Annotated in this window: 49 protein-coding genes and 2 pseudogenes (1 of these 51 only partly in view); 20 read left to right on the top strand and 31 right to left on the bottom strand. The window is 74.2% G+C overall.

The features are described from left to right. From C8054_RS10715 to C8054_RS10675, 9 genes are all read right to left on the bottom strand, one after another. Positions 1-452 carry the 5' portion of an ABC transporter ATP-binding protein gene (locus tag C8054_RS10715; RefSeq protein WP_107156704.1) on the bottom strand. The gene continues 322 nt to the left of window position 1, outside the view, so only the first 452 of its 774 coding nucleotides appear in the window; its start codon is at positions 450-452; the stop codon falls past the left edge of the window. Beyond that, positions 452-1,189: an ABC transporter ATP-binding protein gene (locus tag C8054_RS10710; RefSeq protein ID WP_107156611.1), complete on the bottom strand. Its 738-nt coding sequence runs from the start codon at positions 1,187-1,189 to the stop codon at positions 452-454. The genes C8054_RS10715 and C8054_RS10710 overlap by 1 nt, the downstream gene beginning before the upstream one ends. Beyond that, positions 1,186-2,193: a branched-chain amino acid ABC transporter permease gene (locus tag C8054_RS10705; RefSeq protein ID WP_107156610.1), complete on the bottom strand. Its 1,008-nt coding sequence runs from the start codon at positions 2,191-2,193 to the stop codon at positions 1,186-1,188. The genes C8054_RS10710 and C8054_RS10705 overlap by 4 nt, the downstream gene beginning before the upstream one ends. Continuing rightward, the gene (locus C8054_RS10700) at positions 2,190-3,062 is read right to left on the bottom strand and encodes a branched-chain amino acid ABC transporter permease (RefSeq protein ID WP_107156609.1); all 873 of its coding nucleotides are present in this window, start codon (positions 3,060-3,062) and stop codon (positions 2,190-2,192) included. The genes C8054_RS10705 and C8054_RS10700 overlap by 4 nt, the downstream gene beginning before the upstream one ends. Positions 3,063-3,065: 3 nt before the next feature. Then, entirely contained in the window at positions 3,066-4,259 is a 1,194-nt protein-coding gene (locus tag C8054_RS10695; RefSeq protein ID WP_107156608.1) for an ABC transporter substrate-binding protein, read from the bottom strand. A gap of 49 nt (positions 4,260-4,308) precedes the next feature. Next, on the bottom strand, positions 4,309-4,713 hold the full coding sequence (locus C8054_RS10690) for a roadblock/LC7 domain-containing protein (RefSeq protein WP_107156703.1): 405 nt from the start codon (positions 4,711-4,713) through the stop codon (positions 4,309-4,311). Positions 4,714-4,730: 17 nt separating this feature from the next. Continuing rightward, positions 4,731-7,148 carry a nitrate- and nitrite sensing domain-containing protein gene (locus C8054_RS10685; protein WP_107156607.1) on the bottom strand — a complete coding sequence of 806 codons (2,418 nt, stop codon included), beginning with the start codon at positions 7,146-7,148 and terminating at the stop codon, positions 4,731-4,733. 253 nt (positions 7,149-7,401) lie between these two features. Further along, the gene (locus C8054_RS10680; protein WP_107156606.1) at positions 7,402-7,851 is read right to left on the bottom strand and encodes a helix-turn-helix transcriptional regulator; all 450 of its coding nucleotides are present in this window, start codon (positions 7,849-7,851) and stop codon (positions 7,402-7,404) included. Positions 7,852-7,995: 144 nt separating this feature from the next. Next, on the bottom strand, positions 7,996-9,264 hold the full coding sequence (locus tag C8054_RS10675) for a cytochrome P450 (protein ID WP_146179905.1): 1,269 nt from the start codon (positions 9,262-9,264) through the stop codon (positions 7,996-7,998). A 154-nt stretch (positions 9,265-9,418) separates the two neighbouring features. On the opposite strand from C8054_RS10675, the gene C8054_RS10670 reads away from it, so the two are divergent. Beyond that, positions 9,419-10,465: a zinc-dependent alcohol dehydrogenase family protein gene (locus tag C8054_RS10670; RefSeq protein ID WP_107156604.1), complete on the top strand. Its 1,047-nt coding sequence runs from the start codon at positions 9,419-9,421 to the stop codon at positions 10,463-10,465. A gap of 62 nt (positions 10,466-10,527) precedes the next feature. Here C8054_RS10670 and C8054_RS10665 read toward each other — a convergent pair whose 3' ends face one another. The 3 genes from C8054_RS10665 to C8054_RS10655 form a co-directional block, all read right to left on the bottom strand. Then, positions 10,528-13,743, bottom strand: coding sequence for an Ig-like domain-containing protein (locus tag C8054_RS10665; protein WP_107156603.1), 3,216 nt, complete (start codon positions 13,741-13,743; stop codon positions 10,528-10,530). 246 nt (positions 13,744-13,989) lie between these two features. After that, on the bottom strand, positions 13,990-15,429 hold the full coding sequence (locus C8054_RS10660) for a cryptochrome/photolyase family protein (protein WP_107156602.1): 1,440 nt from the start codon (positions 15,427-15,429) through the stop codon (positions 13,990-13,992). 55 nt (positions 15,430-15,484) lie between these two features. Beyond that, entirely contained in the window at positions 15,485-16,051 is a 567-nt protein-coding gene (locus C8054_RS10655) for a winged helix-turn-helix domain-containing protein (RefSeq protein ID WP_107156601.1), read from the bottom strand. A gap of 256 nt (positions 16,052-16,307) precedes the next feature. Between C8054_RS10655 and C8054_RS10650 the strand changes: the two genes are divergently transcribed. Next, on the top strand, positions 16,308-20,699 hold the full coding sequence (locus C8054_RS10650; protein WP_107156600.1) for a S8 family serine peptidase: 4,392 nt from the start codon (positions 16,308-16,310) through the stop codon (positions 20,697-20,699). A 219-nt stretch (positions 20,700-20,918) separates the two neighbouring features. Here C8054_RS10650 and C8054_RS32670 read toward each other — a convergent pair whose 3' ends face one another. Next, entirely contained in the window at positions 20,919-21,647 is a 729-nt protein-coding gene (locus tag C8054_RS32670; RefSeq protein ID WP_233219575.1) for a winged helix-turn-helix domain-containing protein, read from the bottom strand. Between the two features lie 330 nt (positions 21,648-21,977). On the opposite strand from C8054_RS32670, the pseudogene C8054_RS33340 reads away from it, so the two are divergent. Further along, positions 21,978-22,211: pseudogene (locus tag C8054_RS33340) on the top strand (hypothetical protein); the annotation flags it as partial. Positions 22,212-22,241: 30 nt separating this feature from the next. On the opposite strand, the gene C8054_RS10630 reads toward C8054_RS33340, so the two are convergent. Together C8054_RS10630 and C8054_RS10625 are read right to left on the bottom strand one after the other, a co-directional pair. Further along, positions 22,242-23,252 carry a sigma-70 family RNA polymerase sigma factor gene (locus C8054_RS10630; protein ID WP_107156599.1) on the bottom strand — a complete coding sequence of 337 codons (1,011 nt, stop codon included), beginning with the start codon at positions 23,250-23,252 and terminating at the stop codon, positions 22,242-22,244. 70 nt (positions 23,253-23,322) lie between these two features. Further along, positions 23,323-24,306: an FAD-binding oxidoreductase gene (locus C8054_RS10625; protein ID WP_233219574.1), complete on the bottom strand. Its 984-nt coding sequence runs from the start codon at positions 24,304-24,306 to the stop codon at positions 23,323-23,325. A gap of 288 nt (positions 24,307-24,594) precedes the next feature. On the opposite strand from C8054_RS10625, the gene C8054_RS10620 reads away from it, so the two are divergent. The 8 genes from C8054_RS10620 (at position 24,595) to C8054_RS10585 (ending at position 31,998) form a co-directional block, all read left to right on the top strand. Further along, on the top strand, positions 24,595-25,476 hold the full coding sequence (locus tag C8054_RS10620; protein ID WP_107156597.1) for a helix-turn-helix transcriptional regulator: 882 nt from the start codon (positions 24,595-24,597) through the stop codon (positions 25,474-25,476). A 4-nt stretch (positions 25,477-25,480) separates the two neighbouring features. Further along, the gene (locus tag C8054_RS10615) at positions 25,481-25,663 is read left to right on the top strand and encodes a DUF397 domain-containing protein (RefSeq protein ID WP_107156702.1); all 183 of its coding nucleotides are present in this window, start codon (positions 25,481-25,483) and stop codon (positions 25,661-25,663) included. Positions 25,664-25,883: 220 nt separating this feature from the next. Further along, positions 25,884-26,768, top strand: coding sequence for an aminoglycoside phosphotransferase family protein (locus C8054_RS10610; RefSeq protein ID WP_199199685.1), 885 nt, complete (start codon positions 25,884-25,886; stop codon positions 26,766-26,768). Positions 26,769-26,855: 87 nt separating this feature from the next. Next, positions 26,856-29,987 (top strand): hypothetical protein, encoded by a 3,132-nt coding sequence (locus C8054_RS10605; RefSeq protein ID WP_107156595.1) that lies wholly within the window; start codon positions 26,856-26,858, stop codon positions 29,985-29,987. A gap of 10 nt (positions 29,988-29,997) precedes the next feature. After that, entirely contained in the window at positions 29,998-30,225 is a 228-nt protein-coding gene (locus C8054_RS10600) for a hypothetical protein (RefSeq protein ID WP_107156594.1), read from the top strand. Between the two features lie 98 nt (positions 30,226-30,323). Next, complete coding sequence (locus C8054_RS10595) at positions 30,324-30,884, top strand: hypothetical protein (RefSeq protein WP_107156593.1); 561 nt, start codon at positions 30,324-30,326, stop codon at positions 30,882-30,884. Beyond that, entirely contained in the window at positions 30,881-31,561 is a 681-nt protein-coding gene (locus C8054_RS10590; RefSeq protein ID WP_107156592.1) for an HAD family hydrolase, read from the top strand. Before C8054_RS10595 ends, C8054_RS10590 begins: the two co-directional genes overlap by 4 nt. Next, positions 31,558-31,998, top strand: a complete 441-nt coding sequence (locus tag C8054_RS10585; RefSeq protein ID WP_107156591.1) for a VOC family protein — start codon at positions 31,558-31,560, stop codon at positions 31,996-31,998. Before C8054_RS10590 ends, C8054_RS10585 begins: the two co-directional genes overlap by 4 nt. 32 nt (positions 31,999-32,030) lie before the next feature. Here C8054_RS10585 and C8054_RS10580 read toward each other — a convergent pair whose 3' ends face one another. After that, complete coding sequence (locus tag C8054_RS10580; protein ID WP_107156701.1) at positions 32,031-32,219, bottom strand: hypothetical protein; 189 nt, start codon at positions 32,217-32,219, stop codon at positions 32,031-32,033. Between the two features lie 67 nt (positions 32,220-32,286). On the opposite strand from C8054_RS10580, the gene C8054_RS10575 reads away from it, so the two are divergent. Continuing rightward, positions 32,287-32,625 (top strand): hypothetical protein, encoded by a 339-nt coding sequence (locus C8054_RS10575; protein WP_107156590.1) that lies wholly within the window; start codon positions 32,287-32,289, stop codon positions 32,623-32,625. Here C8054_RS10575 and C8054_RS10570 read toward each other — a convergent pair. Further along, the gene (locus C8054_RS10570; protein WP_107156589.1) at positions 32,622-33,566 is read right to left on the bottom strand and encodes an FAD-dependent oxidoreductase; all 945 of its coding nucleotides are present in this window, start codon (positions 33,564-33,566) and stop codon (positions 32,622-32,624) included. The two genes, C8054_RS10575 and C8054_RS10570, sit on opposite strands and share 4 nt — an antisense overlap. A 114-nt stretch (positions 33,567-33,680) precedes the next feature. Between C8054_RS10570 and C8054_RS10565 the strand changes: the two genes are divergently transcribed. Beyond that, positions 33,681-34,577, top strand: coding sequence for a LysR family transcriptional regulator (locus C8054_RS10565; RefSeq protein ID WP_199199684.1), 897 nt, complete (start codon positions 33,681-33,683; stop codon positions 34,575-34,577). 15 nt (positions 34,578-34,592) lie between these two features. Here C8054_RS10565 and C8054_RS10560 read toward each other — a convergent pair whose 3' ends face one another. The 6 genes from C8054_RS10560 to C8054_RS10535 form a co-directional block, all read right to left on the bottom strand. Continuing rightward, positions 34,593-35,831, bottom strand: coding sequence for a VWA-like domain-containing protein (locus C8054_RS10560; RefSeq protein ID WP_107156588.1), 1,239 nt, complete (start codon positions 35,829-35,831; stop codon positions 34,593-34,595). Then, positions 35,828-37,060, bottom strand: a complete 1,233-nt coding sequence (locus tag C8054_RS10555; protein WP_107156587.1) for a MoxR family ATPase — start codon at positions 37,058-37,060, stop codon at positions 35,828-35,830. The genes C8054_RS10560 and C8054_RS10555 overlap by 4 nt, the downstream gene beginning before the upstream one ends. A gap of 39 nt (positions 37,061-37,099) precedes the next feature. Next, complete coding sequence (locus C8054_RS10550) at positions 37,100-38,458, bottom strand: hypothetical protein (RefSeq protein ID WP_107156586.1); 1,359 nt, start codon at positions 38,456-38,458, stop codon at positions 37,100-37,102. A 91-nt stretch (positions 38,459-38,549) separates the two neighbouring features. Further along, complete coding sequence (locus tag C8054_RS10545) at positions 38,550-39,410, bottom strand: hypothetical protein (protein ID WP_107156585.1); 861 nt, start codon at positions 39,408-39,410, stop codon at positions 38,550-38,552. A 47-nt stretch (positions 39,411-39,457) separates the two neighbouring features. Then, positions 39,458-40,072, bottom strand: a complete 615-nt coding sequence (locus tag C8054_RS10540) for a dihydrofolate reductase family protein (RefSeq protein WP_107156584.1) — start codon at positions 40,070-40,072, stop codon at positions 39,458-39,460. Between the two features lie 86 nt (positions 40,073-40,158). Beyond that, positions 40,159-40,659, bottom strand: a complete 501-nt coding sequence (locus C8054_RS10535; RefSeq protein WP_107156583.1) for a DinB family protein — start codon at positions 40,657-40,659, stop codon at positions 40,159-40,161. A gap of 256 nt (positions 40,660-40,915) precedes the next feature. Between C8054_RS10535 and C8054_RS10530 the strand changes: the two genes are divergently transcribed. Next, a complete protein-coding gene (locus C8054_RS10530; RefSeq protein WP_107156582.1) occupies positions 40,916-41,341 on the top strand; it encodes an iron chaperone in 426 nt (141 codons plus the stop codon). Between the two features lie 63 nt (positions 41,342-41,404). On the opposite strand, the gene C8054_RS10525 is transcribed toward C8054_RS10530, so the two are convergent. Next, positions 41,405-42,151, bottom strand: coding sequence for a hypothetical protein (locus tag C8054_RS10525; protein WP_233219573.1), 747 nt, complete (start codon positions 42,149-42,151; stop codon positions 41,405-41,407). Between the two features lie 107 nt (positions 42,152-42,258). Between C8054_RS10525 and C8054_RS10520 the strand changes: the two genes are divergently transcribed. From C8054_RS10520 to C8054_RS10505, 4 genes are all read left to right on the top strand, one after another. Further along, entirely contained in the window at positions 42,259-42,582 is a 324-nt protein-coding gene (locus C8054_RS10520; RefSeq protein ID WP_107156581.1) for a helix-turn-helix transcriptional regulator, read from the top strand. Then, positions 42,579-43,049, top strand: a complete 471-nt coding sequence (locus C8054_RS10515) for an SRPBCC domain-containing protein (protein ID WP_107156580.1) — start codon at positions 42,579-42,581, stop codon at positions 43,047-43,049. The genes C8054_RS10520 and C8054_RS10515 overlap by 4 nt, the downstream gene beginning before the upstream one ends. Continuing rightward, entirely contained in the window at positions 43,027-43,383 is a 357-nt protein-coding gene (locus C8054_RS10510; protein ID WP_107156579.1) for a nuclear transport factor 2 family protein, read from the top strand. The genes C8054_RS10515 and C8054_RS10510 overlap by 23 nt, the downstream gene beginning before the upstream one ends. Before the next feature lie 76 nt (positions 43,384-43,459). Further along, positions 43,460-44,038: a dihydrofolate reductase family protein gene (locus C8054_RS10505; protein WP_107156578.1), complete on the top strand. Its 579-nt coding sequence runs from the start codon at positions 43,460-43,462 to the stop codon at positions 44,036-44,038. On the opposite strand, the gene C8054_RS10500 is transcribed toward C8054_RS10505, so the two are convergent. Next, positions 44,020-44,730 carry a helix-turn-helix domain-containing protein gene (locus C8054_RS10500; RefSeq protein ID WP_107156577.1) on the bottom strand — a complete coding sequence of 237 codons (711 nt, stop codon included), beginning with the start codon at positions 44,728-44,730 and terminating at the stop codon, positions 44,020-44,022. The two genes, C8054_RS10505 and C8054_RS10500, sit on opposite strands and share 19 nt — an antisense overlap. A gap of 32 nt (positions 44,731-44,762) precedes the next feature. Beyond that, complete coding sequence (locus tag C8054_RS10495; RefSeq protein WP_107156576.1) at positions 44,763-45,665, bottom strand: sulfotransferase domain-containing protein; 903 nt, start codon at positions 45,663-45,665, stop codon at positions 44,763-44,765. Positions 45,666-45,867: 202 nt separating this feature from the next. Between C8054_RS10495 and C8054_RS10490 the strand changes: the two genes are divergently transcribed. Beyond that, positions 45,868-49,230, top strand: coding sequence for a hypothetical protein (locus C8054_RS10490; protein ID WP_233219572.1), 3,363 nt, complete (start codon positions 45,868-45,870; stop codon positions 49,228-49,230). Between the two features lie 64 nt (positions 49,231-49,294). On the opposite strand, the gene C8054_RS33200 is transcribed toward C8054_RS10490, so the two are convergent. From C8054_RS33200 to C8054_RS10475, 3 genes are all read right to left on the bottom strand, one after another. Beyond that, on the bottom strand, positions 49,295-50,467 hold the full coding sequence (locus tag C8054_RS33200; protein WP_146179904.1) for a cellulose binding domain-containing protein: 1,173 nt from the start codon (positions 50,465-50,467) through the stop codon (positions 49,295-49,297). 224 nt (positions 50,468-50,691) lie between these two features. Continuing rightward, positions 50,692-53,376, bottom strand: coding sequence for a hypothetical protein (locus C8054_RS10480; RefSeq protein WP_107156575.1), 2,685 nt, complete (start codon positions 53,374-53,376; stop codon positions 50,692-50,694). 304 nt (positions 53,377-53,680) lie between these two features. Further along, on the bottom strand, positions 53,681-54,445 hold the full coding sequence (locus C8054_RS10475; RefSeq protein WP_107156574.1) for a TetR/AcrR family transcriptional regulator: 765 nt from the start codon (positions 54,443-54,445) through the stop codon (positions 53,681-53,683). Positions 54,446-54,545: 100 nt separating this feature from the next. Between C8054_RS10475 and C8054_RS10470 the strand changes: the two genes are divergently transcribed. Further along, positions 54,546-55,529, top strand: coding sequence for an NAD(P)-dependent alcohol dehydrogenase (locus tag C8054_RS10470; protein ID WP_107156573.1), 984 nt, complete (start codon positions 54,546-54,548; stop codon positions 55,527-55,529). 55 nt (positions 55,530-55,584) lie between these two features. On the opposite strand, the gene C8054_RS10465 is transcribed toward C8054_RS10470, so the two are convergent. Then, positions 55,585-56,076, bottom strand: coding sequence for a hypothetical protein (locus tag C8054_RS10465; RefSeq protein WP_107156572.1), 492 nt, complete (start codon positions 56,074-56,076; stop codon positions 55,585-55,587). Between the two features lie 4 nt (positions 56,077-56,080). Continuing rightward, positions 56,081-56,859, bottom strand: a pseudogene (locus C8054_RS32000) (hypothetical protein); the annotation flags it as partial.

The following is a 56,859-nucleotide window of genomic DNA, read 5'->3' as shown; positions in this document are numbered from 1 at the left end:
AGCGCCCGGGCGATCGCCAGCATCTGCTGTTCGCCGCCGGAGAGCTGGTCGCCGCGGTGCCGCAGCCGGTCGGCGAGCCGGGGCAGCAGCTCCAGCACCCGGGCGACCGTCCAGCCCTCGCCGCCCGGCGTCGCCGCCCGCCACGGCGCGGCGGCCAGGACCAGGTGCTCGGCCACGGTCAGCCGGGAGAAGACCCGCCGGCCCTGCGGCACCAGCCCCACCCCGGCGCGGGCGATCCGGTGCGGCTGCCGGCCGGTGACCGGTACGCCGCCCAGCTCGATCCGCCCGCCGTGCGGCCGGACCAGGCCGGCCACGCAGTGCACGAGCGTGCTCTTGCCGGCGCCGTTGCGGCCCACCACCACCTGCACCGTGCCGGGCCGCACGTCGAGGCTCACCTCGTGCAGCACGGTGCCACCGGCGTAGCCGGCGCAGAGCCGGTCGATGCGCAGCATCACGTCACTCCCTCCGCGTACGCCTCCCGGACCGGGCCGGACGCGCGGATCTCGGCGGGCGACCCGGTGGCGAGCGTCCGGCCGTCGCGCAGCACGGTCACCGTGTCGCAGAGCGCGTAGACCAGGTCCAGCCGGTGCTCGACCAGCAGCACCGCGACCGCGCGGGGCAGCCCGCGCAGGAACTCCGCCAGCCAGCCGACCTCCGCCGCGGACAGCCCGGCGGCCGGCTCGTCGAGCAGCAGCAGCCGGGGCCGCCCGGCCAGCGCCACCGCGATCTCCAGTTGCCGGCGCTGCCCGTGGGCGAACTGCCCGGCCGGGGTCGCGGCGAGGTCGCCGAGGCCGACCCGGTCCAGCAGCGCGTCCGCGGTGCGCCCGGCCGCCCGCCGCCGCGCTGCCGGCTGCCACCGGCCGGCCCGCCGGGGCAGCGCGGCGACCAGCACGTTCTCCCGGGCGGTCAGCGAACCCCACACGGCGGGACGCTGGTGGATCCGGCCGAGGCCGCGCCGGGCCCGGGCGGCCGGCCCGAGCCCTGTGACGTCGTACCCGCCCAGCCGGATCCGGCCGGCGGCCGGCCGGGTGGCGCCGGCCACCACGTCGAGCAGCGTGGTCTTGCCCGCGCCGTTCGGCCCGATCAGCGCGTGCCGCTGACCGAGCGGCAGCCGCAGATCGACGCCGTCCAGCGCGGTCAGCGACCCGTACCGCACGGTGACCGCCTCGGCGGTGAGCAGCGGCGTCATGCGCGTACCCCGGTCACGGCGGGTGGCCGGCGGACCTCGGAGGGACGCGGGGTGGCCGACCCGCCGCGCCCGGCCCGCCGGGTGCGGCGGGCGGTGGGCAGCAGGTGCGCGACCACCACGAAGGCCAGGCCCAGCACCAGCGGCGCCTGCCCGGGCAACGCGCCGAACAGCCAGTCCCGGGCGGCGACCACCAGCACGGCGCCGACCAGCGCGCCACCGACCGAGGCGGTCCCGCCGACGACCACGCCGAGCAGCAGCAGCGCGGAGGTGTCGAACCCGAAGTCGGCCGGCGAGACGTACTGCTGCGCGGTGACCAGCAGCGAGCCGGCGGCGCCGGCGATCGCGCCGGCGGCGACGTGGACGCCGGCCACGTGCGCCGCCACCCGGTGTCCGCTGGCCCGCAGCCGCGCCTCGTCGTCCCGGCCGGCCCGCAGCAGCAGCCCGACCCGGCCGCGCAGCACCAGCAGCACCAGGCCGGTCAGCGCCGCCACCGCCACCAGCGTGTAGAGGTAGCGGGCGCGGTCGGTGGCCAGCACCGGCAGCCCCCACAGCGGCCGGGTCGCGGCGATGCCGGCGAGACCGTCCGTGCCGCCGGTCACCGACGTCCACCGGCCGGCGAGGACCACCGCCAGCTCGCCGACCGCCAGCGTGATCATCAGGAGCACCACGCCACGGGCCGGGAGCACCAGCGGCAGCGCCACCACCGCCAGCGCCGCCCCCGCCCCGGCCGCGACGAGCAGGTGCACCGGCCCGACGTCGGAGAGCTGGCCGCCGACCACCGCGCCGGCGTACGCGCCGGCCGCGTAGGGCGCGGTCTGGCCGAGCGTGGGCAGCCCGGCGACGCCGGTGAGCAGCGCGACGCTCACCGCGACCAGGCCCAACGCCAACGTGCGGGCCAGCAACGCCACGGTGTAGTCGTCCACCGTCCAGGGCGCGGCGACCAGGCCGACCAGCACCGCCACGGCGACGGCCACCCGCAGCGCCCGCACCGCCCGGTCCCTCATGTCGCCCTCCGGGCGGTGGCCAGGCCGCGGGCCCGGACCGCGAGCACCACCGCCATGGCGGCGAAGAGCAGGAACGGGGCGGCCGACGGGACGAGCGCCACGCCGAGCGTCTGGATCTGGCCGACCGCCAACGCCGCGAGCAGCGTGCCGGTCATCGAGCCGAGGCCACCGAGCACCACCACGACCAGGGAGAGCAGCAGCACCGCGTCGGCGGTGCCCGGCCCCGGACCGATGATCGGCGCGCCGAGCACGCCCGCGGCCCCGGCCAGCGCACCGGCCGCGGCCAGCACGCCGAACCGCACCACGGCCGGGCTCACCCCGAGCGTGGCGACCATCTCGGCGTCGTCGACCGCGGCCCGCACCAGCATGCCGGCCCGGGTGCGACGCACCACCAGGTGCAGCAGGCCGGCGAGCACCGCGGCCACCAGGATGAAGACCAGCCGGTACGCGGCGTAGCGGTGCCCCGCCACCGCCACCGACCCGTCCAGCGCGGCCGGTACCCGGACCGGCGGGTCGTCCGGGCCGAACGCGGCCACCAGCAGGCTGCCGCCGGCCAGCGCGACGCCGAAGGTGACGAGCGCCTGGGTGAGGTGCCCGGCCGCCGCGACGCGGGTGAGCAGCACCGCGACCAGCGCGCCGGCGGCGGTGGCGGCGAGCACGCCGACCGCCAGCGCGAGCGCCAGGCTGGCCCAGCCACCGTCCAGCAGCGCGGCGGCGGTGTAGCCGCCGATCGCGAACAGCGTGCCGTGGGCCAGGTTCAGGATGCCGGCCACGCCGAAGCAGAGCACCAGCCCGGACGCGGCGACGAACACCAGCAGCCCGTAGGCGACCCCGTCCACGGCCGGGACGACGTACGGGTCGACCGGCACGTCTCAGCCGCCCACGGTGGCGAGGTCGCCGACCACGGTGTTGGACAGCGCCCGGCCGTCCGGGCGGACCTGACGCAGGTACCACTTCTGCACCGGGGCGTGGGTGGTCGGCGAGAACTGCCAGGTGCCGCGCGGGCTGGCGATCTGCCCGAGCTGACCGATGGCCGCGTTGATCCGCTCCGGGGTGGCGTCGTCGCCGGCCGCCGCGATCGCCCGGTCCAGCACCGCCGCCGCGTCGTAGGAGGCCATCGCGTATGTGGTCGGGGAGCCGTCGTGCTCGGCCTTCCAGGCGGCCACGAAGGCCCGGTTCTCCGCGTTGTCCAGGTCCGGTGAGTAGTTCAGCACCGAGTAGATGTCCCGCGCGGCGTCGCCCTGCGCGTCGAGCACACCGCCCTCGGTCAGGAAGCCGGCGGCGTAGAGCGGCACGTCCCGGATCTCCGAGCGGGCGTACTGCTTGACGAAGTCGACGGCGGCGCTGCCGGCGTAGAACGTGTAGACCGCGTCCGCGCCGGAGGCCTTGATCCGGGCGAAGTACGGGGTGAAGTTGGTGGTCGCCGGGAACGGCGTGAACGTGGTCTTGCCGTCCGGGTTGGCCAGCTTCCCGCCGGCCTTGGCGTACGCCTCGGTGAAGCCCCGCAGCTCGTCCCAGCCGCCCTGGTAGTCCGGGCCGATCGCGTAGACGCTGCCCTTGACGTCCTCGCGCACGTGCGCCGCGATCGCCTCGCCGGGCTCGTCGGAGAGGTAGGAGGTGTGCCAGACCCGGGACACGTCCTTGAGTTCCGGCCGCCCGTTGGAGCCGACGAACGGCACCTTCGACTCGGTGAGCAGCGGTTGGACCGCGGCCACCGAGCCGCCGCCGACGATGCCGGTGAGCGCCGCCACCCGGTCCTGTTTGAGCAGCTTGGTGGCGGCGGGCACGGCGGTGGCCGCGCCGTTGCCCTCGTCGGCGACGACCAGCTCGACGGTCCGCCCGCCGAGCTTGCCGTCGTGCGCGGACAGGTAGAGCTGGAAACCGTCGCGGATGTCCTTGCCGACCGACTGGTAGGTGCCGGAGAGCGACGCGAGCAGGCCGATCTTGACGGTGCCGCCGGGGCCGGCGGCCGGGCCGTCGTCGGCGCAGGCGGGCGCCGCGAGCAGGACGAGCGCGAGCAGCGCCGCGGTGCGGGCACGGCTGCGCCGGGTCAGGGTCAGGGACATGGTGTCTCTCCTGGTGTCAGGGGTGCGGAGTCCGGCGGGACGCCGGCGGTCAGCGGCTGCGGCTCAGGGCCGCCCGGGCCGCGGGGGTGAGCGCGTCGCCGATGCGGTTCGCCAACTCGGCCATCTCGTAGGAGACCTTGCCGACGTCGCACCGCGGATCGGCGAGCACGAGCAGGGAGGCGCCGTCGTTGAACGCCATGGAGAACATGAAGCCGCCCTCCAGCTGGGTGACGTTGGAGATCACCGCGCCGGCGTCGAAGAACGCCGCCGCGCCGCGCAGCAGACTGACCAGCCCGCTGCCGGTGGCCGCCAACTGGTCGGCCCGGTCCGGCGGGAGGCCGCGGGTGGCGGCCACCATCAGACCGTCGCTGGAGATGGCGATCGCGTGGGTGACCTCGGCGGCGCGCTCGGCGAACGCGTCCAGCAGCCAGCCGAGATCCTGGTGGTCGGTCACGTGCACTCCCTGTCGGGTCAGTTGGTGATCAGGTTGGTCCGGCGGCCGGCGACCCCGCGGGCGTACGCCGCCATGGCGGTGGCCACCCGCGCCGGGTCCCGGTGCTCGGTGGCCTGCCGGGGCGCCGGGACCCCGCCGGGCACCAGGTGCTCCTGCGGCTGTCGGCGCGGCAGCCCGGACGTGGTGGTGCCGGCGACCCGGGGCTCGTCGGCACGCGCCGCGGTGCGCCAGGCGTCGTCCGCCGGGCCGGCCCAGGACGCGGCGTCGCCCGGCCGGTCGGCCTGGAACCAGTGGTTGACCTGGTCGAAGATGATCAGCTCCTCGGTGGGGGCGTCGGCGGCGGCCGACGACGCCGGCTGGAACACCGGAGCGACCGGGAGCGCCCGGTCGGCGGCCGGACCGCCGGCCCAGGGCTGCGGGGCGGGCCGCGCGCCGGCGGGCACCGCAGCGGGCCGCGCGCCGGTGGGCACGACGGTGGCCGGCACGACCGGGGCCGCGACCGTGGCGCGGGCCGCCCGGCGGGACGGTCGCTCGGGGGTGAGCAGGAACTCCTCGGGCGGCAGCGGCCGGAGCAGCGCGGCCGGCAGGGCCACCTCGGCGATGGTGCCGCGCCGCGGCCCGGACCGGAGCTGCACGGCGGCGCCCAGCCGGGTGGCGAGCTGCCCCACCACGACCAGTCCCATCGCCCGCACGGTGGCCACGTCGATGGCGGGCGGCTGGGCGAGCAGGTCGTTGAGCTGCTGCCGCCGGTGCGGGGGTAGGCCGACGCCCTCGTCGCTGATCTGCACGATCACCCGGTCGCCGAGGCTCCGGCCGGTCACCCACGCCTCGGTCGCCGGCGGCGAGTAGCCGGTGGCGTTCTCCATCAGCTCGGCCAGCAGGTGCACCACCTCGTCGACCGACTCGGCGGCCACCGCGACGTCGCCGTCGACCAGGCCGAGACGGATGCGGGCGTAGTGCTCGATCTGGCTCTGCGCGGCCTGGAGCACCTGCGGCAGCGGCACGTCGTGGTGGCGGACCCGTCCGACGCCCACCCCGCCCAGCACGAGCAGGCTGGCGTTGATCCGGCCCATCCGGGTGGCGAGATTGTCCAGCGCGTAGAGCTGGTGCAGCCGGTCCGGGTCGGTCTCGTCCCGCTCGACGCGGTCCACCTGGGCCAGCACGGCGTCGACCAGGCGCTGTTCCCGCCGGCTCAGGTGGATGAAGATCTCCGCCGTGTTGGCCCGCATCACGGCCTGCTCCGCGGCGGTCCGCACGGCGGCCCGGTGCACCGCGTCGAACGCCTGCCCGACCTCGCCGATCTCGTCGTCGCCGGAGACCTCCAGCGCGTCGACGGCCTGGCGACGGGCCAGGTCGTCCGGGTCGACCGAGGCGCTGTCCGGCTCCTGGAGCCGGGCCACCACCTGGGGCAGCCGCTCGAACGCGACCGCGTTGGCCGCGTCCCGCAGCCGGCGCAGCCGCCGGGTGATCTGGCGGGCCACCGCCCAGGTGACCAGCGCGGTGAGCAGCAGGGCCAGCAGGGCCGCCGCCGCCTCCACCACGGTACGGCGACGTTGGTCCGCGTGCGCGACCCGGATGTCGTCGAGCACCGCCCCGTCGACCCGCAGGCGCAGCTCGGCCAGGCGGACCGCCCACTGCTGGGTGGCGGTGAGCCAGGTGCCGAGGTCCAGTTCGAGGCGGTCGCCGGCCGCCGTCCGGGCCACCTGGTCGAGGAGCCGTTGCAGCCGCAGCGCGTTCTCGCCGCTGCCGGCCTGCTCCCACCAGCCCTGCCAGGCCGGCCGGGCGAGCGCCAGGAAGGCCAGCGACGCCTCGGTGACGCCGGTCCGGGCGGCGGTGATGTCCTGCTGGAGCGCGGGCGTCACCTGGCCGGCGGTGACCGCGCGCAGCACGGCCACCTGCTGCTGACCGACCGCCTCGGCCACTTTGGACAGCGCGGCGGAGGCGCGGATGCCGTCCGCGATCCGCGGCTCGACCACGCCGAGCGTGACGCTCTCCCGGAGACCGAGCAGGTCGGCGATGACGATGCGGTAGCTGAACGTCATCGCCGAGACCGAGGCGCGTTCCGCGGTGCGGACCTGCGCGCGCAGCGGGGCGAGGTTGGCCAGCGCCACGTCGATCCGCGGCAGGATGGCCTGTTCGGCGGCGGCGCCGGCGGGCACCCGGGCCCGCTGCCGGCGGTATCCGGCGACCGCCGCGTCGGTGGCGGTGGTGGCGTCCGCGAACGCGTCCTGCTGGTCGGGGGCGCCCCGGGTGAGCAGGTCGGCGGCGACGATCCGCTCGTACTGCAACCGGTGGGCCAGGCCACCCGCCTCGGCGCCGAGCCGGGCGAGCTGGCCGAGATCGCTGGCGCGGGCGGTCTGTCGGGCGCTCTCGGTCAGCGCCAGTCCGGCGAAACCCATCACGGCGACGAGCGGGGCCGCCACGATGAGGCGCATCCGACCACCGATGCGCCACCGACGGCGGCGGGGCGGGTAGGGTCGGGCCGCGTGGGACCTCGTGCTCGACGCCACTGCTGACTCCCCGCGCTGATCGGCAAAGTTCTATCTGCACTTGCGGATTGCACGTCTCATTCCGCCGGAAGCCGCGCGCCGAGGCCAGACCCGACCGTGGTACAAACAGGCCGTACCAGCATCTGTACCCAGAGTCGGCGACGCCGACGGCACCCCCGCACCGGGGCGTCGACCCCGGTCAGTGCCGGTTGGCCGCCGACGGCGGCGGGCCCTCCGGTTCGGGCCGCGCGAGCACCTGGCCGATCAGTTCCCGCAGCTCGTCGATCGCCGCCACCACCGCCTGCGGATCGCGCGGATCGCGCCGCGCGGCCGGCGGGCCGGCCGGGTCCACCTCGCCGAGCCGCGGCCCCCGCCGGCCGTCCGCCGCCAACTGTTCGGCGGCGACCTGCGGCCACAGCTCGGCGAGCCGCCCGCCGGTGGCGAGCACCTGGTCGCACCGGACGGCGAACTCCTGACTGCCGAACCGCCGGCCGGACTCGACCGCGGCGACCGTCTCCCGGCTGAACCGCACCCGCTCGGCAAGCGCCCGCTGGGTCAGGCCACGCCGGGTCCGCCAGCGGCGCAGCTCGGCACGGAACTGGCGGCTGGCGGCGGAGGGAGCGGCGCTCGACGCGCGCGTGCGATCCATGTGCTCACCTTCGCGACGCCGGACCGGCATCGGCAGCAGATCGAGGACGGGTGATGACTGGGCGTTCGCAGGGGGTCATTCTTAACCCACCGGCGTACGGGTGTGAAGACGTGACTGCGCTGCGTGTCCACCGACGCCGTCCGGTCACGCGACCGGCCGCGCGGCCGGACGGCGGTCGGTCGGCACCGGCGGCGCGACGGTCACCGGCAGCCCTCGGTGCGCGCGGAACGCCAGGTTGGGCCGGAAGACGCGGGGATGCCCGGGGGCCGGCCGCAGGTCCGGCAGGGCCGCGGCGAGACGGGTGAGCGCGGTGCCCGCCTCCAGCCGGGCCAGCGCCGCGCCGATGCAGAAATGCGGGCCGTGACCGAAGGAGAGGTGGTCGTGCGCGTCCGGCCGGTCCGGGTCGAACCGGTCCGGGTGGCCGAACACCGCCGGGTCCCGGTTGGCGGCGCCGATCAGCAACAGGCAGCGCGCCCCGGCCGGGATGGCCACGCCGCCCAGCGTGACCGGGTGGTTGGTGACCCGGAGCCAGCCGTCGATGGCGGGCGCGAAGCGCAGCGTCTCGGTGACGAACGCCGGGACCCGCTCCGGGCGCTCGGCGAGCGAGCGCCACCGGCCCGGCTCGGACAGCGCCCGGTCCACCGCGTGGGCGAGCAGCCCGGCCGTGGTCTCGTGCCCGGCGACCAGCAGGTTGAACACGATGCTCGACGCCTCGGCGACGGTCAGCACCTCGTCGTCGCCGCCCCGGTACGCCAGCAGCTCGGCGACGTAGTCGTCACCGCCGCCGTTCAGCCGGCGCCGCACCAGGTCCTGGCAGTAGTGCCAGAACTCCAGCAGCCCGCCGGCCAGCCGGACCTGCTCGGCCGGGTCGGGGCTGCCCCAGATCAGGGCGATCTGCCCGTCCGCCCAGGCCCGGATGCGCGGCACGTCGCCCGCCGGCACGCCGAGGATGTCGAGCAGCACCAGCAGCGGCAGCTCGGCGGTGAACGCCGGGACCAGGTCGACCTCGTCGCCGGCCCGGCCGGCCAGCCGCGACACCAGCTCGTCCACCCGGCGACGCACGATCCGGCCGTAGCGCTGCTCCACCCGTTCCGGAGTGTTGGCGAACGTGACCCGCAGCGCCCGGCGGGTGCGGGGGTGCACCGGCGGGTCGGCCGCGGCGGTGGTGGGTGGCGCGTCGATGCCGGCGACCAGGGCGAGCGCCTCGGGGCAGATGTCGTACACCGGGGCGAGCGTGAGCGCGTTGCCGAACGTCCGCGCGTCGGCCAGCGCCCGCCGGACGTCGGCGTGCCGGGTGATCAGCCACAATCCGAGTTCCTCGTCGTGGTGCACGCCGCCGTCGGCGGCCAGCAGGCGGGCCCAGACGCCGGCCGGATCGGTGAGATACGCTCCCGCGAACGGATTCAACCGCATGACCGCCTCCTGCACTACCGGCCGCTTTCCTTACCGTGCGCCACCACACGAACACGCGTCAAGATTTGTCGGCATCAATATATTTCTGCCGCTTTCCCGCAACTTGCGCCCTGCTCCTTGCCCTCCGCAGGCAGGGCTGGGGGAGGATGGCGGGATGCGGGCGGTGGTGTTCGAGGAGTTCAACGCGTGGCCCGAGGTGCGGGAAGTGGCCCACCCCGTCCCGGCGCGCGACGGGGTGGTCGTCCGGGTCGGCGCGACCGGGCTGTGCCGCAGCGACTGGCACGGCTGGCAGGGCCACGACCCGGACATCCGGCTCCCGCACGTGCCCGGGCACGAGTTCGCCGGTGTCGTCGCCACGGTCGGCGCCGACGTGCGCGGCTGGCGGCCGGGCGACCGGGTCACCGCGCCGTTCGTCTGCGCCTGCGGGCGGTGCCCCGCCTGCCTCGCCGGTGACCAGCAGGTCTGCGAGCGACAGACCCAGCCGGGCTTCACCGGCTGGGGGTCGTTCGCGGAGTACGTGGCGGTGCGGCACGCCGACGTCAACCTGGTCCGGCTGCCGGACGAGGTGGACGACGGGACCGCCGCCGCGCTCGGCTGCCGGTTCGCCACCGCGTTCCGGGCCGTGGTCGCGCAGGGCCGGGTGGCCGCGGGCGAGTGGGTGGCCGTACACGGGTGCGGTGGGGTGGGCCTGTCCGCCGTGATGATCGCGGCGGCGAGCGGCGCCCGGGTGGTGGCCGTGGACGTCGCGCCCGCCGCGCTGGCGTTGGCCCGGCGCAGCGGCGCCGCGGTCTGCCTGGACGGGGCCGCGCTCGGCGGACCCGGCGAGGTGGCCGCCGCGGTCCGGGACGCGACCGGCGGCGGCGCCCACCTCTCGCTCGACGCGTTGGGCAGTCACGCCACCTGCGTCGCCTCGATCGAGGGCCTGCGCCGGCGCGGCCGGCACGTGCAGGTCGGGCTGCTGCCCGCCGCGCAGGGCCGGCCCGCGCTGCCGATGGACCTGGTGATCGCCCACGAGCTGGAGTTGCGGGGCAGCCACGGGATGCCGGCCCACGCCTATCCCGAGCTGCTGCGGCTGGTCACCGCCGGGGTGCTGCGCCCCGGCGAGCTGGTCACCGGCGTCCTCGGGCTGGCCGACGCGCCCGCGGCGCTGGCCACCATGGACCGGCCGGCCACCGCCGGGATGCGGCTCGTCCGCCCCTGACGGCGACGGGCCGGCCCGACGTCGGGAGGACCCGACGCGGACCGGCCCGCGGCCGACCGAAATCAGTCGGTGACGGTCACCGAGACGGTACGGACCGGCTGCTGGTACTGCCCGTAGTTGTCCATGCCCCGGATCGTCACCGTGTACGTGCCGGCCGGCACGACCGGCGACGTGTACGCGAAGTTCGACCCCGGCGAACCCGGGCTGGTGAGGAACGCCGCGATCCAGGTGCCCGCCCGGCCGAACGTGCCGGCCGCGTTCATGCCCTGCCCGGCGGCGTTGGTGATCTGCAGCTCCACCTTCTGCATGCCGACGTCGTCGACCGCCCGGCCGGTCACCACGATCCGGCCACCGGTGTAGACCTCGCCCTCGACCGGCGTGATGCTCGGCTCCAGCGTCGGATCGGCGTCACCGGGGTAGACCAGGTACTTCGCGGTGGCGCCACTGGTCGAGCCGTCCTGCTGGCCGGCCGTGTCCACCGCCCACGCCTCGACGCTGTAGGTGCCCTTCGTGGGCAGGTCGACCGGGAGCGTGAACGTGGTGCTGGTGGCGTTCGGGGCGGCGAGCGTCGCGTCGAGCGTGGCGAACGCGGCGGCCATCGTGCCGTTCGGCTGGACGTACCGACCGGTGTCCAGGTCGCGCAGCGCCACCCGGACGGCCTTCACGCCCTTGTCGTCGGTCGCCGTGCCGGCCAGGTCGAGGTGCAGCCGGTCGACGTTCTGGTCGGTCCCGGTGAAGCTGAGCAGCCCGTTCGGGAAGGCGTCGCCGGGCACCTGCGCGGTGACGGTGAGCCGGCCCAGGTTGGTGTTGGACGTGGTCAGGCCGAGCTTGTCGGTGGCGCGTACCCGGAAGTCGTAGACGCCGGGGGTGAGCGGAACCGTGGTGAAGGACCAGTCGAACGTGGCGGCGTCCAGGTTGGTCGGGGAGATCCGGTGGTACGCGGCGACCGAGTCGGCGCCCCAGGTGCCGTCCGCGGCCAGCGCCTCGCGGGTGGTGTTGTTGCGCAGGTAGATCTCGACCGACTTCAGCGCGTCCTCGTCGGCGGCGGTGCCGGCGAACGTGACGGTGGCGCCCGGCGCCACGGTCAGCGGCGCGGCGGCGGTGGGCGGGGTCATCGCCACCGGCGCGGTGATCGCCACGGTCGGCGGGACACCGGTCGCCGAGACGGTCCAGTCCCGGGTGTCGCCGCGCAGGTCGCTCTGTCCGGCCGTGTCGACAGCGGTGGCGGTCATCCGCCACTGCCCCTCGGTCGGCAGCGTCACCTCGTACTGCCAGGTGGCGGACGTCGCGCCGAGCACGTCCGGCTCGCCCCGGAACGTGTTGTAGACCGCCGCGACGCTGCCGTCGTCCTGCAGGTACCGGTTGTCCGGCGTGCGGAACGAGTAGATCATCGAGCTGACGCCCTTGTCGTCGGTCGCGGTGCCGGTGGCGACGAAGCTCTGGGTGGCGATCAGGCCGGCGGTCGGCGCGGTGATCCGGGTGGCCGGCGGCAGGTCGTCGAAGCGGAACGCCTCGATCTTCTTGATCGCCTTGGTGGTGTCACCGGCCCCGTCGCGACCGACCGTCTTCGCCTGGATCTGGTAGACGCCGGCCGGCAGCGAGACCGGGAGCTTCCAGGTGGTGGACGTGGCGTTCGGCGCGGTGACCGTGGCGTTCAGCGACTTGAACGCACCCCAGGTCGTCAGGTCGGCCTGGAGGTACTTGCCGCTGTTGCGGTCCATGACCTCGACCTGGACCTTGGACACGCCGGCCGGGGCGAGCGCCTGGCCACCCAGGTCGAACGACTCGCCGGCCTGCTTGACCGCGCCCTCGATCGGCGTGGTGATCGTGGTGTCCAGCGCCGACGGCGCCGGCTCCTTGGACAGGTCGAAGAACGCGACCCGACCGGTCGTCTTGCCGCCCTTGACGTTGCCGTCGCCGCCGACCAGCAGGCCACGCGCGGTGGCCAGCATCGCCTTCTCCCCCTCGTACGAGTTGGAGCCGGGGTTCCACTCCAGCGCGGTGCCGGTGAGCGGGTCCAGCGCGCCGAGGTGGTCGCGGCGGACCACCTGGTCGCCGAGGCCGTAGCCGCTCAGACCCTGGCCGGTCCCGTAGCCGACGTTGTCCAGCCCGGGCCACGGCACGTTCGAGGTGGGCGACTCCTGCCAGCTGAAGTGACCGCCGACGTAGACGGCGGTGTCGGTGATCGCGACCGAGTAGATGCTGTCGAAGTGCCGGGAGATCCAGAGCGGCTCGACGTGGTCGTTTCCGGTCAGCGAGTACGCGATGGCGGTGTCGTTGATCGGCGGCCGGTCGCCGCCCGAGCCGCTGGTGACCACGAAGTACGAGTCGTCCGGCGCGATGTCACCGGCGAAGACGCGCTGGATGCCGCCGACGAAGGAGAGGTTGTCCTCCCACAGCCGGGTGCGCCACGGCAGCAGCGCCTTGCTGGCCGTACCGATCAGGGCCACGCCGTAGCGGTCCTGCCCGGCGATCTGGCGGCCGGTGTGCACGACCAGCAGCTTGCTGCGGTCGTGGGTGAGCTTGAGCTGCTGCACGGTGAGCATGCCGCCGACGCCGATGCCGCCGGTGACCGGCAGGTTGAACGCGGTGTCGACGGCGCCGGTGGTCGGGTTCAGCGCGGCCAGGCCGCTGCGGGCGACGCCGTTGACGGTGGCGAACTGGCCGCCGACGTAGACGGCGGTGGGGCTCACGGCCAGCGCGGTCGCCCGCGCGTTGGCGGTCGCGGTGAACGCGGCCACCGGCGCGCCGGTGGTCGGGTTGAGCCGGGCGATCTTGCGCTTGGTGACGCCGTTGATCGTGTTGAACGAGCCGGCGATGTAGAGCGACGTGCCGTCCGGCGACGCCTCGACGGCCGCCACCGCGCCGTCGATGGTCGGCTTGAAGCCGGTGTCCACCTTCCCGGTGTCCAGGTTGTACGAGGCCAGCGACTTCTGTGCGATCGCCGTGCCGCCGACGTTCGCGATCGAGGTGAACGTGCCGGCGATGAAGACCCGGTTGCCGATCACCTCGATGTCGGTGATCTCACCGTTGGTGATCCGCGGCGTGTCGGTGCGGGGCGTGCTCGGCATCAGCCGGGTGTCCCCCGGCGTGACCTGCGCCCTGGTGGCGACCGTCCGGGCGGCGCCGAGCGCGGCGCTGCCCCCCGTCGCCTGGGCGCCGGTGCGCCCGGTGACACCGGCGTCGGTGACGGTGACGACGCCGGCCAGCGCCGGCACCCCCGCCACCACGACCGCGCCGGCGGCGAGCACCGCTACCGCGCGACTCCAAACTCGCATCGAGACAACTCTCCCTGTCCGCCCGGACGGCGCCCCTCGGGTGGCTCCCGACTTCCCTCCGTCCGCGTGCCGGACGTCACCGTAGGAGGCAAGGAGTTCTCGCGATACGCCGCCGCACCGGTAATCGACCGGTCGTCATCAATTCCGGCCACACGGCTGCTCGGCCCCACCGATCGGGTGGCCGCCGCCCACCGCCCGGCGCGCCGCCCCCGTCCGACGTCACGAACCCGCCCGGCCGCCCCCGGCTCAGGGCGCTTCGTCGGCGCGTTTCTCCTCCTGGGCCAGCACCGCGTCGCGCCGCTGCGGGTCGGTGCGCGCGGCCAGGTCGGCGGCGAGCCGCGGATCACCGGCGAGCCGTTCCCGGTTGCGGTGCAGAAACGCCTCGAACCCACCGGTGTACGGGCACGCGTCGTCGCCGAGCACCTGCTTCGGCGCGTACCGGCAGCCGTCGCAGTAATCGCCGATCCGGTCCAGGTGACCGCCGTCGAACGCCCACGGCCTGGTGTCGATGCGGGCCAGGTCGGCGTACTGGCTCATGCCGATGACGGTGGCGTTCATGACCCAGTCGGTGCCGTCGACGAAGCTGCGCCGGAACCAGTCGGCCAGCTCGGTGGCGCGCCAACCGCGTTGCAGGCCGTAGTTGGCGAGCAGGGTCAGCCGCGCGGTCTGGTGCGCCCAGCCGGTGTCCCGAACGCCGGCCAGCACGTCGGCCAGGCAGCGGGCCTCCACCGCGTCCGCGTCGAGCCGGTCGAACCACTCCGGCAACGGCCGGGTGGCGGCGAGCCAGTCGGCGCCCCGGAAGCGCGGATCGAAGTACCAGTAGAGCTGCCACAGGAACTCCCGCCAGCCGAACAGGCCGCGCACGAAGCGGTGCACCGCCGCCGGCGGCGCGGTCCCGGCGCGGCCGGCGCGCTCGGCGGCGCGGATCGCCGGTTCCGGGTCGAGCAGGCCGAGGTTGAACGAGGACGACAGCACGCTGTGCGCGAGCAGCCCGTCGGCGTCGCTGAGCACGCCCTCGCTGTCGGCGTACGCGGACAGTCGGTGGTCGAGGAAGTGCGCGAGTCGGGCCTGCGCCTCGGCGTGCGTGGCCGGGTAGCGACGCGGGGCGTCCCGACCGACGAAGCGGATCCCCTCGGCCTGCCAACGGTCGAGGTCCCGGCGCACCGCCGCGTCGATGTCGTCCTCGACGATCGGCGGCGGTGGCGGCACGTCGGTCGACGGCCGGCGACGGGACCGGCCGGCCGGGGCGGGCAGGTCCCGCAGCACGTCGTGCCGGTCCCGCGCGTACCGGTAGAAGTCGACCATCCGGAGCCGGCCCCGCCGCCCGTCGGCCCAGGCCGCGAAGTCGGCGCGTTCGGTCACGAAGCCGCGCGGCGGCAGCACGGCCAACCCGTCGACCGTACGCGCGAACGCGAGCGCCGCCCGCGACGACGGGTGCACCACCTCGGCCGGTTCGCCCAGGTCGGTGAGGGCCGGCCGGAACGTGTCGGCGCGCACCAGCCGGGCCCGGTCGCCGAGTTCGGCGGCCCGGTGCCGCAGCGCCGACAGGATCAGGTGCGCCTTCTGCCGGTGCATCGGGCGGGCGGCGAACAGGGTTCGGCTCTCCACCAGCAGGACGCGTTGCGCGTCGTCGTCGAGGAAGTGGGGACCGAGCTGGTCCGCCAGGAGCCAACGCCAGCGTGCCATGTCCCGATACTGCCCCTTTCTCACCACATGGAATCCTGTGTGGACGACAGTCGCGTCATCCGCCCCGCACCCGGGGGCCACCGTGGTCGGTGAGCCGCAGCCCGACGCCGCGCACCGCGACGATGGTGACGCCGGTGCCCAGCTCGCCGAGCTTACGGCGCAACCGCTTGACCAGGGACTGCACGTCGGCACGGCGCCGGGTCGGCGCGTCGTGCCAGACCGCCTGGTGCAGCTCCGGGTAGCTCCACACGCGTACCGGCTCGGTGGTCAGGCAGGCCAGCAGGTCGCGCTCCAGCCGGGTCAGGACGACCTCCCGGTCGGCCCAGCGGGCGGTGGACCGGGCCACGTCGATCACCAGCGCGCCGTCGGGCCGGGGGTCGGGCGGGGACCCCGCCGCCTCCGGATGCGTGGACGCCGGTCGCCGCCTACCATCCTCCTCGGGAGCGATCACCTCGCGAAGCTCGTCCAGGTCGGCGACCAGCAGCAGCGGCGCCACGCCGCCCAGCAGCTCGGTGAGCCGGAGCCGTTCGGCGGGCGACGGTGTCACGCCGATGACGAGCGAGAAGTGGTGCCCCGCCGGGTCGGTGCCGGGGGACGTCGCGTCCGGGTCGTCCGTCGTCACGCCGCCCCCCACCGTGACAGTGACTGTCAACCGGGTCACCGAGTCGGGGACCTGTTGGTGACAAGTTGCTTACGTACGGTCATTGATCGCCCGTTGGTGTCGATCATAGTGTCCACTCGGGTGGCCGGCGTAGACCCGCACGGCGCCCAGGGGGCCTGGGGGGTTTCTCAAACCGGTGTGACCAGTCGGGAGCGCAGTCTCCTGGCCCTTCTGTCGTGGCTCGATCATCCGCGGGTCATCGGAGGAGGCAGCACCGATGCTGAGACGTCCACACCGAACGGGACTGGCCGGGCGGCTGGTGAGCGCGGGCACCGCCCTGCTGCTCGCCGCGACCGCGCTGGCCGCCACCGGCGCCCCGGCGCAGGCGCAGACCGGCGCCGGCGCGACGGCCGGCGACAAGATCCGTCCCGAACTGACCCGGCAGCTCCAGGGCAAGAGCGAGGGCGACTTCTGGATCCACTTCGGCGACCGGGCCGACCTGGGCAAGGCCGGCGCGGTCAAGGACTGGAACCAGCGGGGCGCCGCGGTCGCCGCGGCCCTCAAGAAGACCGCCGCCGAGAGCCAGGCGAAGATCCGCGCCGAGCTGGACCGCTCGGGCACGAAGTACCAGACGTTCTGGGCCACCAACGCCATCAAGGTGACCGGCGGGTCGCTGACCATGGCGCAGAACTTCGCCGCCCACACCGAGGTGGACGGCATCTACGCGCCGGTGGAGTACAAGCTGCCGGAGACCACCCCGGGCACCGACCAGAAGTCGACGAACGCCCTGGAGTGGGGCATCGCCAACATCAACGCCGACGACGTCTGGTCCCAGTACGGCGTCAAGGGCGCCGGCATCACCGTGGCCAGCATCGACAGCGGCGTCCAGTTCGACCACCCGGCGCTGGTGAACGCGTACCGGGGCAACAACGGCGACGGCACGTTCGACCACAACTACAACTGGTACGACGCGGCCGGCGAGTGCGACGAGGGGCCGTGCGACTCCGACGGGCACGGCACCCACACCATGGGCACCATGGCCGGCTCGGACGGCGCCAACCAGATCGGCGTCGCCCCCGAGGTCAAGTGGATCGCCGCGAACGGGTGCTGCCCGACCGACGCCGCGCTGATCTCCTCCGGTCAGTGGATGCTGGAGCCCACCGACCTGGCCGGCGAGAACCCGGACGCCAGCAAGCGGCCCAACATCATCAACAACTCGTGGGGCACCACGCAGCCGTCCAACGAGCCGTTCATGGAGGACGTCACCGACGCGTGGACCGCGTCCGGCATCTTCGGTGTCTGGTCCAACGGCAACAACGGCCCCGCCTGCCAGACCAGCGGCTCGCCGGGCAGCCTGGCCAGCAACTACTCGGCCGGCGCGTACGACATCAACAACAACATCGCCAGCTTCTCGTCCCGGGGCACCGGGCAGAACGGCGAGATCAAGCCGAACATCTCCGCCCCCGGCGTCAACGTCCGCTCCAGCGTGCCGGACAACTCGTACGCCAGCATCAGCGGCACCTCGATGGCGGCGCCGCACCTGGCCGGCGCGATCGCGCTGCTCTGGTCCGCGGCGCCCACGCTGGTCGGTGACGTCGCCGCGACGCGCGCGTTGCTCGACGGCGCGGCGGTCGACAAGGCCGACACGCAGTGCGGCGGCACCGCGGACGACAACAACGTCTACGGCGAGGGCCGCCTCGACGCGCTCGCGCTGCTCGCCGCCGCCCCGATCGGTGACAACGGCACGCTGGCCGGCAAGGTCACCGACGCGGCCGGCGCCGCTGTCGCCGGCGCGACGGTCACCCTGACCGGCGCGGCGGACCGGACGCTGACCACCGGCGCCGACGGCACCTACTCCTCGCTGCTGCCCGCCGGCGACTACCAGGTGGTGGTCTCCGCGTTCGGGTACGCGAGCCGCACGCTGACCGCGACCGTCACCAAGAACACCACCACCACGCTCGACGTGGTGCTCACCGCAACGCCGAGCGTCACGGTCAGCGGGCAGGTCACCGACGGGTCGGGGCACGGCTGGCCGCTCTACGCGAAGGTGAGCGTGGCCGGCACGCCGATCTCGGACTACACCACGCCGGCCACCGGTCGCTACAGCCTGAAGCTGCCGGCCGGGTCGACCTACCGGCTCACGATCGAGCCGCAGTACGCCGGCTACCTGACCGTCACCAAGGAGGTCACGGTCGGCACCGGCAACCTGACCGCGAACGTCGCGGTGCCGGCGGACCCGGAGAAGTGCGCCACCGCCCCCGGCTACACGGTCAGCTCGGACGGCGAGTACGAGACGTTCGACGGCACCGGCGTGCCGGACGGCTGGTCGGTGGTGGACAACGCCGGCTCCGGCCAGGTCTGGGAGTTCACCGACGCCGGTGAGCGCGGCAACCTGACCGGCGGCAGCGGCAACTTCGCCATCATCGACAGCGACAACTACGGCAACGGCGGGAGGCAGGACACCTCGCTGGTCAGCCCGGTGGTCGACCTGACCGGGGTGAGCACGCCGGTGATCCGGTTCAACCAGGACTACAACTGGCTGAACAGTGACCGCGCGGACGTCGACCTGAGCCTCGACGGCGGCACCACCTGGAGCAACGTGCTCCGGCAGGCGGCCGACGTACGCGGCAAGGTGACCGAGGTGCCGATCCCGCAGGCGGCGAACCAGTCGCAGGTGCGGGTCCGCTTCCACTACTACGACGCGAGTTGGGAGTGGTGGTGGGAGGTCGACAACGTGCTGATCGGCAGCAAGCTGGTCTGCAAGCCGGTCGACGGCGGCCTGGTGCTCGGCCACGTGCGCGACAAGAACGACAACAGCTACGTCAACGGCGCCACGGTGACCAGCAAGGACCGCCCGGCGGAGAAGGCCACCACGGTCGCCACCCCGGACGACACCGAGCTGCCCGACGGCTTCTACTGGATGTTCTCGTCGCTGACCGGCACGCACCCGTTCACCGCCAGCGCCGGCAACTACGTGAGCCAGACCAAGCAGGTCACGGTCGAGACGGACTGGGCCACCACGGCCACGTTCCAACTGGCCGCCGGCCGGCTGTCGGTGCAGCCGACGTCGCTGACCGGGACGGCCCGGATGCCCAGCGGCAAGGTCAGCAAGACGTTCACCGTGACCAACACCGGCGGCGCGCCGGTCGACGTCGAGTTCAGCGAGCGTGACGGCGGGTTCGTGCTGCAACGCGCCGACGGGTCCCGGCTCTCCGAGCAGGCGTTGCTCGGCTCGACCGGCGCGCCGGCGCAGCGGCTGACCGCGGCGACGTCGTTCGCGGCCCGCTCGTCCGGCAGGTCCTCGACGTCGGTCGCGTCGGCCGGTCCCCAGGCCGACCCGTGGACCGCCGTCCCGGGCTACCCGGCGAACGTGATGGACAACCGGGTCGTCACCGTCGACGGCAAGGTCTACTCCATCGGTGGCGGCGACGGCACCACGTCCAGCACGAAGAACTACCGGTACGACCCGATCGCGCAGACCTGGACCGCCATCGCCGACCTGCCCGGCGCCCGTACCGCGATGACGGTCGGCGTGATCGACGGCAAGATCGTCGCCACCGGCGGCTGGGGCGCCTCCGGCCCGGACGGCGCCACCTGGTCGTACGACCCGGCGGCGAACACCTGGACCGCGAAGGCGAGCAACCCGGCGCCCCGGTCGGCCGCCGGCCAGGCCGTCGCGGGCGGCAAGCTGTACGCGATCGGTGGCTGCACCACGGCGAGCTGCCTGCCGATGTCCAACTCGGTCGTCCGGTACGACCCGGGCGCCAACACCTGGGAGACGCTGCCCGCGTACCCGAAGTCGGTGGCGTTCCTGTCCTGCGGCGGGATCGACGGCACCGTCTACTGCACCGGCGGCAACGACGGCACGAACTCGCAGAAGGCCGGCTACGCGTTCGACCCGGGCGCCAACGCCTGGACCGCCATCGCCGACGCGCCGGCCGACAACTGGGCCGCCTCGTACGCGGTGGCGAACGGCAAGCTGCTGGTCGTCGGCGGGTCGCAGGGCGGCGCCATCACCAACGCCGGTTTCGCGTACGACCCGGCGACCAGTTCCTGGGCCAACCTGCCCAACGCCAACGCGCCCCGCTACCGGGGCGGCGCGGCCTGCGGGTTCTACAAGGTCGGCGGCTCGTCGGGCGGCTTCACCGCCACCAAGGACAGCGAGGTCCTGCCCGGCTTCTCCGAGTGCGCCGAGGTGGCGGCCGACGTGAGCTGGCTGACCGTCGACAAGTCGAAGGTGACGCTGGCACCTGGCGCGAAGGTCACGGTCACGGTCGGCATGACCGCGAACGTGGACCAGCCGGGCACGTACTCGGCGTCCATCGTGATCAAGGAGAACACCCCGTACACGGTGGCGCCGGTGGCGGTCACCATGGTCGCGCAGCCGCCGACCACCTGGGGCAAGCTGTCCGGCACGGTCTCCGGCAAGAGCTGCCAGGGCGTCACCGCCCCGCTGCCGGGCGCGACCGTGCAGGTCGACTCCTGGGCGAGTTCCTACACGTTCACCACGGACGCCGACGGCCGGTACGCCTACTGGATGGACCGGCGCAACAACCCGCTCACGCTGATCGTCGCCAAGGACGGCTGGAAGCCCCAGACCCGCCCGACGAAGATCAACTCCACCACGCCCACGGTAGAGGACTTCACCCTCTCCCCCACCCGCTGCTGACCGCAGCATGACGGGGTGGCCCGCCCGGTGCTCCGCACCGGGCGGGCCGCTCCCCTTTTGCGCGTCGACCGAGCACTCCCCACCCCACCCCACGCGGCCCCACCCGGCCCCGGCGGCCTGAGCGTTGATCAAGGAGTTTGCGTCTGCCGGGGCACCGAAACAGACGCAAACTCCTTGATCAACGAGGAGCGGGGTGCGGGGTGGGGGTGGGGGTGGGGGTCAGGAAAGGGTGAGGCGGAAGCCGACGCCTCGGACGGCGTGGATCGTGGTCGGGGCGTTCAGGCGGGCCAGCTTGTGCCGGATGCGGCGGACCACGGAGTGCATGTCGGAGCCCCGACCGAGGTGGTCGTTGCCCCAGACGGCGCGGTGCAGGCGGGCGTACGTCCACACCTGGCCCGGGATGCCGGCGAGGCAGACCAACAGGTCGTGCTCCAGCGGCGTCAGCCCGACCTCCCGCTCCCGCCAGCGCAGCACCCGTCGGTCGGAGTCCACGGCCAGCTCCGGCCCGGACGGGTCGACCGGCGACCGGTCCGTCACCTCGGCCGGAGAACCAGCGGGCGGGTCGGACGACAGATCGCGCGGAGACCCGGCCGAGGATCCGGCGGAAGGACCGGCGGACGGATCGAGCGGAGACCCGGCCGGAGCACCGACGGGCGGCCCGGCCGATCCGGCCGACGGGTCGACCGACGGGGTCGGCGTCCCGGGGCGGGAATCAGCCCGCGGGGCCGGCGTCCCGGGCCGGGGGTCGGCCGGGACGTCGCTGTCGGGGGCGGGGCTGACGGCCGGCCGCGTGACCGGCGGGCGGCGGACCAGGTCGAGGAACCGGCGCGCCTGATGAGCGCTGGAGACGATCAGGAACGTCTCGGTGCCGCCCAACAGTTGGGCGAGTTGCCGGCGTTCGGCCGCCGTGGACGCGATGCCGATGACCAAGGACGGGATCACGGTCATCCGTTCCCACCTTTCCGGCAGGCTGGGGCGCAGCGCCGGCAATTACCGCGACATTTTCGACGCGGCGGATCGGGCCGGCCACCGGGTGTGGAGCGTTGCGGAGCACCTGGTGCGGAGGCGGCCTGAAGCGTGCTGGAGCTGCGGTTTCGTGAGGCTACGGGGCGAGCTACCGGGGATCATATAGCCGCCCAACGATGATTGGTATAGCAGTTAACGTCGATGTAACTGCGTTCGGCGAGATGACCGGCGGAAATTGCGGTCGATCGGCACGCGTCCGAGAAGGACTCGGGTCGGCGTACGCCGCCGGGCCGGTGGATCCGGCCGGAGGCGATGAGAATCCGGGCGTACGCCGGTCTGATCCGCGTGACCACCCTCGTGTTCCGCCTGCCCGGCACGACGCCGACCCGCGCGGACGTCGCGGTCCGCTGCGCCGAGTTGGCGGAGACGTTACGGGGCCGCGACCGGGGCGTGGTGATCTGCGACGTGTCCGCGGTGACCCGACCCGACCTGGTCACGATCGAGACGCTGGCCCGGCTCCGGCTGACCGCCAAGCGGCTCGGGTGGCGGTGGGAGACCCGCGGGGCCGGTGCGGCCCTACGCGACCTGGCCGGCCTGCTGGGGCTCGCCGACACCCTCGTCGAGGCGGTCCGGCAGGCCGAAGAGCGGGAACAGGCGGTCGGTGTCGAGGAAGTGGTTGAGCGAGGTGATCCGGCCGCCGGAGAGCCCCACCACGATCAGCGACCAGGGCACGTGCCCTGAGTCGGGCCCGGGCCGGTACTGCCCGAACGCCGGCATGCCGTTGGCCGCCACCGGCACCAGCCGGGATCCCCGGCAGCCGTGACCCGTGCCGGTCATCCACGCGGTGATGTGGTCGGGACCGCGCAGCCACAACGGCATCGGCGGCATGGACAGCGTCGCGTCCTCGTGCAGCAGCTCGGTGAGCGCCGTGAGGTCGTACGACTCGAACGCGCGCACGTAGCGGGCCAGCAACGCCTGCTGTTCCTCGTCCAGCGGCCGGCGCACGTCGGTGTCGGCGTCGGTCGACGCGAGCGTGGCCCGCGCCCGTTGCAGCGCGCTGTTGACGCTCGCCACCGACGTGTCGAGCAGGTCCGCGACCTCCTGGGCCGACCAGGCCAGCACCTCGCGCAGGATGAGCACGGCCCGCTGCTTCGGCGGGAGGTGCTGCAACGCCGCGACGAGCGCCAGCCGGACCGACTCCCGCCCGGCGATCACGTCGGCCGGGTCGCCGGACTCGGCGAGGACCCGGTCGTCCGGCACCGGGCCCACCCAGATCTGCTCCGGGCGCGGCTCGCCGGGATGGGCGGCGGTGCCGCTGCCGGCGGGGCCGAGATCCATCGGCCGGATCCGACGCTGCGCGCTGGCGGTCATGTTCAGGCAGACGTTCGTGGCGATCCGGTACAGCCAGGTCCGCAACGCGGAGCGCCCCTCGAACCGGTCGAAGTTGCGCCAGGCCCGGACGAAGGTGTCCTGCACCGCGTCCTCGGCCTCGAACGCCGAGCCCAGCATCCGGTAGCAGTAGCCGGTCAGCTCCGACCGGTACGCCTCGAGTTGCGTCTCGACGGGGACGCTCGCCACCTCGTTCACACGTTCGAAACTAGCCCACTCGCTGCGCGAACGCGAACACGCACGACGCGAGTTGACATCGGCGGGTCCGTCACCGTTCCCCGATCGTCGGGAGGTGCAGGTGGTCGGCGGGCACCCCCGCGATGGTGAGCCACCGGCGGGCTGCCGCGTTCATGGCGGGTGGGCCGCAGACGTGGACGTGGTGGCCGGGCCGGTGGTGGTGGATGGCCAGCGCGAGGGCGGTGCCCTGCTCGGCGGGGTCGGCCTCGGGGTCGTCGGAGAAGGCGGGCACGATGGTCAGCCAGTCGTGGGCCTGTTGGAGCTCGTCCAGGGCGATGGCGTCGTAGACGTCGGTGAACGTGCGCGCGCCGAGGACGAGCGTCACCCGCCTGCGGTGCGGCTGTTCGGCGACCTGTTCGGTGAGGGCACGCAGCGGCGCCAGGCCGGTGCCACCGGCTACCAGCAGCACGTCATCGGTGCCGTCGGCCAGTTCCAGGCCGGTGTCGGCGGGTGCGCCGAGATGCAGCAGGTCCCCGGGGCGTACCTCCTCGACGAGGCTGCGGGAGACGGCCCCGCCGGGGACGGCACGGACGTGGAACTCGATCGTGCCGTCGGGACGGGGCGCGTTGGCCGGCGACAGCCACCGCCACCGTCCAGGACGGCGGGGCGTGCACACCGGCACCGCCTGACCGGGTCGGTGGGGCAGCCGCCGCCACGGTCGTACCGTCAACACCGCGACGCCCTCGACGGCGCGGTCGTGGCCGATCACCTCGGCCGGCCACCAGGCCGGGCCGTCGCCCACCCGCGCCGCGGTCCGCTCGACCAGCCGCCACACCCGCCACCACCGCACACCCGGCAACGCGCCGCCGATCACCGCCGCGTGCCAGGGCCGCAGACCAAGACCGCGGTACGCGCAACCGAGCACCCGCAGCGACGCCAGGCGTGCCGACCGGTCGTCGCCACCGTCGAGCAGTCGCCTCAGGGTGGCGTGCAGCAGTGGCGCGTCGGCCTCCGGCAGCAACCCGGGACAGTGGTCCTCGACCGCCGCCCAGAACCGGCCGGCCGGCCCACTCACGGCAGCAGCCCGACGTCGGCACCCGCCGCCTGATCCCACCGGCGCGGCGGCACCCGCAGACGGTTCGCGGTCACGTGGATCATCACGCCTCCTCTGTCGACTGGGGACCGGCAACGGGGCGGGCACCAGGATGAGGTTCCGGAACTGGTACCCGCCCCGGGCGGACGCCGCCGCGTCACGACAGGCGCCCCACGATGGTCGATTCGGTGCTGGCCGGAGGCAATGTTTTGCCGCAGAATGCGAACCAAGGGATGAGGTGCCTTACGCGACAACAGCAAAGGAGATGACGTGGACGACTCGGGAAGCACCGTCCCGCGTAGGCAACTCGGCAGATATTTGAGAGAGATTCGCGAGGGTGCGCACATCACGGTGAGCGCGGCGGCCAGGGAACTCGAATGGTCGACGCCCCGGATCTGGCGTTACGAAACGGGCCAGGTCCCGATGCATCCGAATGACGTGGAGGCGATGTGCCGGGTGTACGGCGCATCCCGCGAAACGATCGAGACGATGCGGGCGCTGGCCCGCGAGACCAAGGCCCACGGCTGGTGGCACAGCTACGGCGAGGCGGTCAAGGACTGGTTCAAGCTGTACGTCGGGCTGGAATCGGCCGCCACCAAGATCCGCCATTGCGAAGTCAATCTGGTGCCGGGCCTGTTGCAGACCGTCGAGTACATGACCGAAGTGATCGCCACCGACAATCCACAGCTGAGTGAGGCCGAGCGACAGGCAAAGGTGGACGTGCGGCTACACCGACAGCGGCTGCTGGCACGCGCGGTGCCCCGAGCGCCCTACCTCGACGTCATCCTCGGCGAGCCGGTGCTGCGCCGGCCCTTGCGCGATCCGGCCGCGATGATCCGGCAGCTCGATTCTCTGGTGGTGGCGAGCCGGCGGCACAACATCACCATTCGAGTGCTTCCGCTCAGCGCCGGCCTTTGTCGCTGGGCGGCGGCGGGGACGTTCACCATGCTCGACTTCCCGATCGATGTGCGGAAGCAGGAACCGACCACGATCTACATGGACGGGCCCTGCGGTGCCGTCTACCTTGACAAGCCGTACGAGATCCAGACCTACGAGGACGCGTGGCGTTCACTCGGTGAGCGGGCGCTCGACGCGGACGAGTCCCGTGAGCTGATCACGGATATCGCGAAGGAGATGACCCATGGGACGTGACGGGATCTGGCGCAAGTCCTCCCGGTCCGGCGGCGAGGGCAACTGCGTCGAGGTGGCGGGGTTCGCCGACTCGGTGGGGGTGCGGGACACCAAGGACCGGCCGGGGCCGGCGTTGAGCTTCGACCCGGCGAGCTGGACCCGGTTCGTCGCGGCCACCCGCACCGGCCGCTTCGACAGCCCGACCTGATCAACAGGCAAGCAGGAAGCCGGCAATCCGCTCGCGTCCGTCGCTGATGTCGCCGGAACCATGGAGATCTTGGAAGGAAACGGCCCTCATCGGGGCCATTTCCTTCCAAGATTTTCAGCCGGCAAGACCACGCTGCCCACCGACCGCAACGGCGGCGCGCGTGGTGCGCCGCGACCCGAATTCGTTTGGCGGGACGGCGTGCCGGCCCTACGGTCGGGCGGTGCGCCCAGGAGAGATCGTCGTCACCGTCCCGCAGGTGCGCGCGCTGATCGACGAGCAGTTTCCCGAGTGGTCGGATCTGCCGATCGTCGCGCAGCCGTTGACCGGCACCGACAACGCGCTGTTCCGGCTCGGTGATTCGCTGACGGCGCGACTGCCGCGAGCGGAGTGGGCGGTCGACCAGGTGACGACGGACGCGACCTGGCTGCCGCGACTGGCGCCGCACCTGCCGGTGCCGGTACCGGTGCCGGTCGCGGTCGGCCGTCCGGGCGGGGACTACCCGTGGCCGTGGACGGTCGTCCCCTGGCTGGACGGGCGCAATCCGGAAGCCGGGCCGGACCTCGTCGACCTCGCCGTCGACCTCGCCGGCTTCGTGCACGCGATGATCGGGATCGAGCCGATGGGCGGGCCGGTCAAGCAGGGTATCCAGCGCGGCGTACCGCTGGCGCAGCGGGACGAACTGACCCGCCGGTCGATCGCGACGTTGGGCGACCGGATCGACAGGCGGGCGGTGACCGCCGCGTGGGACGAGGCGATGGCGGTGGACGAGTGGCCCGGACCGCCGGTGTGGCTGCACGGTGACCTCCTGGGCGGCAACCTGCTGGTCGACCGGGGCAGGCTCACCGGAGTGATCGACTTCGGTGGTCTCGGCCGGGGCGATCCGGCGGTCGAGGTGCGGCCGGGCTGGAGCCTGTTCGACGCCCGGGCGCGGGCCGCGTACCGGGAGGCGCTCGGGTTCGACGAGGCGACCTGGGTACGCGGGTGGGCCTGGATGCTGTCGGGTTCGCTCTACTGGCTGGCGGACCTGTGGGACTCGATCAGCGTCGACAACCGCGAGGACACGTTCCGCCACATCGACCACATCGTGCGTCACCGCCACGACTGATCCTGTCCGGCGTCGGGCCCGCCGCACCGCACGAGCGCGGTCCGGTGAACGCGGGCTGGCGGGCCCGACCCCCACTACGATGCGAGCGTGGCTCAGGTTCGGGGTCCGTACCCGTTGGTCGCCGCCGTCGTGGTGGTGCTGCTGCTCGGCGCGGGCGTCGCCTGGGGTGTCGACGACGCGTTGGGGCTGAGCCACTCCCCCGCCGACGTGCCGCGCGAGACGGCCACCGCCGCGCCACCCCGGACGCCGGCCCCGGCGCCGCCGCTGGCCTCGATCGTGGTGCCGGACCAGCTCCGCACCGTCAAGGCCGCCGCCGCCGTGGCCGACGCGCTCGCCGCGCGGGGCCGTCCCCGTCCCACGGTCACCCCGGCCGCGCCCAGCCGGGCCGGACCACCTTCACACCCGGGCACCGACACCACCGGTCCGCACGGAACCGACCCGAGCACGAGCGCCAGCCCGGACAGGACGCCCACCGCGGCGGTGACCACGCTGCGGGCGGAGCTGCGGGCCGGCGACGCGCCGGAGGCGTACCGGATCGGGGTGAGCCGGAAGGAGCTGACCGTCACCGGTGACCTGGCGGGCGTGACTGCCGGGCTCTACCGGCTGGCCGACCGGATCCGCTCCGGCGCCGAGGTGCTGCCGGCGGCGGAGACCGGCCGGCCGGTGGCGCCCCGGTTGGGGCTGCGGCTGACCGACGCGGGCTCGGTGGGGCGCGAACCGGACCGGGCGGCGTTCGCGGCCGGCGACGACTACCGCCTCAACACCGACATCGTCTCGCCCGCGGTGCTGCCCCGGGCACCGTGGGTGGACGCCGCGGCGGTGGCCCGCATCGACGCGCAGTTCCGGCAGTTCGTCGACCACGCGGTGGCGCAGGGCTACAACGGCGTCGTGGTGCCCGGCTTCCTGGAGTACGTGACGTTCGCCGGTGTCGGCGACGGGCACGCGGTCTACCCGGCCGGCGACCCGCACGTCGACCGGGCCCGCGCGATGGTGGCGGCGTTCGGGCCGGTCCTCCGGTACGCCGACGAGATGGGCCTGCGCGTCTTCCTGCTCACCGACATGCTCGCCGTGTCGCCGCCGCTGGAGGCGTACCTCAAGCGGACCGTGGGCGGGCTGGACACCACCGACCCCCGGCTCTGGGCGGTCTACCGGGCCGGGCTGGCCGAGGTGTTCGCGAGCATGCCGTTCGTCGCCGGCCTGATGGTCCGCGTCGGCGAGGGCGGCGAGGTGTACGCGGGCAGCGGCTGGGACTACGGCTCGAAGCTCGCGGTCACCACCGCCGAGGGCGTGCGCACGATGCTGCGGGCGCTGCTCGACACCGCGGGCCCGGTCGGCAAGGAGATCATCTTCCGTACCTGGACGGTGGGCGTGGGCGCGGTCGGCGACCTGCACACCAACCCCGACGCGTACGCCGAGGTGCTGGGCGGGTTCGACGACCCGCACCTGATCGTGTCCACCAAGTACACGCTCGGCGACTTCTACAGTCACCTGCCGTTGAACACCACGCTGCGCGTCGGCGCGCACCGGCGGATCGTGGAGTTCCAGGCGCGGCGCGAGTTCGAGGGGTTCGGCGCGCTGCCCAACGACCTCGGCCCGCTGCACCGGGCGGCGCTGCGCGCGTTCCTCGCCGCGAACCCGCACGTCGAGGGCGTGTGGAACTGGACCCAGGACGGCGGGCCGCTGCGCGCCGGGCCGATGTCGCTCTACCTGCGCGCCGGCTTCTGGCAGCTCTACGACCTGAACACGTACGCGGTGGCGCGGCTGGCCTGGGACCCGGACGCCGATCCGGCGCAGGTGACGGCGGACTGGGCGTACCGGACGTTCTCCGCCGACCCGGCCACTGTCGCGGCGATCGGGCGGGCCATGGCGCTGTCCCGGGCCGCGGTCACCACCGGCCTCTACATCGGCCCGTACGCGGACACGTCGGTACGGGCGCTCGGACTGGAACCGCCGCCGATGATGTGGATCTTCGAGTGGGACATCCCGACCGGTGACTCCGCGGCGCTGGACAGCATCTACGCGGTCACCGGCGACCGGGTCGACGCGGCGGTCGCCGAGGGCGGCGCGGCGGTCGCCACCGCCCGGCGGATGCGGGAGCTGGTGGCCGGCACCGACCCGGCGACGTGGCGGGACTCCGCGCTGCGCGCGCGCTTCGTCGACACGCTCGACTACCAGGTGGACCTGTTCGTGACGCTGGCCGCCTACCGGACCATGGTGCTGCGGCACGCGCAGTGGCTGGACACCGGTTCCGGCACCGCGTACGCGCAGTGGCGGTCGGCTGCCGGCGACTACCGGGAGGCGCGGGACCGGCACCGGCAGCGCTACGGCGGGGACGTGGACCTGCCGGCGTACCGCTTCACGGCGGCCGACCTCGGCGCGCAGCGGGCGGACCGCGACCCGGCGATGGCCTGGGCGGCGCGGGCGCTGCTGGTCCTGGTCGTGGCCGTGGTGGCGCTCGGGCTGCGCGGGCGCGGGCCGGGCGGCGCGGCGGCGCGGGCGCTGCTGGTCGGCGCGGTGCGGCCGTGGCGGGTGGCGGCGCTGCCGGTGCCGGCGGCCCGGCTGGACCGGGTGCTGGTCTGGTTGGTCCCGGCCGCCGTGCTGGTGGCGAGCCGGCTGGTGTTCACCTGGTTCGCCGCGCCCGCGCACCTGCTGGTCACGCTCGGCGGGTGGGCGTTGTTCGCGCTGGTGGCACGCCTGGCGGTGGGTCGGCGGGACCCGTTCGGGCTGTGGGCGGTGCTCGGTGGCGTGGCGCTGCTGCGCAGCGTGCTGCTGCTGGCGGTGCTGGCCGGGCGCGGGCCGGGCGGCTACTGGTTCGTGTTCTGGGCCGAGCCGGCCCGCCGGGCGGTGTACCTCACCGTGGCGGTGGCGGCGTTCTGCTGGCTGTTCGCGGCGACCGCGCTGGTGCTGCGCGACCGGTACGGCATGCGCCGCCGGCGGGCCGCCGGGCTGACGCTCACCGCTGCCGGGGTGCCGCTCGCGGTGCTGGCCGGGCTGGTCGCGTGGATCGGCGCGGAGCGGGCGCTGACCGTCTGGAACGACCAGATGGCGTTGCTGCCGTGGGGGCTGTCCCGCATCCTCGGCATCACCGTCTACCTGGGCATCCCGACGAGCCTGCCCGGGTGGGCCGCCGGGGCCGGCGCGGCGCTGGCCGCCGCCGGACTGCTGCTGTCGGTTCGTCGGCGTGCCCACGGGGTACCGGTGGCTCAGGAGCACCGGTGAGGAGGACGACATGACCGACCCCAGGTACGCACCGATCGGGCTGGCCGCCGCCGGGCGGCTGGTCGAGGACGACGGCGGGACCGGCGGTGGTGAGGTCGTCGGCGCGGCCGACGCGGCGGCCGACGCCGCCCGGGCCGGCGCCGACGTGGACCTGTCCGGGGCCACTCGGGACAGCGACGGCACCCCGGTCGGCGCCGCCGACGCGCAGGCCGACCGGAAACGCGCCGCCGACGGGTGAGCTGACCGACCCGACCCGACCCGACCCGCCACCGTCCACGGTGGCGGGTCGGCGGTAATGCGTCGCGTTCCCGGTGTGCCCGGTGCGACCATGTCGACATGCGTAAGATCCCCACGCTGTTCCGCCGTGACCCCGAGGACCGCCGACGCGTCCTCGACGAGGTCGACCCCGAGTGCCGGTGGGTGCTCGACGGTGAGGGCGTCGCCACCCGCAAGTACGACGGCACCTGCGTGCTGCTCGACGCCGACGGCACGTGGTGGGCCCGGCGCGAGGTCAAGCCCGGCAGGGCCCAGCCACCCGGCTACCGGCCGGTCATGACCGACGGGACCACCGGCAAGACCGTCGGCTGGGAGCCGATCGACCGCTCGTCGTTCGCGAAGTACCACGCCGAGGCCCTGGCGGCGCACGCGGGCGAGCCCCGCCCCGGCACCTTCGAGCTGATCGGCCCCAAGATCAACGGCAACCCCGAGGGGGTACGCGGACACGCGCTCGTCGCGCACGCCGACGCCGACCGGCTGGACGTGCCGCGCGACGCGGCCGGCCTACGCGAGTGGCTGCTGGCGCATCCCGCGTACGAGGGCGTCGTCTGGCACCACCCGGACGGCCGCCGCGCCAAGCTCAAGCGCCGCGACGTCACCGGACCGGAGCAACCCGCATGATCGAGGCGGTCTTCTTCGACGTCGGGGGGACGATCCTCGACGAGTCGCGCGAGTTCGCGGACTGGGCGGACTGGTTCGGCGTGCCCCGGCACACGTTCTCCGCCGTCCTCGGCGCGGTGATCGCCCGGGGGCAGGACTGGCAGGAGGCGTTCCGGACCTTCCGGCCCGACTTCGACCTGGCGACCGAGTTGGCGCGTCGGGCCGCCGCCGGCCGGCCGGAGTCGTTCGCCGAGGAGGATCTCTACCCGGACGCGCGGGCGTGCCTGGCAGCGCTGAAGGATCAGGGACTGCGCGTCGGTCTGGCCGGCAACCAGCCGGCACACGCCGAGGCGAGCCTGCGCGCACTCGACCTTCCGGTGGACGTGATCGGCACGTCGCACGGCTGGGGCGTGGCGAAGCCTGCGCCGGCGTTCTTCGCGCGGCTCGTCCGCGAGGCCGGCCATGACCCGTCGTCCATCCTGTACGTCGGCGACCGGCCCGACAACGACGCGGGCGCGGCCATGGCGGCGGGCATGCCGGCGTGCCTGATCCGGCGCGGGCCGTGGGGTCACATCCTCGACCTGCCGGCAGTGGCGCAGCGCTGCCTGTTCCGGATCGGGTCGCTCGACGAACTGCCGGGCCTGGTCGCGGCACACAACGCCGGCCGTCGGTCCGCCGTTCTACCCTCGGGGGCATGACGATTCAGCGCATGGACAACGTCGGCATCGTCGTCGACGACCTCGACGCCGCCGTCGCGTTCTTCACCGCACTCGGCATGGAGCTGGAAGGCCGGATGCCGATCGAGGGAAGCTGGGCGGGGAAGGTCGTCGGGCTCGACGACATGCGCAGCGAGATCGCGATGATGCGGATCCCGGACGCGCCGGGCCGGCTCGAACTGGCGACGTACCACTCGCCGCGGGCGATCGTGCCCGAGCCCAGCGTCGCCCCGGCCAACACGCGGGGCCTGCACCGCGTCATGTTCGCCGTCGACGACATCGAGGACACGCTCGCCCGGCTCCGCCCGCACGGCGCGGAACTCGTCGGCGAGGTGACGCGCTTCGAGGACAGTTTCCTGCTCTGCTACCTGCGTGGGCCGAGCGGCATCATCGTCGCGCTGGCCGAGCAGCTGAATTGAGTCGCTTACGCTCTCAGGGCGCCGAGGGCTGATCAGTCGCCGGCCATCTCCGGCCGGTGCTCTTTGATCCACTTCTGGACGTCGGACCTCAGCCAGACCTTGCCCTGCACGAGGTCGGCCACCGGCTCCGGGAAGTTCCGGTGACTGGTGATGACGTAGACACGTTGCTTGCTGATCCCGCCAAGCATCACGCGAATCTCCGCTGCGCCCACCAGCTCCATGTTCCGGACGCTAGACAGTTGCCCCGACTCCTTGACCCAGGTCAACGACTCGGTCACCGTAAGGGGTATGTCGACGCCAACCGGGTCCCCCGTGCCGAACCGCCAACGCCGAGCGGTCAGACCTCACCTGCCGAGTCGTCCGCTGTGGCTGTGCCGCGTCTGCGCCGCGCCGTGGCCCTGCCAGCCGGCCCGGCTCCTGCTGCTGATGGAGTACCGGCGCGACCGGGTGTCCCTGTCGATCTACATGGCCGGTTGCCTGTTCGACGCCACGGCGGATCTGCTGGCGCTGACCCCGAACCCGGGCCCGGATCCCGCGGCGCTGTTCGACCGGTTCATCGCGTGGACCGCTCGCGAACCACGAACGCCCGCCGCGCCGCACCCGCAGCCGCCGGCATCGCAGGCCTAATCCGCCAGGGCCAGGTCGGCGACCTCGGCCGCGCAGCCCCAGGACAGCGTCACCCCGGCCCCGCCGTGCCCGTACGCGTGCACCAGCCGTCCACCGCCGGGATCCCGCTCGACCCGGGGCCCGCCGTGCCGGACCGGTCGCAGCCCGATCCGCTCCCCCAGCACCGGCGCGTCCGCCAACCCTGGCACCAACGCGACGCAGCGACGCCGGATCGCCGCCGCCGTCTCCGGGTCCGGCCGAGTGTGCCCCACCCCGGGCTGGTAGGTGCCGCCGAGCACCACGTCGTGCCGGCGCGGGTGCACGTACGTGACGCCCGCCGGGTCGTCCTCGTCGCGTACCGAGACGGTCAGGCCGGGGTTCGCCACCAGCACGATGTGCCCGCGCGCCGGGTGCACGGCCGGGTCGGCGGCGAGCCGGCCGGCGGCCAGGCCGGTCGCGTTGACCACGGTCGGCGCGATCTCGTACGCCTCGGCGAGCGTGTCCAGCGCACGCCGGACGATCCGGCCGCCACCGGCCGCCACCTGCCGGTGCAGCCAGATCAGGTAGCGGTTCATCTCCACCGTCGGCGCGGTGAACCGCAGCAGCGCGGTGTACGGCGGCCGGGCCGGCTCGACCACCAGGTCACCGCAGGCGTCGGCCCACCAGGGCGGCCCGGCGTACGGGCGGCGCAACCACATCCGGGTCGGCCGGTCCACCACCCCGGGCACCCCGTCGGCGGCCTGGCGGCGCAGCTCGGCGTGGGTGTCCCGGGCCCAGCGCAGCACCCGCGGGTCCGCCTCCGTGTGGCTCGGGTACCAGACCGCCGCGGCCACCGTGGACACCGTGTCCGCCGGGTCGTCGGCGGTCAGCACGGTGACCCGCGCGCCGCGCCGCTGAAGCGTGACCGCCGCGGTCATCCCGATCACCCCACCGCCGACCACCACCACGTCCGCTGTCGCCATGGTCCGCTCCCCTCGCCCGTACCGTCGGTGTGTTGCCGATGGTGACCTCCGGCAGACGGTGCCGTCCAAGACGGATCGGACCGGCGGCGATAAGCGGCGCTTATGATGGGTGGCATGGTCGAGGCCCCGGGCGCCTGGTCGGACCTGCGCCGGCTGCGCTCGTTCGTGGTGCTCGCCGACGAGCTGCACTTCACCCGCGCGGCGGCCCGGCTGCGCATCGCCCAGCCCGCGCTCAGCCAGCAGATCCGCGCCCTGGAACGGCAGCTCGGCGTGCCGCTGGTGCACCGCACCAGCCGGGGCTGCACGCTGACCGAGGTCGGCGCGCGGGTCGCCGACGAGGCCGCCCGGCTGCTCGCCGAGGTGGACGCCGCCACCGCCCGCATCCGCGACCTGGCGCGGGGGCGGGGTGGTCGGCTGCGGTTGGCGTACACCCGGTCGGCGCGCGGCGGCCGGGTCGACACGCTGATCGCCCGGTTCCGGGCCGCCCACCCCGGTGTCGAGGTGGTGTCCGAGACGGCGTGGACCGCGCCGAACGTGGCCGGCCTGCTCGCCGGCCGACTGGACGCGGCGTTCGTCCGGCCGCCGGTGGACGAGCCGGCGCTGGCCTGCCGCACGGTCGACACCGAGGAACTGCTGCTGGCGTTGCCGGCGGGCCACCCGCTGGCCGCCGGCCGCCGCCGGATCGGCCGATCCGAGGTGGTCGACCTGCCGGCGGTGATGTGGCCACGGGAGAACGGGCCCGGCATGTTCGACCGGACCATCGCCCAGGTGTGGCCGCGCGGCGGCTTCCGGCTGGTCCGGCACGAACCGGACGACGAGCAGTTGCTGCGCGCGGTGGCGGAGGGCGACGTGGTCGCGGCCGTGCCGGCCGGTCGGGCGCGGGCGTTACGGCTACCCGGCGTACGGCTGCGCCGGTTCGCCGCCCCGACGCCCACCGTGGACGTCGGGCTGGCCTGGCCGGTGGACAGCACCAACCCGGCGCTGCACGCGCTGCTGGCGCTGCTCGACTGAACCGGCTCGCCGCGCTCACCGGGACGGGGAACCGATGGTCACCACCCGCGCCCAGTCCGGCGGCGGGTCCGGCACGCGATCCGGGTCCTGCTCGCTCCACCGCACCGGCCGGGGAAACAGGCCCACCACGGTCCGGCAGGAGGGCCGGGTGGCGGGCCAGGGCGTCTGCCCGTCGGTCAGCACGACGACGACGTCCGGGCGCCTTGCGTCCCGCAGCGCCCGCGCGAATCCGGTGCGCAGGTCCGTCCCGCCGCCGCCGACCAGCGCGAGGTCCTCGGTCCGGCACAGCGTCAGCACCCGGTGCGCGGCGGCGTCGCAGGGCAGCACGGAGACCAGGTCACGGCGGCCGCCCACGGCCCGGGCGATCGCGGCGACCTCCAGCAGCGCGCTGCCCAGTTCGGTGTCGCTGACCGAGCCGGAGGTGTCGACGACCACGCAGACGCGCGGTGGCCGGCGGCGCAGCGCCGGCAGGACCACACCGGGTACGCCGGCGGAGCGCCGCGACGGCCGACCGTAGGTGTAGTCGTCACCCGCCCCGGCGGCCGAGACAGCGGAACGGACGGCGGCGCCCAGCAGCTCCCGCCACGGCTGCGGCGGGTGGAACACATCCTCCGCCCACCGCCGCCAGCCCTTCGGCGCGGTCCCGGGCCGGCCGGTGATGCCCTCGGCCACCCGGAACCGCACCGCGTCCCGCTCCTGCTCGGAGAGCCCGTGCGCGCCGTCCGGTCCCAGGTCCCACGCCCGGTCCAGACCGTCGGCGCCGCTGCCGCAGTCCAGCCAGGCCAGGTGCTGGGTGAGCGGTCCGAGCCGGAACTGGCGCAGGTACTCCTCCATCAGCTGCCCCTCGGGCAGGCGCAGGCAGCCGGGCTCGACGGCGTCCGCCGGCCGCACCAGCCCGTCGCCGTACGCGTCGTCGTTGATCTCGCAGTCCGCGGCGATGTTGACCCGCAGCCGTTCCGCGGCCCCGGTCAGCCCGTGCTCCCGGAGAAACCGGTCGCCCCGGCCGTGGTGGTCGCGCAGCAGGTGGGACACCTCGTGCACCCACACGGCGGCGAGGTCCGCCACCGGCGTACGGGCCACGAAGAGCGGCGAGACGTAGCAGCGCCAGTGCCGGTCCACGGCCATCGTGGGCACCCGGCGGGACTCGACCACGTGCAGCGCGAACAGCGCGGTGGCCAGGTAGGGGCGGACCCGCGCCGCGTACAGGCGGGCGGTGAGCAGCTTGTCCCGGTCGAGGACGACGGTGGCGCTCATCGGCCGGCCGCGACCCGGGCCGCCGTCTCGTCGGCGCCCCGGGACAGCGACGCCACCGGGGTGAGGCGGTCGATCACCGGCGGGACGTCCCAGTCCTCGCGGCGGAGCCGGGCCAGCGTGGCGGCGGGGACCACCACCAGGTCCGGGGCGCCGGTCTCCGCCGCCCGGGCGAGCAGCGTCCAGGCCGCGTCCCACCGGGCGCGTTCCGGGCGACGACGGACCGCCTCCACCACCGCGTCCAGCACGGCCTGGCGCAGGTCACCCCGCTCGGGCAGGGCGGCGGCGTGCGGATCGGCCAGCACCTCCTCCGGGTCGGGCAGATCCATCCGGTCCAGGCTGGCCAGCAGCTCCAACCCCGGTCCGTCGCCCACCGCGCCGCGGACCAGCGCGGACAGCACGTCCCGGGAGGTGTCCGCCGCGGCGGCAAACGCGATCAGCCGCAACGCCATCTCCCAGCTACGCGGCGAGGGCCACGCGCCACCCCGGCCGGCCTCGCTGGTCGGCAGCCGGTGCACAAGCGTCGGGCGGGCCGACAGCAGCGTGCACACCGCGCGGCGGGCGTGTGCGACGGCGCCGGCCAGCCGCGCCGGGTCGAGCCGGGGCAGGGTCGCCCGGGGCCAGGTGCCGCCGAGACCGCGCACGACGACCTCGTGGTCGTGGCTCCACTGGAGATGGACGAACCGGTTGGCCAGCGGCGGGCTCAGCTCCCAGCCGTCGGCGGCCGAGGTACGCGGGTTGGCGGCGGCCACGATCCGGACCCCGGGCGGCAGGCGCAGGCTGCCGACGCGCCGTTCCAGCACGAGGCGGAGCAGTGCCGCCTGCACCGCGGGCGGGGCGGTCGACAGCTCGTCCAGGAACAGCAGTCCCCGGCCGGTGTGGACCAGGCGCACCGCCCAGTCCGGCGGTGCCATCGGCACGCCCTGGTTGGCCGGGTCGTCGCCGACGACCGGCAGACCGGTGAAGTCGGACGGTTCGTGCACACTGGCGATCACCGTCGTCAGTGGCAGCTCCAGGGACGCGGCGAGCTGGGTCAACGCGGCCGTCTTGCCGATCCCCGGCGCGCCCCAGAGCAGCACCGGCAGGTCGGCGGCCACGGCCAGCGTCAGCGCCTCCAGTTGCGGGTCGGGCCGCGGCTCGGTGGCGCTGGTCCCGAGCAGGGCGATCAGGTCGGCGGCGACATCGAGCTGCGCCGGCGGGTGGGTGTCGGTCCGGATGACGGCAGAGGGCATGGGCATCACCTTGGGGGTTCGTGACGGGCCGCGGCCCGGTCAGCGGAAAAGGGCGTGACGAGGGTGGGAACGCCGGTCCGAGGCGGATCGCGGGTCCCGGGTGGACGGCACCGGGCAGCGGCCGGCCAGCCCGGCCCGGAACAGCCCGTGGCTGATCCGCCGCAGCGCGGCGTCCTCAAGCTCCGCGCGCAGCTCACCGTGGCGCAGCAACGCGTCCGGCCCGAGCAGCGCCTCGACCGCCGCCACCGCGCCGGGCAGGTCGCCGTGGTCGAGGCGGGCGCGGATGTCGGGCAGGGAATCGGGCCGGCGGTGCGCCTCGTCGATCGCGCGCAGGCACGGCAGCGGCGTACCGGTGAGCGTGGCGAGCAGCTCCTCCCGGCGTACCTCCGCCGGGTCGTGGTCCAGCGGCGCGAGCACACCGTCGACGAGGCCGATCCGGTGCCGGGCGCCACGGCAGTCGACCAGGCGGGCCCGGTCTCCCGGCCGGTCGGCGCGGGGCCGGTCTCCTGGCCGGTCGGCGCGGGCCCGGGCGGTGGTCGGGGCGTCCGGGGCGAGCGCCGACGCCACGAGCGGGTGCAGCCGGTCGGGCTCGATCATCCGATGGCGCAGCAGTTCCACGTCCGGCGGCGTCCGGGTCGCCGCGTCCGGCAGCACCGGCAGCGCGGTCGACCGGCCCGGCCGGGCCGTCCACTCGTCGCCCCGGCGTTGCAGGATCAGGCGGCGACGCGGCCCGAGCCGCACCGCCACCGCCTCGCCGGTCGAGTCCTCGGCCCGGAGCAGCAGCGCCGCCTCCGCCGGCCACCGGTGTGCCGGGTAGCCGTGGGCCGGGCCCGCCGGGTCGACGGCCGACAGGTCGGCACCGGAGCGGAACCGCAGCTCACCTGCCCGGCGTGCGTCCCACAGGTGGCGGTGCAGGTCGAGTCGGAAGCGACGGTCGGGACGGGGATGCGGGTGGGCCGCCACGTCGTCGCCGGGGCCGGCCCACACCGCCAGGCTGATCCGTTGCCCGGCGTCGGCCCACGCCGGCGGCGTCCGCGCCACGAGCTGCGCCGCCCCGACGCCGCCCCGGCCGGGCGGGCCGTACCGGGCCAGCGTGACGGTCAGCCCGGGACGCAGCAGCCCGTCCGGGGCGGTCCTCGGCAGGTGCCAGCGCAACAGGTCGGGCGCCAGGTGCCGGAGGTCGTCGCGGAGCCGTGCGGCCAGCTCGCGGCCGTGCCGGTGGACGACCGCGCGCAGGCTCAGATCGACGTCGACGCGGGTGACCGCACAGGCACCGGCCCAGTCGCCCACCGAACGGCGGGCGGTCGCGGCCTGGATCATGTCGGGCGGGACGGCGTACTCACGCACCCGCTGCCAGAGGGAGAGGCGGGAATCCGCGTTCGCGGCGGGGGAGCGCATCAGCACTCACCTTGCGCGAAACGGGCCCCCAATCTGCACGAGAGAGTCATCGCCGAGGATCGTAGCGGCGCGCCCGGCGGACCGCCAGCGGTTACCCCGGACCGGCCACCGGCGCGGGCGCCGCCGGCGCGCCGCGGCCGGCGCCGGCGAGGCCGGCGACGAGCAGCAGGTACGCGGTCAGCTCGACCAGCACGGCGAGCGCCGGCACCGGCTGCGGCAGCGTCGCCGTGGGCGTGACGGCGTACAGCACCCCGGCCTCGGTGAACGTCGACACGGGCAGCCGCACCGCGTCGATGCTGGTGTCGATCAGCGGCAACGCGGTCACCGACAGCAGGACGGCGCCAGCCGCGGCGAGCCGGCGACCCCGGCCAACCAGCAGCACGGCGAGCGCCAGCGCGGCCAGCGCGAGGGCGAGCGCCGGCAGGACCGCCAGGATCAGCGCGCCCACCGCGTCCGCCACGTCCGGGCCGCCCGGGCGGGACAGGTCCTCGGCCAGCAGGTCCCGGCGGAGGTCGACGACCCGGATCAGCGCGTACCCGACGATCGGCGCCGCCCCCAGCGCGGCGAGCACCACCGGGCCGCGCGTGACGCGACCGCGCCACCCGGCCAGCAGCAGCGCGACCGCGGCCAGCGCCGCCCCGCACGCGGTGAGGCCCGCCTCGATGCCGGCCGTGACGTCGACGTGCTCGATCCGGCCGTACGCCGTCCAGCCGAACTCCCGGGTGCCGGGTGCCCCCGGCATGGTGCGGACCGCGTCCACCAGCAGCACCGCCAGTGCCACCGGCACCGGCCACCGCAGGGCCGGCCGGCCACGGGCCAGCGCGTAGGCGAGCAGCAACGCCAGGCTCAGCACCTCTGCGCCGCGCCACACCGGGTGCGCCGCCAGGACGCCGACGGCGTGCAGCGCGGCGCACACCACCGCACCGGTGAGGAGCAACGGGCCACGGCGCACGCCGCGGATCCTGCCACGGCGTGCGGGCCCGCCGCTGCCCCGCGCGTTCAGCTTCCGGTGGCCAACTGCTCCTTCGCGTCGTCGTAACCGGCCTGGCCCGGTGCGTCGGCCGGCGAGTAGATGACCCGGATGACGCCCGTCGGGTACGCCTCCGTCGCGGTCACCCGGAGGTGGTACGGGCGGTCGCCCTCGTCGAACAGCTTGCGTCCCTTGCGGGCCGCCACCGGGTGCACCAGCAGCCGCAGCTCGTCGACCAGCCCGGCGGCGAGCAACTGCTGCACCACCGAGATCGAACCGGGGATGAGGATGCCCTTGATGCCGGCGTCGGCCTTGAGCGCCGCCACCGCGTCGACCAGGTCGCCCTGGATCAGCTCCGAGTTGCGCCAGGAGAACTCCAGCGGCTGGCGGGAGACGACCACCTTGCGCGTGTCGCCGAGCTGCTTCGCGAACGGCGCGTCGTCGCCGCCTTCGGCCTCCCGGCCCGGCCACGCGCCGGCGAAGCTGTCGTAGGTCTCCCGGCCGATCAGCAGGACGTCGGAGGTGTCGTAGTCCTCGGTGACGGCGCGGCCCATGTTGTCGTCGAAGTAGGGGAAGTGCCAGTCCGGGTCGATCTCGGCGACGCCGTCGGCCGAGATGAACAACGTGGAGACGACCTTCGCCATCGTGGTGCTCCTTCATGTTCCAGGTGATGTCGACGGGTGGACCGCCGTCGCCTACCAAACTCATCGCCTCGTCAGCGGGTCACGCCTCAGAACGTGAAGTCCGGCGGCGCGCCCTCGCCGACCCGCCCGTCCACCGCCTCGCGGAGCAGGTCGGCGTGTCCGGTGTGACGCGCGTACTCCTCGATCATGTCGAGGAGCATGGCGCGGACGGTGGGCGTGCGGCCGTCCGGCCAGGTGAAGGAGGCGGGCCCGGCCAGGCCACGCTCCTCGGTCACGGCCGCCACCAGGACGCGGGAGCGCTCGACCGCGGCCCGCCACAACGCGTGCGCCTCGCCCGGAGCGTCGGTCGCGCCGGTGCGCCACTCCCAGTCGGGGACGGCCTCGAAGTCGACGCCGTCCCACGGGGGGCCGTGCTCCTCGCCGGCCAGCTTGACGGCCAGCCAGTCCGCCTCGACCAGGGCCATGTGCTTGACCAGGCCGCCGAGCGTCATCGAGCTGGCGGCCGTGGTCGCGCCCAGCCCTTTCTCGTCGAGCCCGGACGTCTTCCAGGCGAAGGTCCGCCGGTTGCGCTCCAGGACCGAGAGCAACGCCTCGGCCTCGGTGGGGGCTGGCCGTCACCTCAGTCATCGCCGGATCATAGGCCGCCGTGACGGCTGCCGGCTGTCCCCCGTTGCGCCTGACGCGTGAGAAGGGGCCCCTTCTATACCGGAGGCGTTAAGCGGGGGCCCCTCCTTGCTCCCGAAGCGATCAGGAATCGAGAAGCGGGGCGGGTAGGGCGGTCGTAGCGTTTCTGCTGAGCGGGGCGGCGTCACGTCGACCGCCGGGGAACGAGGGGGAACCGAGATGAGCGAGGGCTTCAGCGCCGAGGAACGCGCCGCGATGAAGGAGCGCGCGGCCGAGCTGCGCGCCGAGGGGAAGAAGGGCGGGAAGAAGGCCGACGAGTTGCAGGCGGTCCTCGACCGGATCGCGCAGATGGCGCCGGCCGACCGCGAGCTGGCCGAGCGCGTGCACGTGACCATCACCACCGCCGCTCCCGAGCTGTCGCCGAAGACCTGGTACGGCATGCCCGCGTACGCGAACGCGGCCGGCAAGATCGTGGTCTTTTTCCAGGACTCGGGGAAGTTCAACTACCGCTACTCGACGGTGGGCTTCCAGGACGCGGCCAACCTCGACGACGGCGACATGTGGCCGGCGTCGTTCGCGCTGCTGCGGTGGAGCCCGACGGTGGAGAAGAAGCTCACCGAGCTGGTGCGGACCGCGGTCTCCTGACGGCCTTCCGGTTGCCCCGGTCCTCACGGACTGCCCCTCGGCGGGCCGCCGATGCGGGCCGGCTCACCGTTGCCAGGAGTCGAGTCCGCGGACGGCGGCGCGGGCGACGTCGTCGGCGAGGTCGGGGTTGTTGCTGCTGCCCTCCCAGCCCTGGTCGTGCACGACGGTCACCGCGTCGGCGAGCTTCACCACCGTGATCTGGCTGGTGGTGGTGCCCTCGGCCGGGCTTCCGTCGAGACTCGTCGCCGGCCGGGTCAGCGTCACCAGCAGCGCGTCGTCGCCGGTGCTCGGCAGCGGCTGCGACCGGACGGTGACGGTAACGCCCCGCTCCGGGAAGGAGCGGCAGCGTGCCAGCGCCTCCCGGACCCGGCGCAGGTAGTCGCCGGTGCCGGTGCCGGTGAAGGCGAAGACGGTCTGGTGCAGCGTGCCGTAGGGGACGTTCTCCGGTGGGTCCCCGGGCGTCTGGTAGGTGCTCGTCATCGCGGCGCTCGCGGTCACCGATCGGCCTCCGGTGGCGAACTCCTCGGCGCACAGCTTCGGCAGCGCGTCGGCGACCTCCACCGGCTGGGGGGCACCCTTGCGCAGCTCCGCGGGCAGGTCGACGAACGCGGACTTCGGAATGGTCACGGTCGTGGCGGTCGACGACGACGCCGACGGCGCAGCGGCGGACGTGGGGGCCGTCGACGGCGTGGTCGGCGCACCAGCGCCCGGGTCTGTCCCGCCGTCGGTGCAGGCGCCGGCCAGCAGTGTGGCGGCGAGCACCGACAGGCCCCACAGTCGCCGCCGGTCGGGTGGGCACGGTCTGTTCACATCGACCTCCCTTTCTCCCGGCGTGCCCGCTCCCGATCCCGCCGAAACGCCGGAGCCGAATACAAATGTACGCTTGCACAAGCGTACGTTTGGGTTAGGGTGGGGACGTGCCCGACCTCGACCTCGCGTTCGCCGCGCTCGGCGACCCGGTCCGCCGCGCCCTGGTGACCCGCCTCGCCCACGGTGACGCCACGGTGGGCGAGCTGGCCGAGCCGTTCGACCTGACCCCGCAGGCGATCTCCCACCACGTGGGCGTGCTGCGCCGCTGCGGCCTGGTCGAGCAACGCCGCGAGGGCACCCGACGCCCCTGCCGGCTCCGGGCCGACCAGCTCGCACTGGTCGGAGCCTGGGTCGACGAGCAGCGCCGGGCCTGGGACGACCGGCTCGACGCGCTCGACCGCCACCTCGACGACGAGGCGGGGGCCCGGTGACCGCCCGCGCCGAGCGGCACGGCGACGAACTGATCGCTCGTCGACACCTCCGCGCCGGGGCGACCCGGGTCTGGGCCGCCTTCACCACGCCGGCGGGCCTCGCGGCGTTCTGGGGCGGCTCGCACGCCGAGGTCCCACCCGGGTCGGTGACCGTGGACGCGCGGCCCGGCGGCGAGTTCGCGCTCGACACCCGCGCCCCGGGCGGCGCGACCCGCCGACTCCGCTTCGTCTACGTGCGCCTCGACCCGCCACGCGAGCTCGTCTTCGACGAACCGGTGACCGGCCTGCGCACGACCGTGACGCTCCGGCCCGCCGGCGAGGGCACCGAGCTGACCGTCCACCAGCGCCGGCTCCCGCCGGAGCTGCGGACCACCCGGGCCGCGGACGGGCTCGCCTCGATCCTCGACGCGCTCGCCGCCCACCTTTCCACCGAAGGAGCCGACAGTGCCGCAGCTCAGCCAACGTGACCTGGTCGACGAATACTTCGCCGGCTTCCGGGCCGGCGACCACCCGCGCATCCTGGCGACGCTCACCGACGACGTGGAATGGGTCATCCACGGTCACCGCACCACCCGGGGCCGGACGGAGTTCGACGGCGAGATCGAGAACCCGGCGTTCGCCGGCCGCCCGCAGCTCGACGTCGAGCGGGTGCACGAGGACGGTCCCGTCGTTGTGGTGACCGGCGAGGGCCGCGGGGTCAGCGTGGCGCACGGGCCGTTCCGCTTCGCCTTCAACGACCTGTTCACGTTCCGCGACGGGCTCATCGCCCGTGTCGACTCCTACGTGGTCCCGCTGCCCTGAGGCCGGCCCCGGCCCGGTGGGCAGCGTGTCGTTTCCGTACAAGACAGCGGGCCGCCCGGATTCCTAGCCTCTCCCCATGCGTGATCTTGTCTATACCGGTTTCCTGTCGCTCGACGGCGTGGTGGACTCTCCCGGCGGCGGGCCGGGCGAGGAGCACCGCAGCGGTGGCTGGGTGGTGCGGGACATCGAGTTCGTGCCGGAGGCCTTCTCACTCAAGGGCGAGGAGCTGGCCGACACCACGGCGTTGATGTTCGGCAGCCGCAGCTACCAGGCGTTCGCGCCGGTCTGGCGGGACTCCGACGACCACGCCGACTACCGGGAGCTGCCGAAGTACGTGGTCTCGTCCGGCCTGCCCGACGACGCGCTCGTCGACGGCTGGGGCCCGACGACGATCCTGCGCTCGACCGACGAGGTGGCCGCGCTCAAACGGGGCGAGGGCGGGGCGGTCTTCATCCACGGCAGCGCGGAACTCGCCCGCCGCCTGTCGGACGCCGGTCTGATCGACCGGTACCACCTGCTCGTCTTCCCGGTGCTGCTCGGCGCCGGGAAGCGCCTGTTCAGCACCACCGACAAGGACAGGCAGAGGTTGCGGCTGCGGGAGTCCGAGACCTACTCGAACGGCGTGCTGAAGCTGATCTACGACGTGGTCCGCTGACCCAGGTCCAGCGCGATCGGTCGGCCCCCGCCCGCGCGCAACTGCCCCGCCGTCCGCCCGACGTACCGGCGCAGCGCGCGGGCCAGGTGCGGCTCGTCGGCGTACCCGAGCCGGGTGACCGCCTCGGCCACCGCGACGCCGGCGGCCAGCAGCACCGCGGCCTCCCGGGCGCGTTCGATCTGCCGCACGGCGCCCTGGGTCAGCCCGGTCGCCGCCCGGAACCGACGTTCCAGGGTGCGCGGTGACGCGAAGGGGTGGTGGCCGCGGCGAAGCTCGGCGACGAACGGGTCGCGGACCACCGCGCCGGCCCGGACCAGCCGCTCGACAAGCGCCTCGGCGTCGTCCGGGCCCGGTGTCTCCCACCGGTCGCCGGCCAGCCGGAACGTCCGGCGAGTGACGTCGGGCAGCGTCGCGCCGCGGTCGACCAGGGCGGGGGCGGGGAGGGCGCGCAGCGACGTCCCGACCGCGAACTCGATGCCGACGAAGGCGGCGCCCGCCGGTACCGGCGCGACGCCCGCGCCGGTCTCGGGCCCGGAGACGCTCGCGTACGGCCGGCCGTCGTACTGCCAGAACACCAGGCCCCAGCACGCGGTGGCCACCGACGTCATCTCCGTGACCGACCCGCTGGCGCAGGTCCACACCGTGTCGACCCACCCGGAGTCGGACGCGCGTGTGGTGAAGCCCAATGCCACGGCGGCAGGATACGGCGCTCGGCCGACAACCCCTACCGGGCCGCGGGGTCCGGCCCGTCGGGCCGGGCGGCGACCGCGTCGCGGGCGGGGTAGCCCAGCACCTCGGCCAGGTCACCGGCCGCCGCGGTGTACGCGGCGTAGATGTCGTCGTCGAAGTGGTTGCGCCAGTCGCCGGCCGCGCCCTTGCGGTAGTGGGAGATCCGGCCCGGCGTCTCCTTGTCCTTCTTCATCTTCGTGAAGCTGTAGCGGGCCAGCAGCGCGGTCAGGTCGGACGGCGGCAGCGTGATGCCGCAGTGCCGCATCAGCCGGTCCACCTCTTCGGCCTGCCGGTCGCCGGTCAGGTCCTCGTAGCGGAACAGCCGGAACGTCTCCGCGGGTGGGGCCACCGCCCACGAACGCATCTGCCCGAACTGCTTCTTGTCGCGGAGGCGGTCGATGACAAAGAGCATCCCCTCCTTCTTCGACTTCTCCTGGAGGGCCTTACGGGCCTGCGGGATGTCGCCCATCGGGGCGTGCGAGTTCCGCAGCGAGAAGTAGCTCGACACCACCACGTCGCGCGGGTCGCGGATCACGAAGAAGGCGCGGTACGTGCCGGCCTTCGGCACCGTCTCGAACCGGCGGTGGGACAGGAAGATCGCGAGGCCGACCCGGCCGCGCGGGACGGGCGCGGTCGCGCCGCCGGAGTAGAAACGCGGGTCGTACGGCAGCAGCCCGGAATGACGGTAGACGGTCGGATCGCTGAACAACGCCTTGATCCACTGGCTGCCCGTCTTGCGGACGGTGCAGTGGAAGATGTTGTCGAATTCGCTGCGGGAAACGACCGGCACGGTGAGCCGCATCCGGGTGTTGCGCGTTTCCATCTGCGCCCGCCGGGCCGCGACGCGCATGGAGTTCGGCGTATTGTGCTTGGCGAATTCGACGGCGCGATTGATCATTCTTCCAAACCTGTTCCGCGCCCCGCGGAGCAGGGCAAACCGACACTTACGCGCATGTCGCACAGCCGGAATCCGCAGACTCCATCCGCTCGCCCCGCGCCCCGATGCGCCGCTAGGAATATCCCCGACGGTCCCATTGATGTCAATCGGAGCAGACCTGAGAGTACGCTGAAAATCCGCAATTTACATAGGAATTGCAGGAATGGCGGCGCGCGCGATTCCGGTCCGCCGCGCCCGGGCCGGCACCCGGGGCGCGCCACCCACCGGCACAATGTGCGTCGTGCTCACCGCCACCCGCGCGCTGCTGACGTCGCTCGACCCGCTCCCCCACCGGGCCCGGATGCGCCACCTCGCCGGCTGGGCACGCACCGCGCCCGACCGCGCCCAGGTCTGCGCCGACCTCCGCGGCCGGGACGCCTACGCCCGGCGGCTCGCGTTGATCGCCGCCATGGTGGTCCGGGACGACGCCGCCGTCGCCGCCGCGACCCGAGACCCGCAGCCGTCGATCCGGGCCGCCGCGCTCGCCGGGGCGCTGCGCGGCGGCACGCCCGCCGGCGACCTCACCGACCGACCCGCAGCCGACCGGCGACGGGTCTACCGCACGCTGCGCCGCCGGCCCGTGCCGGCCGTCGCCGACGCGCTGATCATCGAGGTACGCGACCGGTTCGGCGACGCGGAGGCCGCCGCGTTGCTGCCGGCCTGCGGCACCGACACGGTACGGGCGTTGCTGCCCGACCTGGAACACGCGCTCGACCCGGAGCGGCTGGTCCGCCGGCACGCCGGCACGCTGCTGGCCCGGACCCGCGAGCGGCTGGCCGTGGCCCCGCCCGAGCAACGCGCCCGGATCTGGGGCGAGGTCGCCGGCGCGGTGCTGCGATGCGACCCGGCGGAGGCGCTCGACCTGCTCGAACGGTACGCGCCGGAGCGGTCGCTGCCCGGCCCGCCGATCGCGTACGGGCGGCTCGCCGGGTACGACGCGGGCCGCGTCGTACGCCTGCTCACGGTGCCGGGACGCGCGGCCTGGGTGGCCCGGACCGCGCCGACGCCGGCGCTGCTGCGACGCCTCGCGACGCTGCCCACCGACGAGCTGGCGCCACTCGCCGTCCGGTTCCGGGACCATGGCCGGAGCCTGGCGGCGCTGCTCGACGCCGTCGCGCCGCACCGGCGCGGCGAGCTGTACGACCTGGCGTTCGCCGGCACCGACACCACGCTGCTGGTGCCGGCTGCCGAGGTGGTGGACGTGCTGCCGGCGACGGTCCGGGTCCGGGAGGCGACCCGGGTGCTCGGCCTGCCCCGGATCCGGGAACGGGAGGCCGACGTCCGCGCGTGGAGCGCGTACCTGCCCTGGCCGGACGCGTCCGCCGCCCTGGACGGCGCGGTGCGCTCCGGTGACGCGGACGAGCGGGCCACCGGCTGGGCGCTGCTGGTGGCCGCCGCCCGCCGCTCCCGCGACCCGCGCGCGGTGGCCGAGCTGGTCGCCCGGCTCGCCCGGCTGCGCAACGAGCAGGATCCGGTACGCGCCTCCGCGCTCACCGCACTGTCCCGGGTCGCGCCGCTGCTCACCGCCGACACGGCCGACGGGCTGACGCGGGTGACCACCGACGCGGTCGACGCGCGGGACGCCTCGGCCGCCACCACGTCGGCGCTGAGCCACCTCGCCGTCGACGTGCTGGCGCGCCACGTCGACGTGACGCCGCTGCGCGGCTGGGCGTTGCTCACCATCGACCGGGTGAGCAGCGGCGCGACCGTGCCGATGCTGCGCCGCTTCGACCAGGTGCTGCGGCGCGGGCAGGAGACCATGGTCTTCGAGCGGCTGCGCGGCTGGGTCGAGGCCGGCATGAGGCGCGGCAACCACGCTCCGCTCTTCGCGCTCACGTACGCGCTGGGCAGGCGGGCCTGGCGGCTGCCCGCGCTCCAGGGGCTGCTGCGCCGGGCGCTCGCCCGGGGCACGCTGCCCGCGGTGGCGCGGACGGCGATCGCGCTGTGGCTCGCCGACCCGGCCACCCGCGCCGAGCGGGTGGCCGAGGTGCTCGGCGTCGACGCGTCGGCGGTGACGCTGCACGTGGTCTGGGAGACGGTCGGACGCGTCCGCACCGACCTGCTCGACCGGGCGCTGGGGCGCCGCCCGCGCGGCCGGTTCGTCGAGTCCGGGATCCGGTGGGTGCCCGGCCACGCGCCGGGGGCCGCCCGCTGGCTGCCCCGCCAGCAGGCCCGCTTCGTGGAGCTTCAGGAGCTGGTCGTCACCGACCCCGGCCACGTCGTGTGGCAGCGCGCGGCGGCGATCCGGGCGGCCGCCGGACTCGGTGACGCCGGGCGGGCGCTGGTCCGGCGCCACCTCGACGCGCCCGAGGTGCCGATTGCCGAGGCGGCGCTGGGTGCGCTGGTCCGGACCGACCGCCCGGACGAGGCGCTGCCGGTGCTGCTCCGGTACGCCGACGGCGACCGGGCCCGGGTCGCGCTGTACGCGGCGGCCCGCGCCGCCCGGCACACCCCGCCGTCCCGGCTGGTCGACCTGCTCGGCACGCTGCTGCGGACCGGGACCGCGAAGCTCACCAGCCGGAAGGAGGCCGCCCGGCTGCTGGCCCGCTACGGGCCGCCCACGGCGATGGCGACGCTGCGCGACGCGTACCTCGATGCGGGAACGCACCGGGACCTGCGGGCGGCGATCGTCTCCGCCGCCCGGCAGCGACTGACCCCGGAGGCGAGCTGGACCGTTCTGCGGGCCGCGGTCGACGGCAGTCGCGAGGAACGACGCGCGGTCCTCGGCGCGTATCCGTATTGGCTCCCGGAGCGCCACCGACCCCAATACGCCGCGCTCGTCGTCGAGGCGTGTCGCGCCCCCGACCGGGAGGTCCGGCGTGCCGCGTTCGACCGGCTCGGGGACTGGGCGCCCTGGTTGGCCGACGTCGCCGACCTGGTCGTCGACCGGCTCACCGACCTGGACGAGACGCTCGTCGACGTGGCGGTGGCCGACCTGCTGCGGGCCGGCGGCGACGAGGTGCTCGGCGTCGCGCTGGCGCGGCTGGTCGACCGGGACGCCGCCGACGACCGGCCCGGCGACCCGGCCGCCGACCGGCCGGACCGGCGGCGCGTCGACGTGCTCGTCCGCGGCGCTGCCGTCCGGGTCACGCACCGGCCGGCCGACTCCGACCGGACCGCGCTCGTCGACGCCGCCCGGTGGCTCGCCGGCCGGCCCGGTTTCGTCGGCACGGCCGCCGGCCTGCTGGTCGACCTCGGCCGGCTGGACAACCTGGACGAGGTCGCGGCGCTCTGCGCGGGCCGGCCCGTCCTCGCGGTACGCGCCGCCGGACGGCTCGACGCGCGCCTGCGCGCCCTCCCGGACTGGCCGGACCTGGCCGGGCTCGACGACGTGGTGGCGCTGCTGGCCGGCCGGGGTGACCTGGCCGGCGGGCTGTTCGCGGTGGCGCTGGTCCGGCACGGGGCGGTCTCCGGGTGGCCGCAGCCGTGGCGGGGCCTGCTGACCGGGCTGCGCCGGCACCCCGACGCCGACGTGCGGGAGGAGGCGTACCGCGTCGACATGCGGGAGGCAGCGCACACCCGGTAGGGGTCGGACCACTGCCCCACGGGCGCCGGCCGCGCTGACGGTCGACGCGGCCGGCGCCCGTCGGTCAGTTGATGGTGACCGAGTACGAGTTGGTGGTGACCTGCCCGTTGCCGGTGAAGATCTCCGGTCCGGCCTGGACGCTCGTCAGGTACTTCGAGTTGCTCACCCAGCCGCGCTGCACGAGGTCGTTGGTGAAGTCACGGATGTTGAGCGTCGCGTTCGTGGTGTTGGCCGCCCGCACGTACGAGTAGACGTTCCAGGTGCCGACGTAGCCGCGCCACACCTCCCAGGTGGTGCCCGCGATGGTGACGGTGCCCTGGCGGCTGCCGGCCGGGGAGGCGTTCGAGCGGTAGAGCCAGATCATCAGCTCGTCGGTGGGCTGGTCGGCCGAGCCCGGGTTGGCCATCGGGTGCAACCACATGTCGTACGCGACGTTCTGGTTGACGGTGCCGTTCTGGGTGACGTTGAAGCTCCAGCTCGTGTTGACGTTGCGGTTGGCGGACAGTTGCACCGGCAGGCCGGTGCCGGAGCGTCGCCAGCCCCAGTGCCAGCCGAGGATCGCCGCCGCGAACGACTTGACGGTGCCGGCCTGGCCGCTCCACGAGTAGCTGGTCCCCCACGAGATCCGGTCCCCGGAGCCACCACTGGTCCAGATGCACTGGCTGCCGGAGCCGGAGCTGCCGCCCCACTGGTTGTTCGGGATCCAGTACTTGCCGATGTCGATCAGGTCGGTGCTGCCGCAGAGCTTCGGCGACGGCGGGTAGTCACCGGGCGGCGGCGGCGAGGTGGGCGGTGTGGTGGTGGGCGGAGCCGGGGTGGTGGGCGAGGTCGAGCCGGTGCAGGTCGTGCCGTTGAGGGCGAACGACGTCGGCACCGGGTTGCTGCCGGTCCAGGTGCCGTTGAAGCCGATGCTCGCGCTGCCGTTGGTGGGGATGGCGGCGTTCCAGGTGGTGTTGGTGACGGTCACCGCGGCGCCGGTCTGGGTGAAGCTGCCGTTCCACAGGTCGGTGACCTGCTGGCCGGCGCCGAACGACCAGGTGAGCCGCCAGCCGTTGACCGGGTCACCGAGGTTCTTCACGCTGACGTTCGCGCCGAACCCGCCGGACCACTGGTTCGTGACGGAGTAGCTGACCTGGCAGCCGGCGGCGGCGTACGCCCGGGTGGCGACCGTGCCGGCGGTGACGAGCGTGACCGCCGCGGTGGCGGCCACCAGCGCTCGGATGCGTTTCCGGGACATGGGTTCTCCGTTCCGCCGCCCGACGGGGCGGCGATGGGCGTCGTGAATCGCGCCCCGTCGCACCGGCGACATGCCCGGAAGCCGCCGGGTGGACATGGCGTCGGCCCGACCACCATGCCATTCATCGAGGCTTGTCGTTGTAACGGTATGTCGGCCGCGGAATTCACGTCAACGCGGAAGCGGACGCGCGGGCCGGTCACCGGTGCGACACGTCGGTCGTGCGCTCACGGTTCCACCTGCTCCTCGTCCGGGACCACCGCGTCGGCGTCCAGGCCGGCGCCGTCCAGGACCTCAAGGACCCACTGCCACCGCCGGGCGTGGCGCATGCAGAGTTCGGCGTACCGCGCGGTGAGGTCGTGGTCGGCCACGTCCAGCACGCGCAGCACCCGGTCCTCGTCGTCCGCGTCCGCCTCGAAGACACCTGCCATCGCGCCGCCCAGCAGGTCGAGGCGTCCATAGACCGCCGACACCGCGTCATCCACCCGGCCCTCGACCTTGTGCGCCAGGTGAGGATCGTCGTCCTCGACCGCGCTGACCTGCGGCAGGTCGAGGTCCTCGTACCGCGGCACCGGTGGCGGAAAGTGCAGCTCGGCGGTCCGGACCAGCCGGACCGCCCGGGTGACTAGCCGGCCGAACTCCGCCCGGTCCTCCCAGTGCAGCCCCCGGTCACGACCGATCCGCTCGACGACCTGCCAGGTCCGTCGGTCCAGCCGCACCCACCAGAGGACGTCGTGCAGGAACGTCGGCGGCCTCTCGGGCCGGAGTCGCCGCTTGTGCCACTCCCGCTCCAGCAGTCGGGCGCCCTCGCACAACAACTGCCTGACGTACGAGGCGACCCGCGCCCTCGTGACGTCCGCGGGACGCGGCGAGACCGGCTGGAGGAACCGGTAGATGTCCTGCTCGAAGAAACGGAACACCGCGTGGTAACGCAACCAGGCCAGGTCGGACTCGCTGCTGAGAATCCAGGTACGCAGCCGGGACGCGGTGCCGTACCCGGTGTCGGACTGGGTGACGACACGCCCGGCATGCCCGCTCTCCGTGCTCTGCAGGGCGGCGCGCAGGTTCTCGACGGCCAGGTGGGTCAGGCGTTCCACCTCGCCCCTCGGGTCGGCCCGGGGTAGCCCGCATCTCCGGTCGTCCGGTCGCCGCGCGCGGAGCGTGCGGGGATATCCGGCCAGCGCGAAGGCCGCCACGCAGGCCGCGGTGTAGTAGTCGAGGTGGTTCATCGGCCTGAACGGGTTCCACCGGCGCTGCACCCGCCGGATGCGCTGCTCCAGCGCCCGGGGATCGGCCGGCCAACCGATCGTCAGGGCCCGGCGCGCCTTTGCCCGGTGGTACCGGAGCCACCAGGCCGGTAGGCACTCCGCGTCCCGTACGTCGAACTCCACGCGCTCCTGCGGCTCGTCACCGCCGGCGCACTCCGGTGCCGGGCCGGCGTCACGTCGGTCGTCGTTCAGCGCGCTCGTCAGGCGCAGCGGCGCCCACAGGTCGCGCATCGTGCGCAGCAGTCGGCGACCGATGTCGCGGTCCACGCCCGGCACGAGGCGGGCGAGGGCGGCGTCCTCGTGCAGCCGGTGGAACTCCTGCCAGGCCGCGAGCGCCAACAGGACGCGGGCGGAGGATTCCTTGGCGAGCAGGACGCGGACGCGGTCCTTCGCCTGCTCCGGGTCTACGGAGATGGTGCGGTTCACCACCGCGGGCCAGTAACGGTCGGCCAGGGCGGCGCAGAGCCGTTGCCGTGCCTGCTCGTGCGCCCGGTGCCGGTCGGTCCGCCGGTCGTCGGACGGGCCGTCGGCGAACCAGTCGCCCACCACCCGCTCGGTGTAGCCGAGAGCGCGGGCGTACTGGTAGCGCAGCCGGATCCACTCCGGGTGGCGGAGCAGCAGGCGCAGCGAGGACCAGGCGAACCGCCAGGGACGGACGAGCCGGTGGCGCCGACGGCTCCACAACGCACCCGTGTAGCGGCCCTCCAACTCGACCACCGCGAGCGCCGCCTCGTAGGTGTGCAGGGCGTCCAGGAAGAGCCCGAGATCCTCCTGCACGCTCGCCACCATCATCCTGATGTTGATGTTGAACGGGTCCAGGCGCAGCGCCTCCCGGTACCACCAGAGCGCCTCGTCGAGCTTCTGGTCGTCGTGCCGCTTCTTCGCCTCGCTGTAGCACTCGAACAGGTCGGCGGGCATGTCGCGGCCGTACCACTTGCGCCACGGCGGGTTCCTGGCCAGGCGCGTGGCCGGCAGGATCTTTGCCATGGTCCAGTAGGCCGCCCGACAGGTGGCGTCCTCCCAGCTCTGTCCCCACATGGTCGTCGTCGTGCTCCGGGAGCGGCCCAGCAGCGACGTGACCGTGACCGACAGCCCGAACCGCGGCTCCTGCGCCCGCTTCTGCAGCGTCGCGGTCACGAAGTACCCGTTCCTCGGCCACAACGCGGCCGCCACGCGCGTGATGACCTGCATCGGGGACGAGGTGTCGCCCTGCTTGGACAGGGCGTCCATGAAGCCCTGCGGCGCCGGGTCGGACGGGCCGGCGTACGGCGGGTAGACGTCGGTGTCCGCCAACTGCCGGCAGAACCTGCTTCGCAGGTAGGTGGCGCACCCGTCGCTCTCGTGGGTCCCGTTCTCGAACTTCCGGATGTCGATCGGCCCGGGACGGGAGGCGAAGCTCGACTGCTGCCAGGACCGCCAGGCCAGGTAGGTGAGCAGGCCGACGCCGAGCAGGCCCAGTTGCCGCCACCGCAGCGGGCCGCCGGCGAAGAACATGACGCGCAGGCCCGCCAGCACCCCCCGCAACCCGTCGGTGAGGGCCGTCCACACCTGGTGGGGTGCCCACCGGGGTTCCTTGACCACCCCGTCGCCGGCCAGATACAGGCAGACCAGCAGCGCCACGCTGAACAGCAGGGCGAGCGTCAACGCCGCCCTCGGGTGCGGCGTCGGGAGCGACGCGGGAGCGGTCCCGGACCCCTGCCGGGCCCGGCGCGGGGCCCGCGCGTCCCACGATTCGGGACGACGGACGTGGCACCCGCAGCGTTCCCCGACACCCCACATCCGCCGCCCCCGTGCGTCCTGACCTGCTCTCCAGCGTAGGCAGCAGGCGCGCGGACGCGGGCCGGGAACACGAAATCGACACCCGCCGTCGGCCGTCGCGGCGGTCGCCGCCGGCCGTCGCGGCGGTCGCCGCCGCCGCGGGGCACGACTCACCGGCCCGGACGACGGGTCACCCGGACGTCATCCGGTCGGCGGGGAGAACCCGAGCCGCCGTGGACGACATTCCTGGCTCCGAGGACGTCCAGCCCTGCCGGTGCAGCCGTTCGACGCCGTCCAGCAGCAGGTCCAGCGCGAACTCGAACTCGAACTGGTCGTCGCAGCCCGAACCGACCACCGATCCGTCCTCGTGGGACGCCGCCCCGGCGACCTCCGCGAGGTGCGGGAACCGCGCGGCGGCCTCCGGCGGGAACACGGCCGACGGCTCGGGCCCGGACGTGCCGGACCGGCCGGCGCGCCGGGACGCGTCGAACAGTTCCTGGCTGAAGCCGAGGATCCGGCTGCCCATCGCGTGCATCACGTGGTGCGCCAGGTCGACGGAGAACCCACCGGCCCGGAACGCTCCGACCATGGAGTCGAGGTAGGCCAGGACCCCGGGCGTCGCGGTGTCGCGCGTCTCGATGGCCAGCGACGCCCAGGGGTGGCGACGGAGCATCTGTCGCGCGGAGAGCACGCGCCGGCGGATGGTGTGTTTCCAGTCGCCGTCGGCGGCCGGCGGGTCGATCTCGGCGACGACCTCGTCGATCATGCCGTCGAGCAGTTCGTCCTTGTTGGCCACGTGCTTGTAGAGGGCCATCGGCACGACGCCCAACTCCTGGGCGAGGTTACGCATGCTGAGCGCGGCGATGCCGGCATCGTCGGCGAGCGCGACGGCGGTCCGCAGGATCCGTGCCCTGCTCAGTGGCGCCCGGCGCGCCACGTCGGCCTGCTCAGCCATCTCGTCCTCGCTCCCGGCGGCGGTGGTTGAACCCTAACCGCCTTGACAGGTGTACGCCGTACACCGACCATAGGTGTACGGCGTACACCAAGGAGGCACGATGAAGGCGATCGTCCAGGATCGGTACGGCCCGCCGGAGACCCTCACGCTGGCGGACGTTCCGGTGCCCCGACCCACCGCCGACCAGGTGCGCGTGCGGATCGAGGCCGCCGCGCTCAACGCGTACGACTGGCACGCCACCCGGGGCGACCCGTGGCTGGCGCGACTGGCGATGGGGCGCACCCGCCCCCGGGCCCGCATCCGGGGCCGGGACTTCGCCGGTCGGGTCGAGGCCGTCGGCGCCGACGTGCGGCGGGTGCGCGTGGGCGACCCGGTCTACGGCGACCTCGGCGACGCCAACGGCGCGTTCGCGGAGTACGTGTGCGTACCCGAGGCCCTGGTCGCGCCGGCGCCGGCGAACCTCACACCGCAGCAGGCGGCGGCGCTGCCGCTGGCCGGCACCACCGCGCTGCTGGGGCTGCGCGACGCCGGGCGGGTCCAACCCGGGCAGCGCGTCCTGGTCAACGGTGCCTCCGGCGGCGTCGGCACCCTCGCCGTCCAACTGGCCAAGGCGTTCGGCGCGACCGTGACCGCGGTCTGCAGCACCCGCAACGTCGACCTGGTCCGCACGCTCGGCGCCGATCACGTGATCGACTACACCCGCGACGACTTCACCCGCGACCCGCGCCGCCACGACGTCGTGTTCGACCTGGTCGGCAACCGCTCGCTCACCGCGCTGCGGCGGGCGCTCACCCCGACCGGGACGCTGGTGCTCTCCGGCGGCGGCGTCTACCGCGGCGGCCACCTCGTCGGACCGGTCTGGCTGCTCACGCGTGGCCGGCTGGTGGCGCCACTCGTCCGGCACCGCATCGTCGTCCTCGCCACGACACCCGGCCGGCGACACCTCGACGCGCTACGCGCCCACGCCGAAGCCGGCCACCTCACTCCGGTCGTCGACCGCACCTATCCGCTCGCGGAGGTGCCCGCCGCCATCCGCCACCTGGAAGGCGGACACGCCCGCGCGAAGGTCGTCATCACCGGCTGACCGCGCACGAGTGCCGGACGAAGCCCGTCCGGTCCCCGTCCGGCACTCGTGCGCGTCAACAGGACTTCTTCGCCGCGCGGCGGAACGCGTCCTCGGTGACCGCCTTCCGCTTGCCGCCGGGCTCGCCGACCAGCACCTGATCCGGCAGGAGCGCGGCCAGTTCCGCCAGCGTGAAGCGGACCGCGACGGTGCGATGCCCGCTGTCGAAGGCGGAGGCGGTGTACTCCGTACCGGGCTGGAACGCGGTGAGCGTCTGCCCGTCGACCGTCCACCCCGACGGCGACTGCAACAACCGGACCTCGTCGACGGCCCCACCGGTGCCGCGGTCGGTGTCCCACTGCATCGGCGGGGAGACGCCCTCGGTGGAGACGCTGACCCGGTCCGCGTCGAACGTGTCGCAGCCGACGATCAGCATCGTGGGTTGCCCGTCCACCTGGCGCATCGCGGTCACCCGCTTGGCGGCCGGTGAGCACGCGGAGACGGTGGCCACGGTGGCGAGCGTCGCGAGGACGCCCGCCACCCGGATCAGCCGGGACGGCGTCAGCATCGGCTCACCAGCAGAGACCCAGCATGCACTTGGCCACCGGTTCGAGCCAGCTGGGTTGCGCCGGTTCCTTGCCATGCTCCCAGTATCCGCCCTTCCACGGATTGGCCCCGATCTCCCACGGGTTGGCGTCACCGTCGGTGCCGGTGAGCAGGTACGACAGGGCGGTGCCGGAGAAGTAGAGCGCCAGGAAGCTCGGCGGGCTGAAATGCTGCCACTGATCGGAATGTCGTGCCTCGTGTTCGAGCAGGTCCGGGCCGTACGTCCCGGCGTCCACCCCGGCCCGGCGCAACGCCTCCCGCTCGGCGGCCTCGCCGTTGACGGTCTGGAGCAGCTCATTCGCCGAGTCCGGGTAGAGCAGGTAGTCGCCGATCGTGATCGGCCGCCCGTTCGGGGTCTGCACGCCGTAGCAGATCATCTGCTTCTGGCCGGCGAAGCACTGGCCGCCCCACAACTTGACGGCCGCCTGGGCCAGCAGGTTGTTGCCGAGCAGTTGGTTGCCCAGTCGGAACGGCGGGTCCCGTGGCGGGTCCTGGCCCGGGATCGGCACCTCCCAGGGGCTCTGCTCGGGGCCGCCGCGGGACTGCTCCTCCCGCTGCAACCGCACCGCGGCGTCGAGCGCCGCCAGGGCGTCCGCCGCCGCCTCCTGCGCGCTCTTGCCGGCGGCCAGCGCCGAGGCGCGGGCCTGCGCGGCAGCCCGCTGGGCGGCGTCGGCGTAGGAGGCGGCCCGGGCCGCTGCGGCGTCGGCCGTCGCGGCGGACCGCGCCGCCGCCTGGGCGTCCCGCT

Origin of the sequence: Micromonospora sp. RP3T (assembly GCF_003027925.1) — a bacterium.
Lineage (GTDB): Bacteria > Actinomycetota > Actinomycetes > Mycobacteriales > Micromonosporaceae > Micromonospora.
Note: the sequence above shows the minus strand (reverse complement) of the source record. Positions and strands in the feature narration are given on the sequence as shown.

Excerpts from the sequence above, each read along its gene's own strand:
- C8054_RS10710 (WP_107156611.1), bottom strand. The coding sequence starts at position 1,189 with ATGACGCCGCTGCTCACCGCCGAGGCGGTCACCGTGCGGTACGGGTCG.
- C8054_RS10705 (WP_107156610.1), bottom strand. The coding sequence starts at position 2,193 with ATGAGGGACCGGGCGGTGCGGGCGCTGCGGGTGGCCGTCGCCGTGGCG.
- C8054_RS10695 (WP_107156608.1), bottom strand. The coding sequence starts at position 4,259 with ATGTCCCTGACCCTGACCCGGCGCAGCCGTGCCCGCACCGCGGCGCTG.
- C8054_RS10685 (WP_107156607.1), bottom strand. The coding sequence starts at position 7,148 with ATGCGCCTCATCGTGGCGGCCCCGCTCGTCGCCGTGATGGGTTTCGCC.
- C8054_RS10680 (WP_107156606.1), bottom strand. The coding sequence starts at position 7,851 with ATGGATCGCACGCGCGCGTCGAGCGCCGCTCCCTCCGCCGCCAGCCGC.
- C8054_RS10675 (WP_146179905.1), bottom strand. The coding sequence starts at position 9,264 with ATGCGGTTGAATCCGTTCGCGGGAGCGTATCTCACCGATCCGGCCGGC.
- C8054_RS10670 (WP_107156604.1), top strand. The coding sequence starts at position 9,419 with ATGCGGGCGGTGGTGTTCGAGGAGTTCAACGCGTGGCCCGAGGTGCGG.
- C8054_RS10665 (WP_107156603.1), bottom strand. The coding sequence starts at position 13,743 with ATGCGAGTTTGGAGTCGCGCGGTAGCGGTGCTCGCCGCCGGCGCGGTC.
- C8054_RS10660 (WP_107156602.1), bottom strand. The coding sequence starts at position 15,429 with ATGGCACGCTGGCGTTGGCTCCTGGCGGACCAGCTCGGTCCCCACTTC.
- C8054_RS10650 (WP_107156600.1), top strand. The coding sequence starts at position 16,308 with ATGCTGAGACGTCCACACCGAACGGGACTGGCCGGGCGGCTGGTGAGC.
- C8054_RS32670 (WP_233219575.1), bottom strand. The coding sequence starts at position 21,647 with ATGACCGTGATCCCGTCCTTGGTCATCGGCATCGCGTCCACGGCGGCC.
- C8054_RS10600 (WP_107156594.1), top strand. The coding sequence starts at position 29,998 with ATGACCGACCCCAGGTACGCACCGATCGGGCTGGCCGCCGCCGGGCGG.
- C8054_RS10595 (WP_107156593.1), top strand. The coding sequence starts at position 30,324 with ATGCGTAAGATCCCCACGCTGTTCCGCCGTGACCCCGAGGACCGCCGA.
- C8054_RS10590 (WP_107156592.1), top strand. The coding sequence starts at position 30,881 with ATGATCGAGGCGGTCTTCTTCGACGTCGGGGGGACGATCCTCGACGAG.
- C8054_RS10585 (WP_107156591.1), top strand. The coding sequence starts at position 31,558 with ATGACGATTCAGCGCATGGACAACGTCGGCATCGTCGTCGACGACCTC.
- C8054_RS10580 (WP_107156701.1), bottom strand. The coding sequence starts at position 32,219 with ATGGAGCTGGTGGGCGCAGCGGAGATTCGCGTGATGCTTGGCGGGATC.
- C8054_RS10575 (WP_107156590.1), top strand. The coding sequence starts at position 32,287 with ATGTCGACGCCAACCGGGTCCCCCGTGCCGAACCGCCAACGCCGAGCG.
- C8054_RS10570 (WP_107156589.1), bottom strand. The coding sequence starts at position 33,566 with ATGGCGACAGCGGACGTGGTGGTGGTCGGCGGTGGGGTGATCGGGATG.
- C8054_RS10565 (WP_199199684.1), top strand. The coding sequence starts at position 33,681 with ATGGTCGAGGCCCCGGGCGCCTGGTCGGACCTGCGCCGGCTGCGCTCG.
- C8054_RS10560 (WP_107156588.1), bottom strand. The coding sequence starts at position 35,831 with ATGAGCGCCACCGTCGTCCTCGACCGGGACAAGCTGCTCACCGCCCGC.
- C8054_RS10555 (WP_107156587.1), bottom strand. The coding sequence starts at position 37,060 with ATGCCCTCTGCCGTCATCCGGACCGACACCCACCCGCCGGCGCAGCTC.
- C8054_RS10550 (WP_107156586.1), bottom strand. The coding sequence starts at position 38,458 with ATGCGCTCCCCCGCCGCGAACGCGGATTCCCGCCTCTCCCTCTGGCAG.
- C8054_RS10540 (WP_107156584.1), bottom strand. The coding sequence starts at position 40,072 with ATGGCGAAGGTCGTCTCCACGTTGTTCATCTCGGCCGACGGCGTCGCC.
- C8054_RS10530 (WP_107156582.1), top strand. The coding sequence starts at position 40,916 with ATGAGCGAGGGCTTCAGCGCCGAGGAACGCGCCGCGATGAAGGAGCGC.
- C8054_RS10505 (WP_107156578.1), top strand. The coding sequence starts at position 43,460 with ATGCGTGATCTTGTCTATACCGGTTTCCTGTCGCTCGACGGCGTGGTG.
- C8054_RS10495 (WP_107156576.1), bottom strand. The coding sequence starts at position 45,665 with ATGATCAATCGCGCCGTCGAATTCGCCAAGCACAATACGCCGAACTCC.
- C8054_RS10490 (WP_233219572.1), top strand. The coding sequence starts at position 45,868 with ATGGCGGCGCGCGCGATTCCGGTCCGCCGCGCCCGGGCCGGCACCCGG.
- C8054_RS33200 (WP_146179904.1), bottom strand. The coding sequence starts at position 50,467 with ATGTCCCGGAAACGCATCCGAGCGCTGGTGGCCGCCACCGCGGCGGTC.
- C8054_RS10475 (WP_107156574.1), bottom strand. The coding sequence starts at position 54,445 with ATGGCTGAGCAGGCCGACGTGGCGCGCCGGGCGCCACTGAGCAGGGCA.
- C8054_RS10470 (WP_107156573.1), top strand. The coding sequence starts at position 54,546 with ATGAAGGCGATCGTCCAGGATCGGTACGGCCCGCCGGAGACCCTCACG.
- C8054_RS10465 (WP_107156572.1), bottom strand. The coding sequence starts at position 56,076 with ATGCTGACGCCGTCCCGGCTGATCCGGGTGGCGGGCGTCCTCGCGACG.